Origin of the sequence: Kocuria sp. WN036, from assembly GCF_002287015.1 — a bacterium.
Taxonomy (GTDB): Bacteria; Actinomycetota; Actinomycetes; order Actinomycetales; family Micrococcaceae; genus Kocuria; species Kocuria rosea.
The window spans coordinates 55,035-99,122 of the sequence record NZ_NSKF01000015.1 but is presented as its reverse complement, the minus strand read 5'-3'; the positions used below and the strand labels follow the sequence as shown (position 1 = coordinate 99,122).

At 74.5% G+C, this 44,088-nt stretch carries 40 protein-coding genes (1 of these 40 cut by a window edge); 22 read left to right on the top strand and 18 right to left on the bottom strand.

Annotated features, from left to right (window positions below):
- The first annotated feature begins 208 nt into the window (after window positions 1-208).
- From CK505_RS10925 to CK505_RS10910, 4 genes are all read left to right on the top strand, one after another.
- Window positions 209-736 (top strand): inorganic diphosphatase, encoded by a 528-nt coding sequence (locus tag CK505_RS10925; RefSeq protein WP_017832043.1) that lies wholly within the window; start codon window positions 209-211, stop codon window positions 734-736.
- A 456-nt stretch (window positions 737-1,192) separates the two neighbouring features.
- A complete protein-coding gene (locus CK505_RS10920; RefSeq protein ID WP_095651069.1) occupies window positions 1,193-4,822 on the top strand; it encodes a bifunctional RecB family nuclease/DEAD/DEAH box helicase in 3,630 nt (1,209 codons plus the stop codon).
- On the top strand, window positions 4,819-5,481 hold the full coding sequence (locus CK505_RS10915; RefSeq protein WP_141246809.1) for a hypothetical protein: 663 nt from the start codon (window positions 4,819-4,821) through the stop codon (window positions 5,479-5,481). The genes CK505_RS10920 and CK505_RS10915 overlap by 4 nt, the downstream gene beginning before the upstream one ends.
- 52 nt (window positions 5,482-5,533) lie before the next feature.
- Window positions 5,534-6,196 carry a hypothetical protein gene (locus CK505_RS10910; RefSeq protein WP_035926011.1) on the top strand — a complete coding sequence of 221 codons (663 nt, stop codon included), beginning with the start codon at window positions 5,534-5,536 and terminating at the stop codon, window positions 6,194-6,196.
- On the opposite strand, the gene CK505_RS10905 is transcribed toward CK505_RS10910, so the two are convergent.
- From CK505_RS10905 to CK505_RS10890, 4 genes are read right to left on the bottom strand one after another with little or no spacing between them, the layout of a single operon-like run.
- Window positions 6,154-7,134, bottom strand: coding sequence for a glycine betaine ABC transporter substrate-binding protein (locus CK505_RS10905; RefSeq protein ID WP_035926006.1), 981 nt, complete (start codon window positions 7,132-7,134; stop codon window positions 6,154-6,156). The genes CK505_RS10910 and CK505_RS10905 overlap by 43 nt on opposite strands.
- Window positions 7,131-7,943 carry an ABC transporter permease gene (locus CK505_RS10900; RefSeq protein ID WP_241482850.1) on the bottom strand — a complete coding sequence of 271 codons (813 nt, stop codon included), beginning with the start codon at window positions 7,941-7,943 and terminating at the stop codon, window positions 7,131-7,133. The genes CK505_RS10905 and CK505_RS10900 overlap by 4 nt, the downstream gene beginning before the upstream one ends.
- Window positions 7,940-9,169, bottom strand: a complete 1,230-nt coding sequence (locus CK505_RS10895) for an ABC transporter ATP-binding protein (protein WP_095651067.1) — start codon at window positions 9,167-9,169, stop codon at window positions 7,940-7,942. The genes CK505_RS10900 and CK505_RS10895 overlap by 4 nt, the downstream gene beginning before the upstream one ends.
- A gap of 4 nt (window positions 9,170-9,173) precedes the next feature.
- The gene (locus CK505_RS10890; protein WP_017832050.1) at window positions 9,174-9,815 is read right to left on the bottom strand and encodes an ABC transporter permease; all 642 of its coding nucleotides are present in this window, start codon (window positions 9,813-9,815) and stop codon (window positions 9,174-9,176) included.
- 149 nt (window positions 9,816-9,964) lie between these two features.
- Here CK505_RS10890 and CK505_RS10885 point away from each other — a divergent pair, with 149 nt between their 5' ends.
- On the top strand, window positions 9,965-11,389 hold the full coding sequence (locus CK505_RS10885; protein WP_095651066.1) for an NAD(P)/FAD-dependent oxidoreductase: 1,425 nt from the start codon (window positions 9,965-9,967) through the stop codon (window positions 11,387-11,389).
- Window positions 11,390-11,399: 10 nt separating this feature from the next.
- Here CK505_RS10885 and CK505_RS10880 read toward each other — a convergent pair whose 3' ends face one another.
- Both CK505_RS10880 and serS read right to left on the bottom strand, forming a co-directional pair.
- On the bottom strand, window positions 11,400-12,392 hold the full coding sequence (locus CK505_RS10880; protein WP_109222302.1) for an HAD family hydrolase: 993 nt from the start codon (window positions 12,390-12,392) through the stop codon (window positions 11,400-11,402).
- 83 nt (window positions 12,393-12,475) lie between these two features.
- Entirely contained in the window at window positions 12,476-13,780 is a 1,305-nt protein-coding gene (gene serS, locus CK505_RS10875) for a serine--tRNA ligase (protein WP_017832053.1), read from the bottom strand.
- 160 nt (window positions 13,781-13,940) lie between these two features.
- On the opposite strand from serS, the gene CK505_RS10870 reads away from it, so the two are divergent.
- The gene (locus CK505_RS10870) at window positions 13,941-14,882 is read left to right on the top strand and encodes a diacylglycerol kinase family protein (protein WP_035925994.1); all 942 of its coding nucleotides are present in this window, start codon (window positions 13,941-13,943) and stop codon (window positions 14,880-14,882) included.
- Window positions 14,883-14,909: 27 nt separating this feature from the next.
- Here CK505_RS10870 and CK505_RS10865 read toward each other — a convergent pair whose 3' ends face one another.
- The 4 genes from CK505_RS10865 to CK505_RS10850 all read right to left on the bottom strand — a co-directional run bounded on the left by CK505_RS10865 (window position 14,910) and on the right by CK505_RS10850 (window position 18,079).
- The gene (locus CK505_RS10865) at window positions 14,910-15,236 is read right to left on the bottom strand and encodes a hypothetical protein (protein ID WP_017832055.1); all 327 of its coding nucleotides are present in this window, start codon (window positions 15,234-15,236) and stop codon (window positions 14,910-14,912) included.
- 144 nt (window positions 15,237-15,380) lie between these two features.
- A complete protein-coding gene (gene pheA / locus CK505_RS10860) occupies window positions 15,381-16,382 on the bottom strand; it encodes a prephenate dehydratase (RefSeq protein ID WP_176475323.1) in 1,002 nt (333 codons plus the stop codon).
- A complete protein-coding gene (locus tag CK505_RS10855) occupies window positions 16,379-16,714 on the bottom strand; it encodes a rhodanese-like domain-containing protein (RefSeq protein WP_017832057.1) in 336 nt (111 codons plus the stop codon). Before CK505_RS10855 ends, pheA begins: the two co-directional genes overlap by 4 nt.
- 42 nt (window positions 16,715-16,756) lie before the next feature.
- A complete protein-coding gene (locus tag CK505_RS10850) occupies window positions 16,757-18,079 on the bottom strand; it encodes an NYN domain-containing protein (protein WP_095651064.1) in 1,323 nt (440 codons plus the stop codon).
- Window positions 18,080-18,280: 201 nt separating this feature from the next.
- On the opposite strand from CK505_RS10850, the gene CK505_RS10845 reads away from it, so the two are divergent.
- From CK505_RS10845 to gabT, 4 genes are all read left to right on the top strand, one after another.
- Window positions 18,281-19,750, top strand: a complete 1,470-nt coding sequence (locus tag CK505_RS10845; RefSeq protein WP_017832058.1) for an APC family permease — start codon at window positions 18,281-18,283, stop codon at window positions 19,748-19,750.
- 88 nt (window positions 19,751-19,838) lie between these two features.
- Window positions 19,839-21,380, top strand: coding sequence for a PucR family transcriptional regulator (locus CK505_RS10840; protein WP_095651063.1), 1,542 nt, complete (start codon window positions 19,839-19,841; stop codon window positions 21,378-21,380).
- A 296-nt stretch (window positions 21,381-21,676) separates the two neighbouring features.
- On the top strand, window positions 21,677-23,215 hold the full coding sequence (locus CK505_RS10835) for an NAD-dependent succinate-semialdehyde dehydrogenase (protein WP_255250935.1): 1,539 nt from the start codon (window positions 21,677-21,679) through the stop codon (window positions 23,213-23,215).
- A gap of 162 nt (window positions 23,216-23,377) precedes the next feature.
- Complete coding sequence (gene gabT, locus CK505_RS10830; protein ID WP_095651062.1) at window positions 23,378-24,721, top strand: 4-aminobutyrate--2-oxoglutarate transaminase; 1,344 nt, start codon at window positions 23,378-23,380, stop codon at window positions 24,719-24,721.
- A 150-nt stretch (window positions 24,722-24,871) separates the two neighbouring features.
- On the opposite strand, the gene CK505_RS10825 is transcribed toward gabT, so the two are convergent.
- From CK505_RS10825 to CK505_RS10815, 3 genes are all read right to left on the bottom strand, one after another.
- The gene (locus tag CK505_RS10825; protein ID WP_176475322.1) at window positions 24,872-25,393 is read right to left on the bottom strand and encodes a hypothetical protein; all 522 of its coding nucleotides are present in this window, start codon (window positions 25,391-25,393) and stop codon (window positions 24,872-24,874) included.
- A 6-nt stretch (window positions 25,394-25,399) separates the two neighbouring features.
- Entirely contained in the window at window positions 25,400-25,825 is a 426-nt protein-coding gene (locus CK505_RS10820; protein ID WP_095651060.1) for a hypothetical protein, read from the bottom strand.
- A 268-nt stretch (window positions 25,826-26,093) separates the two neighbouring features.
- Window positions 26,094-26,516, bottom strand: coding sequence for a hypothetical protein (locus CK505_RS10815; RefSeq protein ID WP_095651059.1), 423 nt, complete (start codon window positions 26,514-26,516; stop codon window positions 26,094-26,096).
- Between the two features lie 139 nt (window positions 26,517-26,655).
- Between CK505_RS10815 and CK505_RS10810 the strand changes: the two genes are divergently transcribed.
- Entirely contained in the window at window positions 26,656-28,167 is a 1,512-nt protein-coding gene (locus tag CK505_RS10810; protein WP_095651058.1) for an amidase, read from the top strand.
- Here the strand turns inward: CK505_RS10810 and CK505_RS10805 are convergent.
- Complete coding sequence (locus CK505_RS10805; protein ID WP_017832065.1) at window positions 28,164-28,355, bottom strand: hypothetical protein; 192 nt, start codon at window positions 28,353-28,355, stop codon at window positions 28,164-28,166. The two genes, CK505_RS10810 and CK505_RS10805, sit on opposite strands and share 4 nt — an antisense overlap.
- Before the next feature lie 174 nt (window positions 28,356-28,529).
- Here CK505_RS10805 and pgm point away from each other — a divergent pair, with 174 nt between their 5' ends.
- Window positions 28,530-30,164 (top strand): phosphoglucomutase (alpha-D-glucose-1,6-bisphosphate-dependent), encoded by a 1,635-nt coding sequence (gene pgm / locus CK505_RS10800; RefSeq protein ID WP_095651057.1) that lies wholly within the window; start codon window positions 28,530-28,532, stop codon window positions 30,162-30,164.
- Here the strand turns inward: pgm and CK505_RS10795 are convergent.
- Window positions 30,154-30,852, bottom strand: a complete 699-nt coding sequence (locus CK505_RS10795; protein ID WP_052132863.1) for a metal-dependent transcriptional regulator — start codon at window positions 30,850-30,852, stop codon at window positions 30,154-30,156. The two genes, pgm and CK505_RS10795, sit on opposite strands and share 11 nt — an antisense overlap.
- A gap of 226 nt (window positions 30,853-31,078) precedes the next feature.
- Here CK505_RS10795 and CK505_RS10790 point away from each other — a divergent pair, with 226 nt between their 5' ends.
- The 5 genes from CK505_RS10790 to CK505_RS10770 all read left to right on the top strand — a co-directional run bounded on the left by CK505_RS10790 (window position 31,079) and on the right by CK505_RS10770 (window position 35,616).
- Window positions 31,079-31,612, top strand: coding sequence for a DUF4242 domain-containing protein (locus tag CK505_RS10790; protein WP_095651056.1), 534 nt, complete (start codon window positions 31,079-31,081; stop codon window positions 31,610-31,612).
- 125 nt (window positions 31,613-31,737) lie between these two features.
- Window positions 31,738-32,829 (top strand): acyl-CoA dehydrogenase family protein, encoded by a 1,092-nt coding sequence (locus CK505_RS10785; protein ID WP_095651055.1) that lies wholly within the window; start codon window positions 31,738-31,740, stop codon window positions 32,827-32,829.
- Entirely contained in the window at window positions 32,805-33,557 is a 753-nt protein-coding gene (locus CK505_RS10780; RefSeq protein ID WP_229588180.1) for an ABC transporter ATP-binding protein, read from the top strand. Before CK505_RS10785 ends, CK505_RS10780 begins: the two co-directional genes overlap by 25 nt.
- Window positions 33,554-34,735 (top strand): ABC transporter substrate-binding protein, encoded by a 1,182-nt coding sequence (locus CK505_RS10775; RefSeq protein ID WP_035925956.1) that lies wholly within the window; start codon window positions 33,554-33,556, stop codon window positions 34,733-34,735. Before CK505_RS10780 ends, CK505_RS10775 begins: the two co-directional genes overlap by 4 nt.
- Window positions 34,732-35,616 (top strand): ABC transporter permease, encoded by an 885-nt coding sequence (locus CK505_RS10770; RefSeq protein ID WP_081994338.1) that lies wholly within the window; start codon window positions 34,732-34,734, stop codon window positions 35,614-35,616. Before CK505_RS10775 ends, CK505_RS10770 begins: the two co-directional genes overlap by 4 nt.
- A 3-nt stretch (window positions 35,617-35,619) precedes the next feature.
- On the opposite strand, the gene CK505_RS19065 is transcribed toward CK505_RS10770, so the two are convergent.
- Both CK505_RS19065 and CK505_RS10760 read right to left on the bottom strand, forming a co-directional pair.
- Window positions 35,620-35,931, bottom strand: coding sequence for a CDGSH iron-sulfur domain-containing protein (locus CK505_RS19065; RefSeq protein WP_095651054.1), 312 nt, complete (start codon window positions 35,929-35,931; stop codon window positions 35,620-35,622).
- The gene (locus CK505_RS10760; RefSeq protein WP_176337933.1) at window positions 35,928-36,989 is read right to left on the bottom strand and encodes an iron-containing redox enzyme family protein; all 1,062 of its coding nucleotides are present in this window, start codon (window positions 36,987-36,989) and stop codon (window positions 35,928-35,930) included. Before CK505_RS10760 ends, CK505_RS19065 begins: the two co-directional genes overlap by 4 nt.
- A gap of 182 nt (window positions 36,990-37,171) precedes the next feature.
- Here CK505_RS10760 and CK505_RS10755 point away from each other — a divergent pair, with 182 nt between their 5' ends.
- From CK505_RS10755 to CK505_RS10735, 5 genes are all read left to right on the top strand, one after another.
- Window positions 37,172-38,530, top strand: coding sequence for a uracil-xanthine permease family protein (locus CK505_RS10755; protein WP_095651052.1), 1,359 nt, complete (start codon window positions 37,172-37,174; stop codon window positions 38,528-38,530).
- A 149-nt stretch (window positions 38,531-38,679) separates the two neighbouring features.
- The gene (locus tag CK505_RS10750; protein WP_017832076.1) at window positions 38,680-39,081 is read left to right on the top strand and encodes a hypothetical protein; all 402 of its coding nucleotides are present in this window, start codon (window positions 38,680-38,682) and stop codon (window positions 39,079-39,081) included.
- 37 nt (window positions 39,082-39,118) lie between these two features.
- Window positions 39,119-39,544, top strand: coding sequence for a hypothetical protein (locus CK505_RS10745; protein WP_017832077.1), 426 nt, complete (start codon window positions 39,119-39,121; stop codon window positions 39,542-39,544).
- 1 nt (window position 39,545) lies between these two features.
- Window positions 39,546-41,963 carry a phosphoenolpyruvate synthase gene (gene ppsA / locus CK505_RS10740; protein ID WP_095651051.1) on the top strand — a complete coding sequence of 806 codons (2,418 nt, stop codon included), beginning with the start codon at window positions 39,546-39,548 and terminating at the stop codon, window positions 41,961-41,963.
- A complete protein-coding gene (locus CK505_RS10735) occupies window positions 41,960-43,849 on the top strand; it encodes a heavy metal translocating P-type ATPase (RefSeq protein ID WP_095651050.1) in 1,890 nt (629 codons plus the stop codon). Before ppsA ends, CK505_RS10735 begins: the two co-directional genes overlap by 4 nt.
- Before the next feature lie 9 nt (window positions 43,850-43,858).
- Here CK505_RS10735 and CK505_RS10730 read toward each other — a convergent pair whose 3' ends face one another.
- Window positions 43,859-44,088: the 3' portion of a universal stress protein gene (locus tag CK505_RS10730; RefSeq protein WP_017832080.1), read on the bottom strand. Its footprint extends 199 nt past the window's final position; the window shows 230 of its 429 coding nt (coding positions 200-429); its start codon lies beyond the right edge, outside the window; its stop codon occupies window positions 43,859-43,861.

The window sequence follows — 44,088 nt, the reverse complement described above, 5'->3', positions numbered from 1 at the left end:
CGCGGCGGCTCCGGCGCCGGCCCCGGAGCGGCGCCGCGGCGGGCCGGGCGCGGCCCCGTGGCGGGCCGGACGGTTACCGCCGCCCGCGGGGCCGCCGCTATCGTGGGTCTCGGATCTGCCCCACCCCGCCCAGGGTGGTGCGGCCGCGCTCGGCCGCTGTCAGCCCTTTCCGGCCCTTCCGGGCCCATCCAGCACGAGGAGAAGCACCATGGAGTTGGACGTCACCATCGAGATCCCCCGGGGATCGCGCGTCAAGTACGAGATCGACCACGAGACCGGCCGCCTCCGCCTGGACCGCGTCCTGTTCACGTCGATGCAGTACCCCGCGCACTACGGCTACTTCGAGGACAGCCTGGGCGAGGACGGCGACCCCCTGGACGCCCTCGTGCTCCTGGACTTCGAGATCGTCCCGGGCGTGCTCGTGGAGTCGCGCCCCATCGCCGTGTTCAACATGAACGACGAGGCCGGCGGGGACGCGAAGATCCTGTGCGTGTCCACGGACAAGCGCTACGACCACATCCAGGGTCTCGACGACATCGACGAGTACAAGCTCAAGGAGATCCAGCACTTCTTCGAGCGCTACAAGGACCTCGAGCCCAACAAGTGGGTCAAGGGTGAGGGCTGGGAGGGCCGGGAGACCGCCGAGCGCCTCGTCGAGGAGGCCCGCGAGCGCTTCGAGCAGTCCCACTACGACTCGGCCGCCGAGGCCGAGGAGAAGGCCCCGTCCACCGACTGAGCGGACGGGCACGCGCGGGGGCCGGGGACCGGAGGGTCCCCGGCCCCCGCGCGTCCGGGGCCCCGGGCCCGACCCGGGTCGGCGCGTGACGTGCGCCCTACAGGGATTCCATGAATTTCGTTATATTGGGATCGGCCGGCTCAGCCGGCCCCACGGCCCCAGGATGCATCCCCCCATCGGCATCCGGGCCGCCGACCGGGATCGAGGTCGCCGGAGCGCACCCGCGAGGTGCCCGGTGGCGGCGGGGGTCCCCCCACCCGCGCCGCATCCCATCGATCTCTCCCGGTCCATCCCGGCGGGCCGGTCACCGGCCCCCGGGAGTCGGCCGGCAGGTCCGAGGACCTGCCGGCCGATCCCCGTCCTGCGCTGCCGGTCCCGCCCTCCTTGTGACGTCCGGTCCCTGTGGTTCGATGGACGCGGACCCGGGACGGACCCGGCGCCGTCGGAAGGATGCGCATGTTCCTGCTGGGCCCCGAGGCGGACCTCGTCTTCTCCGCGAGCGACCTGGTGCGCGCGGCCGAGTGCCCCTACGCGAGCCTGTGCGTCCTGGACGAGAAGCTGGGGCGGGCGCCGCGCCGGGCCCCGGAGCGGGACGCGATGCTCGCCCGCACGGCCGAGCTGGGCGACGCCCACGAGCACCGGGTCCTGGCCGCGCACCTGGCGGCGTTCGGCCCGTGGGACGCGGCGACCGGACGGGGGGTGCACGAGGTCGAGCCGGCCCGGCGGATGGACCGGGACGAGCTGACCGCCAAGCACGCCGAGTCCCTGGACGCCCTGCGCGCGGGCGCCGACGTGGTCTTCCAGGCCTCCTTCTTCGACGGTGCCTTCCACGGCCGCGCCGACTTCCTCGTCCGCCGCCCGGACGGCGCGTACGCGGTGCACGACACCAAGCTCGCCCGGCACGCCAAGGTCACCGCCCTGCTCCAGCTCGCCGCCTACGCCGACCAGCTCGAGCGGGCCGGGGTGGACGTGGCCCCCGAGGTCACCCTGGTCCTCGGCGACCAGCGGGAGGCGGTCTTCCCCGTCTCCGAGCACCTGGCGGTCTACCGCGAGCGCCGGGAGCGCTTCGTCGCGGCCGCCGCCGCGCACCGGGCGCGGCCCGGGCCCGTGGACTGGCAGGACGACGACGTCGCCCGCTGCGGCCGGTGCGAGCACTGCGCCCGGGCCGTCGCCGAGCACCGGGACCTGCTGCTGACGGCGGGGCTGTCCGTGCGGGTGCGCCGCACGCTGCGCGACCGGCACGGCGTGCGCACCGTCGACGAGCTCGCGCTGCTGGAGGACCGGCGGCTCCCCGCCGCGCTGCGGCGGCTGCGGGACCAGGCGGCCATGCAGACCGGCCGGGGCGGGGAGGACGGCTCGGTCGAGTACCGGAAGGACGGGGGGACCCGCCGGATCGCCTACCGGGTCACGGCCACGGACCCCGTGCGGCGGCTGCCCGCCCCGGACGCCGGGGACGTGTTCTTCGACTTCGAGGGCGACCCGCTGTGGCAGGACCCGGGGGACCCGACGTCCTGGGGGCTCGAGTACCTGTTCGGCGTCGTGGAGCAGCCCCCGGAGCCCGGCGCCGCCCCCGTCTTCCGGCCGTTCTGGGCGCACTCCCGGGCCCAGGAGCGGGACGCGCTCCGGGCGTTCCTCGACTACGTGGCCGAACGGCGCCGGCGCTTCCCCGGCATGCACGTCTACCACTACGCCAACTACGAGAAGGCGGCCCTGCGCCGGCTCTCGCTCGTGCACGCCGTGGGCGAGGACGCCGTGGACGAGCTGCTGCGCGAGAACGTGCTGGTGGACCTCTACGACACCGTGCGGGCAAGCCTGCGGCTGTCGGAGAGCTCGTACTCCATCAAGAAGCTGGAGCCGCTCTACATGGGCGAGCACCTGCGCACCGGGGACGTCGTGGACGCCGGTGCGTCGGTGGTCGCCTACGCCGACTGGTGCACGGCCCGGGCGGCCGGGCGGGAGGAGGACGCGGCGCGGCTGCTGGCCGGGATCGCCGACTACAACGCCTACGACTGCCTCTCGACCCTGCGGCTGCGGGACTGGCTGCTGGGCCTCGCCGGGATCTCCCCGGACCCGGCGGACCACCCGCCGCGCCCCGCCCAGGAGCGGCTCGAGCTGCCCGAGGAGCTGCCGGACGCCGGGATGACCGGTGCCGAGCAGCGCCTGCACGAGCACCTGGACGACCCGTCCGCGCGGGAGGCCCTGACCGAGGAGCAGCGCACGGCCGTCGCGATGGTCGCCTCCGCCACCGGCTACCACCGGCGCGAGCGCAAGCAGTACTGGTGGTCCCACTTCGACCGCCTCGAGGGCCCCGTGGAGGACTGGGAGGACACCCGCGACGTGTTCGTGGTCCGGCGCGCGGAGGTCCTGGAGGACTGGGCGAAGGACCCGGGCAAGCGCAGCAGCGCCGCACCCACCCGGCTCCTGCGCCTCGCGGGCCGGTTCGGCGAGGGCTCCACGCCCAAACCCGGCACCGCCGGGCTGTTCCTGATGTACGGGGCCCCCGTGCCCGCGCACCTGGCCGAGGACGCCGCCCCGCGCGGCAGCGGCCGCGCCGGGGACTGGACCGCCGCGCTCGAGCACGTCGAGGAGCACGAGGACGGCACGGCGGTGCTCACCGTGCGCGAACGGCTGAAGAAGCCGCGGGACGCCCCGGCTCCCGAGCCCTGGGCGGAGCTGCCGATCGCACTGGGCCCGGCCCAGCCGATCGCCACCCGCTCCCTCGAGGAGTCCCTGCAGACCCTCGCCGCCCGCACGGCCGACGCCCTGCCGGAGCTCCCGCGGCAGCCCGGCCTCGAGCTGCTGCAGCGCCGGGCGCCGCGGCCCGCGGACGGCAGCCCCCTGCCCCGCCCGCACGACGGCCCCGACGGCACGATCGACGCCGTGGTGCGTGCCCTGCGCTCGCTCGACCGCAGCTTCCTCGCCGTCCAGGGGCCCCCGGGCAGCGGCAAGACGTTCCTCGGCTCCCACGTGATCGGCCGGCTCGTGGAGGCCGGCTGGCGGATCGGCGTGGTGGCGCAGTCCCACGCCGTCGTCGAGAACCTCCTCACCGGGGTGCTCGAGAAGGGCGGGGTCGCCCCCGAGCGCGTCGGCAAGAAGCCGCCCTCGGGCCGGCCCGCGGACCGGGAGACGCCGTGGCGCGACGTCCCGGGGAAGGACTTCGCCGCGTTCCTGGCGGACGGCGGCGCCGTGGTGGGCGGCACCGCGTGGGACTTCTCCAACGCCAAGCACCTCGAGGACGAGGCCCTGGACCTGCTCGTGGTCGACGAGGCCGGGCAGTACTCGCTGGCCAACACCCTGGCCGTGTCCCGGGCCGCGCGGCGCCTGCTGCTGCTGGGCGACCCGCAGCAGCTGCCGCAGGTCTCGCAGGGCACCCACCCCCTGCCCGTGGACGAGTCGGCGCTGGGCTGGCTCTCCCACGGCTCGCCCACCCTGCCCGCCGAGCACGGCTACTTCCTGGACCGCACGTGGCGGATGCACCCGGCCCTGTGCGAACCGGTCTCCGAGCTCTCCTACGCCGGGCGGCTCGGGTCCGCCCCGGCCGCGGGCCGCCGAGAGCTCACCGGCGTGGCCCCGGGCCTGCGCACCTGCTACGTCGAGCACACCGGCAACCGCACGGCCTCCCCCGAGGAGGCCCGGCGCGTCGTGGAGCTGGTGCACGAGTTCGCCGGGACGCCGTGGCGCTCCGGTCCGGGGGCACCCCCCGTGCCGCTGGCGCCCGAGGACGTGCTCGTGGTGGCCGCGTACAACGCCCAGGTCGATTTGATCGGCCGGGAGCTCGCCGCCGCGGGCCTGCGGGACGAGGACGGCGGAGGGGTCCGGGTGGGCACCGTCGACCGGTTCCAGGGCCAGGAGGCCCCCGTCGTGATCGTGTCGATGGCCGCCTCCGCGGCCGACGGCCCCCGCGGGATGGAGTTCCTGCTCTCCCCCAACCGGCTCAACGTGGCGGTCTCCCGGGGGCAGTGGTGCGCCGTGGTGGTGCGCTCCCCCGCCCTGACGGACTACCTGCCCGCCACCCCGGAGGCGCTGCAGGTGCTCGGCCGCTTCACGCGGCTGTGCCGCCGCGGACGGCCCGCGGGGCTGCCGTGAGCACCGAGCGCGTGCCCTACGTCCTGCACTTCGAGTCCAGGACGGTGGTGCTCGGCGAGCCGGCCCACCTGGAGGAGCTGGACGCCCTGCTGCGGCGCGCCGACGTCCGGACCCGCCCCACCTACTGGCACGGCATGCACCAGGACGATCCCGGGGCGGCGCTCAACAGCGTGGGCACCGACCTCACCGCGGAGCAGTTCTGGGACCGCGTGGACGCCGGGGCGTTCGCCGCCGCCCGGTGGCCCGTGGACCTCGACGGCCCGCTCTACCTCCCGGCGCCGCCCGCGTGGCTGCAGCGGGCCCGGGCGTGGGAGTACGACCCCCTGGCGCCGGCCCTGGGCGCGGCGGCACCGGGCGGGTGGCTGCGGGTCCCGGGCTGGGCCGGGACCGAGAACAACGACGCCGGGGCGGCCGTGGGACTGCTCCAGCTGACCGACCCGGACTCCTTCTGGGTGCTCGGCTCCGACGCCGACCTGGCGGAGGTCGCCGCCACGGCCAAGGAGCTGGCCTCGTTCCGGCAGGGCTTCGACCGGCTCACCGCCTACTTCGGCCCCGACGACCGCATCGGCTGCCTGCGCCTGCCCGTGGTGTGCCGGGAGCCCCTCGAGGACGAGCTCATCGTGCAGGGGGTCGACATCGAGCCGCGGTTCTGGGAGTGAGTCCCCGCCGCGCCCCCGCTCCCCCGCGGCCCCCGTGCCCGATACTGGGACCGTGTACGTCGTGACCCTGGACCAGCGCCGCCGCGAGGCGGGCGACCTCGTGCCGGGCCTCCTGCGCCGCCTCGCGGACCTCGAGACCGTGGTGCCGTTCCAGCGCGCCCGGGCGCACGCGGTGCAGGGCATCACCGCCGATCCCGGCGCCGCGGTCGCGGCCGCGCTCGCCGGTCTGCGCGGATCGGCCTGGAGCGTGGGGGTCGGGGTGGGGCCGGTCCGGCTGGAGACGGCGACCGACCCGGAGGGCCGGACGGGCCTGCGCGCCGACGGCCCCGGGACGGCGCACGCGCGCGCCGCCGCCGAGGCCGCCGCGGGCCGGGTGCCGGTGCGCGTGGTCGCCGAGGACGCGCCCGCCGCGGCGCAGGCGCAGGCCGTGCTGCGGCTGCTGGGCCGGATCGTGGCGGAGCGCAGCGACGCGGAGTGGCGCGTGGTCGACCTGCTCGTGCCGGGGGCCCGCGGCCAGCAGAAGGCCGTGGCCGCCGAGCTCGGCATCTCCCCGCAGGCGGTCTCCAAGGCGGTGGCCCGCTCCCTGTGGCAGGAGGAGCAGGACGCCCGGCCCGCGGCGGCCCGGCTGCTGGGCCTGTGCGAGCCGGCCCGGGGCGGCCCGGCGGGCGGGGCTCAGGGCTCGACGATGAACCCCTCGGAGATCATCCACTCGTAGGCGACGTCGGCCGGGTCCCGCCCCTCGACGTCCACCTGCCGGTTGAGCTCCTGCATCACGTCGTCGGTGAGCGCCGCGGCGATCGGCTCCAGGACCTGCTCGAGCGCGGGGAACTCGTCCAGCAGCTCCGTGCTGAAGACGGGGGCGGCGTTGTAGGCGGGGAAGAACTGCCGGTCGTCCTCGAGCACGGTCAGGTCCAGGGCCGGGATGCGGCCGTCCGTGGAGAAGACCTCCCCGAAGTTGCACTCCCCGTCGTCGGTCGCCGAGTAGATCGCGCCGGTGTCGTAGATGCCGATGTTGCCCTCGGGCACCTCGCTGCCGCGGTCCAGGCCGTAGTGGGCCAGCAGGGGGGTCATCCCGTCGCTGCGGGAGTTGAACTCCGACTCCACGCAGAACGTCCGCTCGGCCACCGGCAGGTCCGCGATGTCCGAGACGGTCGCCAGGTCGTTGGCCTCGGCGTACTCGGAGCGCACGGCCATGGCGTAGGTGTTGTTGAGGGCCGCCGGGGCGCCCCACGTCAGCCCGTTGCCGAGGTCCTCCTCGTACACGGCCCGCCACTGCTCCTGCTGGTCCGGGATGCCCTCCGCCCGCCCGAGGTAGGTCAGCCAGGCCGTGCCGGTGTACTCGAAGGTGAGATCGGCGTCCCCGGAGAGCATGAGCTCGCGCACCGGCTGGGACCCGGGCACGTTGGTGATGTCCTCGGTCTCGAAGCCGGCGGCCTGCACCGCGAGCACCCCGATCTTGCCGAGGATCAGCTGCTCGGTGAAGTTCTTGGACGTCACCCGCACCTCGGTCCCCTCCGCGCCCTCGACGGGCCGGATGGAGCCGGGCGCGGCGTCGGGCACGTAGGCCGTGGACGGCTCGAGCCCGCAACCGGTCAGCAGCAGGCCGGCGCAGGAGAGCAGCAGGGCGCCGCCGGCGGCGCGGGAGGTTCTCATCGCAGTCCCTTCGGCCGCGCGACGTGCTCCACGACACGGCCGACCCAGTCGATGGCGAGGGCGAGCAGCGCCACGAGGATCGAGCCGGCGATCAGCACCCGCACGAGGTTGAGGTTGACCCCGGTGGTGATCAGCAGCCCGAGCCCGCCGCCGTTGATGAACGTGGCGAGGGTCGCGGTGCCGACCACCAGGATCAGGGCGGTGCGCACGCCGGCCAGCATGACGGGCACGGCCAGGGGCAGCTCGACCCGGAACAGGACCGCGGCGGCGCTCATCCCCATGCCCCGCCCGGCCTCGACGAGGCTGCGGTCCACGCCGTCGAGGCCCACCATGGTGTTCTTCAGGACGGGCAGGATCGCGTAGACGATCAGGGCGACCACGGCCGCCCGGAAGCCGAAGCCGAACCAGAAGGCGAACAGGACGACGAGGCCCACCGCCGGGGCGGCCTGGCCGATGTTCGCCAGCGCGATGACCGGGCCCGTGAGGAAGCGCAGCGGTCTGCGGGTCAGGAGGATGCCGACCGGGATCGCGATGAGCAGGACCACCACCGTGGCCACGACCGTCAGCTGCAGGTGCTCCAGGGTCAGGGCCCACAGCGATGCGGGGCTCAGGGTCACGGCCTCCGTCTCGGTGAGCTCCGCCGTGGTCAGCCAGAGCACGAGCAGGCCCAGCGCCGCGAGGATCGCCACGGGCTGCAGGAGCAGGCCCTTCCAGGTGCGCTGGTCCGGGTCGGCCGCGGCCGGGCGTGACACGGGGTCGTCGGCGGGCTCCGGCTCCGCGGCGGCGGGGCGCTCGGTCTGCGCGCTCATCGGTCCCCGCCTCCCGGGCTCGCGCTGACCGCGGGCATCTCACCCGTGTTGTGGCCGAGGGGCGCGTCCTCCGCGGCCACGGCCCGGCGGGCCTCGGTGATCGCGGCCATGACGGTCTCGACGTAGATGACGCCCTCGAACCGGTCCCGCGGCCCCACCACGAGCGCCGCCCCCGTGCTGGAGACGAGCATGGTGTCCAGCGCGTCGTTGAGCGTGGAACTCGTGCCGACGAGGGGCAGGCGGTCGTTGCGCTCCCCGGGGACGGTCCCGAAGCGCTCGAGCTGACGGCGGGAGGGCCAGGACAGCGGCCGGCCGCGGTCGTCGACCACGACGACGTCCCGGGTGCCCGCCTCGTCGACCCGCCCGAGCACCGCCCGGACGTCCTCGCCGGGGCGGGTGGTCACGGCGGGGACGAGGTCGACCTCCCGGACCCGGGTGAGGGTGAGCTGCTTGAGCCCCGCGCCCGAGCCGATGAAGTCCTCCACGAACTCGTCCGCCGGTTCCGCCAGGACGCGCTCCGGGGCGTCGTACTGGACGATCCGGGCGCCCTCGTCGAAGACCGCGATCCAGTCGCCGAGCTTGACCGCCTCGTCGAAGTCGTGGGTCACGCACACGATGGTCTTCTGCAGCTCGTGCTGGATGTTGATGAGCTCGTCCTGGAGCCGCTGGCGGGTGATGGGGTCCACGGCCCCGAACGGCTCGTCCATGAGCAGCACGGGCGGGTCCGCGGCCAGGGCGCGGGCCACCCCGACGCGCTGCTGCTGGCCCCCGGAGAGCTCTCTCGGGTACCGGTCGCGGTAGACGGCCGGGTCGAGGGAGACGAGCTCGAGCAGCTCGTCCACGCGGGCGGCGATGCGCTGCTTGTCCCAGCCGAGCATCTTCGGGACCATGCCGATGTTGGTGGCCACGCTCATGTGCGGGAACAGCCCGCCGGCCTGGATCACGTAGCCGATGCCGCGGCGCAGCTCGTCGCCGTTCATCGAGGTCACGTCCTGGCCGTCGATGACGATCCGGCCCTCGGTGGGTTCGATGAGCCGGTTGATCATCTTCAGCGTGGTGGTCTTGCCGCAGCCGGAGGGGCCCACGAGCATGACGATGCTGCCCGCGGGGATCTCGAGCGTCAGGCCGTCGACCGCGGCCTTGGCCTGCCCGGGGTAGCGCTTGGAGACGTTCTCCAGCAGGATCCGGGCCCCGGTGACGGAGGAGTCTGTGCGGGGGGTGGTCATGGAGTCAGACACGGATACCTCGCGATGTGGTGAGCCGGCCGAGCAGCACGAGCAGCCCGTCCAGGATGAGTGCGACGACGATGACGGCCACGACGCCGGTGACGACCGACGCGAAGGAGTTGGCGCCCCCGAGCCGCGACAGGCCCGAGAAGATGAAGCCGCCCAGGCCGGGGCCGAGCACGTAGGCGGCGATGGCGGCCACGCCCATCACCATCTGCGCCGAGACCCGCATGCCGGCCTGGATGACCGGCCACGCCATCGGCAGCTCCACGCGCAGGAAGGTCGCCGCCCTGCTCATGCCGAGCCCGCGCGCCGCCTCAACGGTGGCCTGCGGGACCCCGGCGAGCCCCACGAGCGCGTTGCGCAGGACGGGGAGGACGGCGAAGAAGGTGACGACGACGACGGCGGGGGCCACCCCGAACCCCAGCGGGGCGATCAGCAGGCCGATGAGCGCGAAGGACGGGATGGTCAGCCCCACGGCCGAGACGTTGTTGGCCACGGTCGTGAGCCGGGGCGAGCGGTAGCACAGCGCCGCGAGGGCCACCGCCAGGACCGTGGCCAGGACCAGGCACTGGACCACCAGGGAAAAGTGCTGCCAGCTGGCGAAGAGGATCTGTTCCCACCGGTCGGAGACGTACTCGATCACGGCACACCCTTCGGTCGTCGTCGATGACGTGGTCACCCGGCCTGGCAAGAAGGCTAGCACTCCGTTCTCATGGAGATGGCCCGGATCACACCTGCCCGAGCCCCGCCGGGGCTGTTGTCGGGCGGCGCGCCCGTTGGCAGACTCGGGGCATGACAGAGCCCCGGGACAGGTACGACGTGGTGGTGATCGGCGGTGGTCCGGTCGGCGAGAACGCGGCCGACCGCGTGGTGCGGGGCGGGCTGAGCGCCGCGCTCGTCGAGGCGGAGCTCGTGGGCGGGGAGTGCTCCTACTGGGCGTGCACGCCCTCGAAGGCGCTGCTGCGCCCGGGCGCGGCCCTCGAGGCCGCCCGCGGAGTGGCCGGGGCGGCCGAGGCCGTCACCGGCCCGCCGGACGCGGCGGCGGTGCTGCGCCGCCGGGACGGGTTCGCGGCGCACTGGGACGACACCGGCCAGGCGGAGTGGCTGGCCGGGGCCGGCGTGGACCTGGTCCGGGGCCGGGGCGCGCTGGCCGGGCCCCGGCGGGTCCGGGTCACCGCCGAGGACGGCGGCGTCCGGGTGCTCGAGGCCCGGCACGCCGTGGTGCTGGCCACGGGCTCGCGGCCGGTCGTGCCCCCGGTCCCGGGTCTCGGGGACGTGCCGTTCTGGGGCACGCGCGACGCCACCGCCGCCCAGGAGGTCCCCGGGTCCCTGGCGGTGCTCGGCGGGGGCGTGGCCGGCACGGAGCTCGCGCAGGCCTTCGCCCGCCTGGGCTCCCGGGTCACGGTGGTCGCCCGCAGCCAGCTGCTGAGCGCCTTCCCGTCCACCGCCGCGCGGCTGGTCGCCGAGGCCCTCGACGCCGAGGGCGTCACGGTCGTCGAGGGGCGGGCCACGGAGCGGGTCCGGTCCGCCGGCGGCGGTGTCGAGCTCGACCTCGAGGGCGGCGGGACCGTGTCCGCGGAGCAGCTGCTGGTGAGCACGGGGCGGCGGCCCGCGCTCGCGGACCTGGGCCTCGAGGAGCTCGGCCTGGACCCCTCCGCGCTGCGGGTCGACGGCTCGGGCCTCGTGGCGGGTGCGGAGGGCGGCTGGCTCTACGCCGCCGGGGACGCGGCGGGCGGGCCCCTGCTGACCCACCAGGGGAAGTACCAGGCGCGCGCCGTCGCGGACGCGGTCGTGGCGCGCGCGGCCGGCCGGCTGGGGGCGTCCGCGCCCCCGTGGTCCCCGTACGCGTCCACGGCCGACGGGTGCGCCGTCCCGCAGGTGGTCTTCACCGACCCCGCGGTGGCCTCCGTGGGCCGCTCCGCCGAGCAGGCCCGCACGGACGGCCTCGAGGTGGACGTCGTGGAGCACGCCATCGACGTGGCCGGGGCGCTCCTGCACCGCGACGACTACCGGGGCTGGGCCCAGCTCGTGGTCGACCGCCGGCGCCGGACCCTCGTGGGCGCGACCTTCGCCGGCCCGGACGTGACGGAGCTGCTGCACGCGGCGACCGTCGCCGTGGTCGGCGAGGTGCCGCTGGAGCGGCTCTGGCACGCGGTGCCCGTCTTCCCCACCATCAGCGAGGTCTGGCTGCGGCTGCTCGAGGAGTACGGGCTCTGAGCCGCCGGGCTCAGAGCAGGGAGCGCAGGATCCGGGCGACGCCGTCCTCGTAGACCGTGTGCGTCACCTCGTGGCACGCGGCCGCGACCTCGTCCGGGGACTGGCCCATGGCCACGCCGCGGGCGGCCCAGTCGAGCATCTCGATGTCGTTGCGGCCGTCGCCGACGGCGACCGTGTGGGACGGGTCCACGCCGAGCCGGCGGCGGATCTGCTCCAGGGCGCTGGCCTTGGAGACGCCGTTGGCGGCGATGTCGAGCCAGGCGCTCCAGCCCACGGAGTACGTGACGCCGTGCAGCCCGGCCTCGTCGATCGCCCGGGCGAACTCCTCCGGGGTGTGCTCCGTGCTGTACACCACCATGCGCACGGCCTTCATCCGCGCCAGCTGGTGCAGGTCCACGCCGATCGCCTCGATGCCGAAGGACGCGTCCTGGAAGCGCTCCGTGGAGTAGAAGGACCCGTCCTCGGTCTCGAGGGCGAACTTCGCGGTGGGCAGGCGCTGCTCGAGGGCCTCGAGGGCCTGGCCGGGGTCGAAGGAGACGCACTCGAGCACCCGGTGGTACGCCGGCAGCTCCGGGTCCAGCTCGAGCGTCATGCCGCCGTTGGAGCACACGGCGTAGCCGCGCTCCTGGCCGATGAGCTCCACCACGGGCAGGGTCGCCCCCTTGGAGCGGCCGGTGGAGATCACCACGTGGTGGCCGGCCGCGAGCACGGCCTGGGCCGCTTCGCGCACCGGGCGGGACATGTGGCCGTCGTGGTCGACGAGCGTGCCGTCGACGTCGAGGGCCACCAGGTACTGGACGCCCGCCTCCTTCTTCCACCCGTTCGAGCGGGGAGGCTGGACCTTGAGGGGGATCCGGACGTCGGCGGCGGAGCGCGCGGGCGCGGTGGTGCCGCCGGCCGTGTCGCTGAGGTCCTCCGAGTGCTCGACCTTCAGCGGGACGGTGGAGTTGATGCCGACGAGTTCGTGCTGGTCCTCGGTGCCAGCGGTCTTTTCTTTTGTCATGCGGGACATGGTGCCACATCACACCGACAGGATGGCCGAGATGTCGATGTGAGATGAACGGGAGCCGAACGCCTCCCGGCGGCTCAGCGCCGGACGGGGATGGTCTCCTGGCCGCGCAGGTAGGGCCGCAGCGCCTCGGGGACGCGCACCGACCCGTCGGCCTGCTGGTGGGTCTCGAGGATGGCGGCCAGCCAGCGGGTGGTCGCCAGCGTCCCGTTGAGGGTGGCCACCGTGCGGGTGCCGCCCTTGCGGACCTTGCCGGCGGCGTCCGTGGTCTCGGGCAGCCGCTCCCGGATGTTGAGCCGCCGCGCCTGGTAGGTGGTGCAGTTCGACGTGGAGGTCAGTTCCCGGTACTTGCCCTGGGTGGGGACCCAGGCCTCGCAGTCGAACTTGCGGGCCGCGGAGGTGCCGAGGTCCCCGGCGGCGGTGTCGATCACCCGGTAGGCGAGCTCGCACTTGGCGAGCATCTCCTCCTCCCACGCGAGCAGCCGCGCGTGCTCCGCCTCCGCGTCCTCCGGGGAGCAGTAGACGAACATCTCGAGCTTGTTGAACTGGTGCACGCGGATGATGCCCCGGGTGTCCCTGCCCCCGGAGCCGGCCTCGCGGCGGTAGCAGGAGGACCAGCCGGCGTAGCGCAGCGGGCCGTCGGAGAGGTCGAGGATCTCGTCGGCGTGGTAGCCCGCCAGGGGGACCTCGGAGGTGCCCACGAGGTACAGCTCGTCCTTGCCCACGTGGTAGATCTCGTCGGAGTGGGCGACGTCGAAGCCCGTGCCGCTCATGATCTCGGGGCGCACGAGGTTCGGGGTGGTCATGGGGACGAAGCCGTTGTCCAGCGCCTGGTCCTGGCCCATGAGCAGCAGGGCGGTCTCGAGCCGGGCGACGTCGCGCTTGAGGAAGTAGAACCGGGCGCCGGAGACCTTGGACCCCCGCTCCATGTCGATGCCGTCCACGAGCTCGCCGATCTCCAGGTGGTCCCTGGGCTCGACGCCCTCCGCGGCGAAGTCGCGGGGCTCCCCGACGGTCCGGAGCAGGACGAAGTCGTCCTCCCCGCCCGTGGGGACGCCGTCGAGGACGAGGTTGTCGACGACCGCGACGAGCTCGTCCTGACCGGCACGGGCGGCCTCCGCGGCCGCCTGCGCCTCCTTGACCCGGGCGGCCAGCTCCTTGACCTCGGCGAGCAGCGCCTGCTTCTGCTCGCCCTGGGCCCGGGCCACCTGCTTGCCGAAGGCGTTCTGCTCGGCCCGCAGGGACTCGTACTCGGTGATCAGCCGGCGGCGCTCGACGTCCGCCTCCAGGATCCGGTCGATCAGGGTGTCGTCCGCCCCGCGGGCACGCTGCGAGGCGCGGAAGACGTCGGGGTTCTCACGGAGCTGGTTGATGTCGATCACCCTGACAGGGTACCCAAGTCCTCCGGACGCGACGGGGGTTAGGGTGGAGGCCCGTCGCGATCCGCCCGGCGCCGCGGGCCCGCGGCCCCGTGCCGCGGCGCCACCGCCCCACCGCACGGCGCCACCGGTCCCCGGCGCCGCAGAACCGAGGAGTCCTTCCGTGACCGCCACTCCCGTGGCCCCCAAACGGGTCGCCGTCGTCATCAACCCCATCAAGGCCGACGCGGACGTCGCCCGCGACGCCGTGATCATCGGGTGCCGCAAGGGCGGGTTCCCCGACCCCGTGTTCTACGAGACCGCGGAGGACGACCCGGGCTCCTCGATGACCCGCGAGGCGCTCGAGCAGGGCGCCGACCTCGTCATCGCCGCCGGCGGCGACGGCACCGTCCGGGCCGTGGCGGAGGCGCTGGTCGGCCACGACACCCCGCTGGGCCTCATCCCGCTGGGCACCGGCAACCTCCTGGCCCGCAACCTGGGCGCCGACCTGGGCGATCCCCACCGCAACGTGGACATCGCGCTCTTCGGCGCGGAGCGGGCCATCGACATGGCCACGTTCCGCGTGGAGCTCGAGGACGGGACCGTGGGGGACCACGCGTTCTGCGTCATGGGCGGGGCGGGCTTCGACGCCCAGATCATGACGGACACCCGGGACGAGCTGAAGAAGCTGGTCGGCTGGGCGGCCTACGGGGAGGCCGGGGTCCGGCACCTGATCGCGCCCCCGCGGTGGGCCCGCTTCCGGATCGACGACGGCGAGTGGCAGAGCCGCCGCGTCCGCTCCGTGATGGCCGCCAACTGCGGGATCCTCACCGCGGGCCTGATCCTGGTGCCGCAGGCCAAGATCAACGACGGCCTGCTGGACCTCGTGGTGATGTCCCCGCGCAGCACGCTGGAGTGGGCGCTGATGGCCGCCAAGGTCGTGTTCCGGCAGCGGCGCGACCTGCCCGTGATCGAGTTCTTCGCCGCGAAGAAGGTGCGCGTGGAGTTCCACGAGCCCATCGAGTCCCAGATGGACGGGGACGGCACCGGGCTGATCAACGGGTTCGAGTCCGAGATCCTCCCGGGCGCGCTCTCCGTGCGGGTTCCGCCCTCCCAGGGCGACTGACCCGCACGGGCGCCCGGGCCCCGCGGGTCAGTCGGCGGGATCGGGCCGGCGGCTCAGGCCCGCCACGAACGCGGCCACGAGGGCGAGCACGGCCAGTCCCACGGCCACGAGCGGGCCCTGCCCGCGGTCCGTGACCGAGGCGACCGGCTCCGGGACGACCCGGGAGGCCGGCACGAGGTCGAGGGCGTCGGCGGTCCGGGGGTCCCCGACGACGGGGCTCGGGCCGATCTCGACGCGGACCACCTGACTCGGCTCGGGCGGCGCGGCCGCCGCGGCCGGCGGAGCGGCGAGCGCGCAGGCCAGGAGGGCCGGGGCGGCGGCGAGGGCGAGGCGGCGGACGGCGGGAGCAGGCATGGTGGCACCTCCGGTCGGGCTCGGTCCCGACCCGGGGGGTCGATCGACACCGGCTGAAGATCGCGGGCACGGACGCGCCCGCACTCCCCATGGTGCATGTATTCGCAATTGCTAACAAGCGGGGGTGCGGTGCGCGTCCTCGCGTTACGCGCCGCCCGGTGCGCCCTGCACGGGCGGGTTCTCCGGGGTCCGGCGGTCGCGGTCCTGGAGGGCGGCGACCCAGGCGGCCGCCTCGCGGAAGGCGTCGTCGGAGTGGTGCGGGGCCACGGTCGCCACCTTGTGGTCGGCCCGCGGATAGGAGCCGAGGAAGCGCGTGCTGGGACAGACGCGGCGCAAACCCTCGACGGCGTCCGCCACCCGGGCGTCGAGGATGTGACCGTCGACGTCCACGCTGAAGAAGTACTCCCCGAGGAAGTTGCCCGTGGGCCGCGACTCGATCCGCGAGAGGTTGACCCCCCGGGTCGCGAACTGCTCGAGGATCTCCATGAGGGCCCCGGCGCGGTCCTCCCACAGGGGAATGACGAGCGTGGTGCGGTCCGCGCCCGTGCGCGGCGGCAGGGGCACCCCGGGCCGGGCCACGAGCACGAACCGGGTGACGGCGGCCCTGTTGTCCCCGATGTCCTCCGCCAGCACCTCGAGCTCGGGGTGCTGCTCGACGACCACGGGCGAGCAGACCGCGGCGTCGAAGCCCGCCCGGGACGCCGGCCCCTCGCGCCCCGCCCCGCCGGGGAGCAGCGCGAGCGCCGCGGCGGCCGTGGAGGACGCCGGGACGTAGTCCACGCCCGGCAGCCGCTCGTCCATCCAGCCCCGCACCTGGGCCCAGGCGTGGGAGTGCGTGGAGACCGAGCGGACGTCGGCGAGCGCCGTGCCCGGCGGGGCCACGAGGACGAAGCTGATGGGCACCAGCGCCTCACGGACGATGCGCAGCTCGCTGCCGGTGGCCACCGCGTCGAGGGTCGCGGTCACGCCGCCCTCCACGGAGTTCTCGATGGGCACCATGGCGGCGTCGACCTCGCCGGAGCGGACGGCCGCGAGCGCCACGGGCACGGAGGACACGGGGAGGCGCTCCGCCTCACGGGCGCCCGCCACGCTCAGCAGCGCGGCCTCGGTGAAGGTGCCGGCGGGGCCCAGGTAGGCGTACCTCAACGGACGTTCGGGGTCTCGCCCGTCTCGGACACCATGGGCTTCTCGGCGTCCATCCACGCCCCCATGCCGCCCAGGACGTTGATGGGGTCGAAGCCGTACTGCTGGAGGTACGCCGTGGCCTTGAGGGACCGGCCGCCGGAGCGGCAGATCACGTACACGTCCTCGTCCACCGGCACCTCGCCGTAGCGCTCCGGGAGCTGCCGGAGCGGGATGTGCTGGGCACCGGCGATGTGCCCGGCCTCCCACTCCTCGTCCTCGCGCACGTCCAGGACGCGTGCGCCCTCGGGGATCTCCTCCACCGAGGCGCTCGGCAGGCTGTCCAGGTTGTCCATCGTCCGGGTCCTCTCGTCGGGAACGGGCTGTCCCGGACCAGCCTAGTCCGCGGGCACGGGTGCCGGTGCGCCCGCCCCGAGCCAGGCGGCCAGCTCCTGCCGCTCCGCCGCGGAGGGATGGAAGCCCGCCAGCACCGCCTGCTCCAGCACGCTGGCGAGCACCGCCCGGCCGACGGCGGACGCGTCGGGCGGCGGCGCGGCGCACAGATCGGCCCCGCCGTTGCGGGCCCCCCGGATGGCGTAGAGCATTGCCTGGCGGGACACCTGGACACCCAGTTCGCCGGCCCGGTCCCGGGTCCACCGGGAGGCCTCGGACAGGGTGAACTCACCGCGCCGCGCATACTCGGCGAGCACCCGGAACACGATCGTCCACTGGGCCCGGCAGAGCCGCGGCATCTTCGCGACGTCGCAGAAGCGGGTGACGGCCGCCGGCAGCGGCGGCCGAACAGGAGCCGGCGGCGCCGCGGGTGCCGGCCCCGGCGCCCGGTGCCTCGTGCGGTGCCAGAAGTGCAGGTTCGAGAACTCGACCTCCGGCAGGTCGACCAGCTCCACGGCCCGGCGGAAGGAGCCGCTGCCGAACCACCGGGTGCGGGTGACGACCTCTCCCATGTCCGCGTGGATCCGACCTGCCAGGCGGGAGAGGCTGACGGGCCCCTCGGAGGACTCGTAGTCACTGCGCACGACCGCGCAGAACTCGTGCCACGCCCCCGGGTCCTCCGAGGGGCCCGCGATCGGCGCGGCGCCCGGGGAGAAGCACCCTCCGGGGGCCGGCACCCGGTCCCCGGAGCCGGGCACGGGCTCCTCCGCCGGCGCAGGCGCCATGAGGTCGAAGAGGTCCTGCTCGTCGAGGTACTGGTCCGCGAGCGCCTCGTAGGCCACCGCCGTGGCCCCGGTTGCAATGATGCAGGTCCTGCGGTCCTGGGCCCTGAGGACCTGGAGCAGCGGCGTGAAATCGGCGTCGCTCGAGGCCAGGACGAACTCGTCGTAGTGGGCGTGGTGCTGCAATGCGGTCATCACGTCGATCACGATCCGGATGTCCGCCCCGTTCTTCGCGCCCCGGGTGAGACTGGGGCAGTCGACGACCTCGACGCCGGCCTGCGTGAAGAAGGGGCGGAACGTCGAGAAGTACAGCCTCTGCCCCGGGTTCAGCGGATGCGCGACGCTCCCGGACGGGTTCATGTAGCACCGCAGCACCAGCCAGCGCCGGGAACTGTCGGCGCCCTCCCCGCCGCTCGCCGCGGCCAGCCGGTGGATCCACACGGACGGCCGCTCGGCCAGCGCCATGGCCGCCGTCGGATCACTGCCGAGCAGACCGCCGAAGAAGTTGTCGAAATCGATGAACAGGGCGGCCCGGCGCTGGGTCATGGCATCCTCAGGGAAGCGGCGAACAGATTCTCTTTCGCAAAGATACGGTGCCGAGCGAGCTGCGGGCGGCCGGGGGCTTCCAGGCGGCACACAGGGACGAAACAATCCCTGTATAAATTGTGCCCTCGCCGCCGGGAGTGCCGTGCGGCGGGTCCGACCAGGCACCTCGTCCGGGTGTCCTCGACAGAAGGAAGAACTCCCATGAGCACCAGCGAACCCCGCAGCGCGGGGCCCGATGCCCCGGACCGCGAGGACCACGGCTTCAAGAAGGTCCTCGGCCGCCTCGACGCGATCGCCCTCGGCTTCGGCGCGATGATCGGCTTCGGCTGGGTCATCCTCACCGGCGACTGGCTGGCCGAAGCCGGGACCATGGGCACCGTGCTGGCCCTCGTCACCGGCGGGCTCATCATGGCCGTCGTCGGACTCGTCTACGGCGAGCTCGTCGCCGCCATGCCGTACGCGGGCGGGGAGCACAACTACCTCCTGCGCGGCATGGGCGCCCGGTGGGCCTTCGTCGGGTCCTGGGCCATCACCGGCGGCTACATCACCATCGTGGCCTTCGAGGCCGTGGCGGTCCCCCGCACCCTGCAGTACATCTTCCCGGGCCTGAGCCAGATCCCGCTGTGGACCGTGGCAGGCTTCGAGGTGAACCTGACCTGGGCGCTGGTGGGGTCGCTGACCGCCGTCATCATCACCGCGATCAACATCCGCGGCGTGAAGCACGCCTCCATGGTGCAGATCTTCGTGATCCTCTTCCTGCTGATCGTGGGACTCATGATGATCTTCGGGGCGTTCACCCGCGGCTCGGTCGACACCATGGAGCCGTTCTTCACGAGCGGCACGGCCGGCTTCTTCCTCGTGCTCGTCACCGTCCCGTTCCTGTTCGTCGGCTTCGACGTCATCCCCCAGGTCTCCGAGGAGATGCACCTGCCGGCCAAGCAGCTGGGCGGGACCATCATCGTCTCCGTCCTGCTCGCCGCGGCCTGGTACGTCATGGTCGTGCTCACCACGTCCTCGGCGATGTCCGGCGCGGACATCGCCGGCGCGGACATCGCGGTCGCGGACGCCATGGGAGCCATGTTCTCCAGCACGGCCGTGGCCAACCTGCTCATCGCCGGCGGCCTCGCCGGCATCTTGACGTCCTGGAACTCGCTCCTCATGGGGGCGTCCCGCCTGCTCTGGGCGCTCGGCAACTCCCGGATGGTGCCGCAGTGGTTCGGCCGCCTCCACCCGAAGTACGGCACCCCGGCCAACGCCCTGCTCTTCGTGGGCGCCCTCTCCTTCGTGGCCCCGTTCTTCGGCGCCGAGATGCTGGGCTGGCTCGTGGACTCCGGCTCCCCGTCCATCGTGATCGCCTACGCCCTGGTCTCCGTGGTCTTCGTGATCCTGCGCCGGAGCGAGCCCGGCATGGAACGCCCCTTCCGGATCGGCGGCCACGGCCACGGCGGAACGGCGATCGGCGTGCTCTCGGTCGTGCTGTGCCTCGCCCTGATCAGCCTGTACCTGCCCGGGATGCCCGCCTTCCTCAGCGCGCCCGCCTGGACCATCTTCGGGCTGTGGTGGCTGCTCGGGCTCGTGTTCCTGCTGCGCATCCCCACCGGGATCCGGCCGGGCGCCGACGCCGAGCACCGGCTCGTCGCCGAGGTCGAGCGCCGCAGGCAGCGGAGCTGAGACGGCCGGCGCGCCGGGACCCGGCGCGCCGGGCGGTCCCCGGCGCGCCTAGAAGGACAGCGAGGACTGCGGAAGAGGAGGACTGCCCATGGTTACGGTCGCCCAGGTGCTCGGCCTGCCCGGGCTCGGGCTGGAGCCCGTCGTCGAGGCGGCCACCGACCTGCCGGTGAGCTGGGTGGTGACCAGCGAGCTCGCCGACCCCACCCCGTACCTCGAGGGCGGGGAGGTCCTCCTCCTGACGGGCCTCCACACCTCCGCCCGGGCACACTCCTGGACGGAGTACGTCCGCCGGCTCACGGACCGGGGCGTGGTGGCGCTGGGCCTGGGCGTGGGCGGACAGCTGTCCTACCTCCGCGTGCCCGACGCACTCGCCGCGGCGTGCCGGGACGCCGGGCTGACCCTGTTCCGGGTCCCCGAGCGCACGCCCTTCCTGGGCATCATCCGCGCCGCGGCCGAGATGCGCGCGGCGGAGGCGCGCACCGCCCTCGAGGCGATGCTCTCCGAGCAGCGGCGCCTGACCCGGGCCGCGGTGGGGCGGAACGGCCCGGCCCGGGTGGTGCGCACGCTGGTGTCGGTGCTCGGCGGCGGGTGGGCCGGCGTCTGCGCGGCGGACGCCCGGATCGTGGAGCGCTCCGGCCCCGGGCTGCCCGAGCTGCCCGCGGGCCGGACGCTCCCCGAGCTCCTCGACCGGCTGCGCCCGGCCGGGCTGCGTGGGTCCCTGAGCGAGTCCGGCCCGGCCGGCGCGGTGGTCGTCCACCCCCTCGGGGTGGACGGCGCCCCCCAGAGCTACCTCGTGGTGGTCCTGCCCGGCCCGGCCGACCCCGTCCGGACCGGCGTGATCGCCACCGCCGTGGCCCTGCTCTCGCTGCACGCGGAGCGCGCGGCGGAGCAGGCGCTGTTCCGCCGCCGGGTCCGCGCGGGGGCCCTCGCCCTCCTGCTCAACGGCGAGGTGCGCTCGGCGGACGCCCTGCTGGGGGTGGCGGACGACACGACGTGGTCGACGGCGCCCCGGGTGCGGGTGGCCCGCCTGCGCGGCGGCGCCGAGGAGCTGCGGGACGGCGTGCGGCGCCTCGAGGCGCAAGCCGCCCACGGCGCGAGACCGGTGCTCGTCGGGGCGCCGGCCACGGAGCCCGGCGGCGAGCAGACCGTCGCGGTGCTGCTGGAGGACCTCCCGGAGCGGCTCGCCGAGGTGCGTGCCGCCGCCGAGGCCTCCGGGCTGCGGGCCGGCATCGGCGGCCCGGCGGCCGTGCACGAGACGGACGCGAGCGACCGGGAGGCCCGCGAGGCGCTGGAGCGCACCACGGACCGCCAGCGCGTCGGCACGTGGGACGACCTCGTGGCGGGCGGCGTCGCCGGGCTCCTCCCGCCCGAGACCGCCCGGGCCTGGGCGCGGCAGCTGCTGGGCCCCCTCGACGGGGCCGGGCGGCTGTCCCTGCTGCGCACGTTCCTCGCCCACAACGGCAACCGGAGCGGGACGGCCGAGGCCCTGGGGATCCACCGCAACACCCTGCAGCAGCGGCTGCAGGAAATCGAGGAGGCGCTCGGCCGGTCCGTGGACGACCCGCAGCTGCGCGCGGAGCTGTGGATCGCCCTGCGGCTGTCCGACCGGCCCGACCGGTCGACGCCGTAGCCCGCCGTCGTGCCTCTGTGCACTGTGCACGACGACGTCACGAAGATTCAGCATCCTGCTGGGTCGCCCCGGCGCTAGCCTGGAGCAGTCGGGGGACCGTGGCGGCCCCTCGGCGCCGGCTCCGCCCCGGCTCGGCGTCACCCGGTGACGACGTCCCCGCGGGGGAGCCCGTCCGGAGTCCTACGATGGACGGGCGGGCCCAGTGCTGTCGCCCGCCCGTCCGACGAACCCCCTGACGCAGCGCAGCGCCACCGGTGCCCGGTGGCCCGGCGCGCGTCGAGAAGAGAGGCTGATACATGAGCACCACGGACAAGGCCCCCGCGGCCACCGGCATGAAGGACCGCATCGAGGCGGTCCTCGCCAAGACCCCCACGGGACTGCTGATCAACGGTCGGTGGCGCGACGCCTCGGACGGGGGGACCTTCGAGGTGGAGAACCCGGCCACCGGCGAGGTCATCGCGACCATGGCCTCGGCCACCCGCGAGGACTCCCAGGCCGCGATGGACGCCGCCGCCGACGCCCAGGAGTCCTGGGCCCGCACCCCCGCCCGGGAGCGCTCGGAGATCCTGCGGCGCGCGTTCGACCTCGTGCAGGAGCGCGCCGAGGACCTCGCGCTGCTGATGACCCTGGAGATGGGCAAGCCGCTGGCCGAGGCCGCCGGGGAGGTCAAGTACGGCGGGGAGTTCCTGCGCTGGTTCGCCGAGGAGGCCGTGCGCGACTACGGCCGCTACCTCGACACCCCCGAGGGCAACCTGCGCATGCTGGTCACGCACAAGCCCGTGGGCCCGTGCCTGCTGATCACCCCGTGGAACTTCCCGCTGGCGATGGCCACCCGCAAGGTCGCCCCGGCCGTGGCCGCCGGCTGCACCATGGTGCTCAAGCCCGCTCGGCTGACCCCGCTCACCTCCCAGTACTTCGCCCAGCTCATGCTGGACGCGGGCCTGCCGGCCGGGGTGCTCAACGTCGTCTCCTCCAAGTCCGCCGCGGCGGTCTCCGAGCCGATCATGGCCGACCCGCGCCTGCGCAAGGTCTCCTTCACCGGCTCCACCCCGGTGGGCAAGCAGCTGATGAAGCTGGCCACGGACAACGTGCTGCGCACCTCCATGGAGCTCGGCGGCAACGGGCCGCTGATCGTCTTCGAGGACGCCGACATCGACAAGGCCGTGGCCGGCGCCATGGCCGCGAAGATGCGCAACATGGGCGAGGCCTGCACGGCCGCCAACCGGCTGCTGGTGCACGAGTCGGTCGTGGACGAGTTCGTCGAGAAGATGGCCGCGAAGATGGCCGCGCTCACCGTGGGCAACGGCGTGGACGACGGCGTGAGCGTGGGCCCGATGGTCGAGGCCAAAGCCCGGGACTCCGTCGAGGAGTTCGTGACCGACGCCGTGGAGCGCGGGGCGAAGGTCGTCGTCGGCGGGGCGCGCGTGGACGGGCCCGGCTACTTCTTCCAGCCCACCCTGCTGCGCGACGTCCCCGTCGACGCCCGCGCGGTGACCGAGGAGATCTTCGGCCCCGTGGCCCCGGTCGTCACCTTCAAGGACGAGGACGAGGCCGTGGCCCTGGCCAACTCCACCGAGTACGGCCTGGCCTCCTACGTGTTCACCGAGAACATCTCCCGCGGCCTGCGCATCGGCGACCGCATCGAGTTCGGCCTCATGGGCCTCAACGTCGGGGTGATCTCCAACGCGGCCGCCCCGTTCGGCGGCGTCAAGCAGTCCGGCCTGGGCCGCGAGGGCGGGGCCGAGGGCCTCCACGAGTACACCACCACCCAGTACATCGGTGTGGAGAACCCCTGGGCCAACGTCCCGAACCCCGGCACCGGCACCCCCGCCTGAGGTCCTGACCCGCGTTCCCGCACCGGGACGGCGGTCGTCGCAGGCAGCTGCGGCGGCCGCCGTCCCGTGCCGGGGCACTCCCGCCCGGCGCCCCCGACCGTTCCGTCCCGTCCCCACCGTCCCGTCCCCACCGTCCCGTCCCCACCGAAAGGAGATCTCGTCGTGACCGAGATCCAGTACCGGCTCGAGCAGGTCCGTCGCCTCGACGGCGCCCTCCCTGGCCCCAAGTCCCGCGAGCTGTCCGAGCGGCGCGCCGCGGCCGTCGCCTCCGGAGTCGCCTCCTCCGTGCCCGCCTACGCCGCGGACGTGGACGGCGGGATCGTGCTCGACGTCGACGGCAACCAGCTCGTCGACCTCGGGTCCGGCATCGCCGTGACCAGCGTGGGCGCCTCCGCCCCCGCCGTGGTCGCCAAGGTGCAGGAGGCCGTGGCGCACTTCACGCACACCTGCTTCATGGTCACCCCGTACGAGGGCTACGTGGCCGTCGCGGAGAAGCTCGCCGAGCTCTCCCCCGGCGACCACCCGAAGAAGGCGGCGCTGTTCAACTCGGGCTCCGAGGCCGTTGAGAACGCCGTGAAGATCTCCCGCGTGCACACCGGTCGCCAGGCCGTGGTCGTGTTCGACCACGCCTACCACGGGCGCACGAACATGACCCTCGCGATGACCGCCAAGGTGATGCCCTACAAGCAGGGCTTCGGCCCGTTCGCCGGCGAGGTCTACCGCGTGCCCGTGTCCTACCCGTTCCGGGACCCGGAGGGCATGACCGGCGCCGAGGCCGCCCGCCGCGCGCTGCTCCAGGTGGAGAAGCAGGTCGGCGCCGAGAACGTGGCCGCCGTCGTGATCGAGCCCATCCAGGGCGAGGGCGGGTTCATCGTGCCGGCCGACGGCTTCCTGCCCGCGCTGTCCGAGTGGTGCACCGACAACGGCGCCGTGTTCGTCGTCGACGAGGTGCAGTCCGGCATCGCGCGCACCGGCGAGTGGTTCGCCGTGGACCACGAGGGCGTCGTCCCGGACCTGATCACCGTGGCCAAGGGCGTGGCCGGCGGCATGCCGCTGTCCGGCGTGGTCGGCCGCGCCGAGATCATGGACTCCGTCCACGCGGGCGGCCTCGGCGGCACCTACGGCGGCAACCCCGTGGCCTGCGCCGCCGCCCTCGGCGCGCTGCAGACCATCGAGGAGTGGGACCTCGTGGCCCGCGCCCGCCGGATCGAGGAGATCATCCGGGAGGTGCTGGCCCCGGTGGCCGAGGAGACCGGCACCGTGGGCGAGATCCGCGGCCGCGGGGCGATGATGGCCCTGGAGTTCGTCCGGCCCGGCGGCACGGAGCCCGACGCCGACGCCGCCAAGGCGATCGCCGCGGAGTGCCTCGCGCAGGGCGTCATCATCCTGACCTGCGGGACCTTCGGCAACATCGTGCGCCTGCTGCCCCCGCTCGTCATCGGCGAGGAGCTGCTGCGCGACGGCCTGCAGGTGCTCGCCCAGGCCGTCCGCAACGCGGCGGCCTAGGCCAGCTCGAGGAGTCTCGTTCAGCATCCCCCTCACGCCGAGGGGTCTCGTTCGCACGGTCAGTCAGTCACATTCCGTCCGGACGAGCCCCCTCGGCGCGGCGGGCGGCCGGTCGCGACCCCTCGCCCCGCGCACCCCGGCTCGGCCCCGTCACCGGCGGTGCGCGACCCCCATGGCCTCCCACACCAGGGCGACCGCCACCGGCACCCGGCCCCGCGTCGTCGTCGTGTGCCGGTGCAGGTCGTGAGCGCAGATCCGGAGCTCCCGCCACCCCGCCGACTCCGTGGCCCGCAACCGCCTGATGTCCAGCACTCGCTGCTCCGCCCGGTCGTGGTGGCCGCCCTCGTACTGCAGGCTGAGCCGGTGGCTCTCCAGGGCGAGGTCGGGCTGCGCCAGCAGCGTCCCGTCGGGCCCCAGCAGGGGATGGTCGAGCACCAGGCCCCGGATCCCGTGGTCCTCGAGCAGCAGCCGCAGCCGTGTCTCGCCGGGCGAGTCCGACCCCACCCGCATCCGCTCGACCGCGGCGCGGGCCGTGCGGATGCCACGCCGCCCGGCGTGCGCCCGCACCCCGGTCTCGAGCTCGTCCGGCCGGCACACCGCGGCCACGGCCCGGCGGATCCCGTGGCGGTGGGCGTCGACCAGTCCGTCGGCGAGCACCACTGCCTCCGTCACCGTGAGCTAGGCGCAGACGTCAAGGAACGTGCGCACCGGTGACGTGACGGCCACCCCGTGGACGCGGACCACCTCGTGCGGACCGAGGCGTCCCCTCCGGCAGACGACGCCGGGCCGCCTCAGGGCCCTCGAGTCGTCGGCGCGCGTGAGCCACAGCTCCGAGGACCGCTGCCAGGGGTCAGGAACCCGCATCCGGTGGAGCAGCGCCGCGGAGCGGTGGCTGATCACCGTCCCCGGATACCGGCGGGTCAGTGCCCGTGCCGCTTCCAGCAGCGGAGCGGGACAGCCGGCGGGGACCCGCACTCCCCTGCCGACGGGACTGGTGAGGTCGGCGTCCCGGAGCCGGTGCTCCGCGACGCCCAGGGCGAGGGCCTCCCGACGTGAGAAGCCGATGCCACGGAGCTCGGGCGGCAGGGGTGCGGGGTGTCTCATGCCGGGAGCATGACCGCCGGGGACGGGCGGAGGAGGGCGCGAGCACACGGAGTGGCGCAGTCCTGCTCTCCCGGACCGTCATCGTGCCCCGGTGGAGTGCGATTGCGCCGCCCGGCATTCTGCGGCCCCTCCAGGGCGAGGGGGCGGGTTCTGCACGTCGCCATCACCGACGGGTCGCTGCCGGACCCTCCGCGGCGCTGTTTCCCACCGAACGCGACCCCTCGCGCCCCCGGGGTGCCGAACGCGACCCCTCGCGCACGGCGGGAGGTCAGCCGGAGCAGCGCTCCTGCAGGCCTCTGACCTCCTGGACCACGCTGATGAAGGAGCGCTCGCCCTGCCGGAAGCCGGCGACGGCCTCACGGACCGAGGTGAGCTGCCCGGACAGCTCGTCCGGGGCGGTGGCCGCGAGCTCGTCGACGTCGGAGAACAGCCCGGCGGGATCGTCCCGCAGCTGCTGCGGCGCGGTGCGCACGGTCTCGAGCACGCGGGCGCACGTCTCCTGGACGGTGGCCGGCGAGGCTCCGCCGGAGGCCGTGGGGGCGCTCGCGGCGGCGGACGCCGTCGAGTCCGGACCGCTGCCGGCCGCGCCGTCCCCCTCGGCGGAGGACGAGCAGCCGGCGAGGGCCAGGAGCAGGACGGACGCCGTCGCCGCGCGGATCGCCGCGGGACGGGGCGCACAGGCGGTGGGCACGGGGGACTCCTGCGGGTCGGGGAAGATCGAAAACCGGGGCGCGCGGGCACGTCCGGACAGCCGCCAGCCTACTAGCCTGGGCTCAGCGCCCTGCGGAGCCCCGGACGGGGACCGCGCGACCGTCGGACAGGAGCCTGCCGTGACCTCGATCGGAGACCTCAGCGCCGTGCAGCTGCGGGACGCGCTCGCGCGCGGCGAGCTGGGCGCGGTGGAGACCGCCGAGCACTTCCTGGCCAGGATCGAGGCGCGCAATCCGGCGCTGGGGGCGTTCGTCCACGTCGCTGCGCACCTCGCCCTCGACCGGGCGCGCGCGCTCGACGCCCTGCCCGCCGGGGCCGCCCGCAGAGCGCTGCACGGCGTGCCGCTCGCGGTGAAGGACCTGCACGACGTCGCCGGGATGCCCACCACCTACGGTTCCGCCGCCGTGACCGGACGGCGCGGCGGCGCGCCCGTGGCGGAGGACGACGACGACCTCGCGGCCCTGCTCGGCGCGTCCGGGGCGGTGTGCCTGGGCAAGACCCAGGTGCCCGAGTTCGGCCTCAACTGCTACTCCGAGAACCTCGTGGCCCCGCCCGCCCGGAACCCGCACGACCCGTCCACGGGGGCCGGCGGCTCCTCGGGCGGCCAGGCGGTGGCCGTGGCGGCGGGTCTGCTCCCGGTGGCGCCGGGCTCCGACGGCGGCGGGTCGGTGCGCATCCCGGCGGCGGTGTGCGGGCTGGTCGGGCTCAAGCCCAACCGCGGCCGGGTGCCCACCGCGGACGCGCAGTCGGACGCCGCCCAGCTCGTGGTGAACGGGCCTCTCGCCCGCACGGCCGAGGACGCGGCGCTGCTGCTCGACGTCCTGTGCGCCCCCGCGCCCGGCCCGGCGCACGGCAACGTGGTGCGGCGGGCGGTCCGTGCCGCCCCGCAGGGGTCCTTCCTGGACGGTGTGCGCGCGGCTCGGCGGGGCGACCTCCCGTGGGGAAACCGGCCGCTGCGGATCGGGGTGAGCACCGCCTCCCCGTTCGACGCCGTCCAGGACATCGAGGTCTCCCCGGAGGCCCGCGCCGCCCTCGATGCGGGCGTCGCCCTGCTGCGGGCCGCCGGGCACGAGGTCGAGGAGGCCGAGCTGTCCTACGACCCCGAGTACCCGGGGGCCTTCTTCGACGTGTGGACCACCTCGATGGGCACGGCCCCGCTGGACGACGAGCAGGCGGGGAGGCTCACCGGCCTCGCGGGGGCCTTCCGCGCCCGCGCCCTGCGCCGGTCAGCGGTTGAGCTGGCGCAGGCCGTGGGCGTCCTGCGCCGGATCGAGCAGGACGTGGTCCGGGCCTACGGCGCCTGGGACGTGGTCCTGACGCCCGCGCTCGCCATGACACCGAGGCCGCTGGGCTGGTACTGGGAGGGCTACGACCTCGCGGACCCCGCGGGCGCGGACCAGGACTACCGGCGCCAGTGCGCGTACACGCCGTGGACCTCGGTCGTGAACGTCGTGGGCCTGCCCGCGGTGACCGTCCCGACGCTGTGGACCCGCGCGGCGGGCGACGACGACGGGCCGGTCGTGCCCATGGGCGTCCAGCTCATCGGCCGCCCGAGCGCGGAGGCGCAGCTGCTCGCCGTCGTCGCCCAGCTCGAGGACCAGGGCCGCCCCGGCCCCCGCGCCACCGCCTAGGAGTGGCCCAGGGCCTCCTCCTCCGAGTCGGGGTCGTCCGGATCGGTGGCCGCCTGGGGGTCCTCCTCCGGCTCGAAGCCGGTCGCGTTCTCGTCGGTGGTCAGCCCGACGCCCTGCTCGTTGTCCGGAACGGTGCCCTCCGGGCCCTTGCCCGAGCCCTCGGTCGTCCCGCCGGGTGCGTCGCTCATGGTGTCCCTGCCTCCTCGTTCGGTCCTGCCCTGTCTGGTGCCCTCATCCTGTCCCACCGGCCGCGATTCCTCCACCCCCGCGCGGACCTCCCGCGCGGCACGGAGCACGAAACCTGGCGACCCGATCGCGTGCCAGCCTCCGCGGGCCCGCCGCCCGGCGGTAGGTTGGGCGCCATGACCAATCGTGCGGGCACCGTCGCCCAACCCAGTGACCTCGTCGACCTCGGCAAGCTCCTCGACGCCTACACCGACGTCGTGCCCGACCCCTCGGACCCGGACCAGCGCGTGGCGTTCGGCACGTCAGGGCACCGCGGCTCGTCCCTCAAGGCCTCGTTCAACGAGCAGCACATCGCGGCGATCACGCAGGCCATCGTGGAGTACCGCGCCGGCCAGCGGATCACCGGCCCGCTGTTCATGGGCAAGGACACCCACGCCCTGTCCGGGCCCGCGCAGGACACCGCGCTCGAGGTGCTGGCCGCCAACGAGGTCACCGTCCTGCTGGACTCCCGGGACGGCTACGTGCCCACCCCGGCGCTGTCCCACGCGATCCTGACCCACAACGCGGGCCGGGCGGAGGCGGTGGCCGACGGCATCGTCATCACCCCCTCACACAACCCGCCCGGTGACGGCGGCTTCAAGTACAACCCGCCCAACGGCGGCCCCGCGGACTCCGACGCCACCGAGTGGATCGCCCAGCGGGCCAACCAGTTCCTCGAGAACGGCATGTCCGGAGTCCGCCGGGTCTCCCTGGAGCGGGCGCGGGCGGCGGAGACCACGGGCGCCTACGACTTCCTCGAGGAGTACGTGCGGACGCTGCCGGAGGTCGTCGACCTCGACGTGGTCCGGGACTCCGGCCTGCACATCGGCGCGGACCCCATGGGCTCGGCCTCCGTGGCCTACTGGGGCGAGATCGCCCAGCGCTTCGGGCTGAACATGACCGTGGTGAACCCGCAGGTGGACCCGCAGTGGGCGTTCATGACCCTCGACTGGGACGAGAAGATCCGGATGGACTGCTCCTCCCCGAACGCCATGGCCTCCCTCATCGGCAACCGGGACAAGTACGACATCGCCACCGGCAACGACGCCGACACCGACCGCCACGGCATCGTGACCCCGGACGCGGGGCTGATGAACCCGAACCACTACCTGGCGGTGGCGATCGACTACCTCTTCCGCGAGCGCACCGGCTGGTCCCCGGACGCCGGGGTCGGCAAGACCCTGGTGTCCTCCTCGATCATCGACCGGGTGGCGGCCTCGCTGGGCCGCGAGCTCGTGGAGGTGCCGGTGGGCTTCAAGTGGTTCGTGCCCGGCCTGATGGACGGCTCGATCGGCTTCGGCGGCGAGGAGTCCGCGGGCGCGTCCTTCCTGCGCCGGGACGGCTCCGTGTGGTCCACCGACAAGGACGGGATCATCCTGGCCCTGCTGGCCTCGGAGATCACGGCCCGCACCGGCAAGACCCCGTCCCAGCGCTACACGGAGCTCACCGAGGAGTTCGGCGCCCCGGTCTACCAGCGCATCGACGCCCCGGCGAGCCGGGAGCAGAAGGCCGCCCTGAAGAAGCTCTCCCCGGCCCAGGTTGAGGCGGACACCCTGGCCGGCGAGCAGATCACGGCGAAGCTCACGAACGCCCCCGGCAACGGCGCGGCGATCGGCGGGCTGAAGGTCACCACGAAGAACGCGTGGTTCGCGGCCCGGCCGTCCGGCACGGAGGACGTCTACAAGATCTACGCGGAGTCGTTCCTCGGCGAGGAGCACCTGCAGCAGGTCCAGCGGGAGGCCAAGGCGCTGGTGGACGGCGTCATCTCCTGACGGGCCCCGGAGGCGGTCCGGGCCGGTCCCGGGGCCGGACCCAGACCGCCTCCGCGGCGAGGACGTCCACCTCGACGACGTCCCCGTCCAGCACCACGGGCACCGCGCGAAACCGGTGCTCGCCGAGCACGAGCTCGGTGCCCGGCCGGATGCCGGCGGTTCCGAGCCGGCGCAGCACGGCCGGATCCGCGTCCGAGACCCGGGCCACCACCACGGGACTGCCCGGGGCGACGTCGGCGAGGAGCACGGCCGGGGCGGACGGCACGGTGCCGTCCCGCCGCGGGATCGGGTCGCCGTGCGGGTCCCGCTCCGGATGGCCCAGGAGGGCGTCCAGCCGGGCGACGAACTTCTCGCTCACCGCGTGCTCGAGGACCTCGGCCTCCTCGTGCACCTCGTCCCAGGAGTAGCCCAGGTGGCCGGTGAGGAACGCCTCGAGGATCCGGTGGCGCCGCACCATCTGGACGGCGACGTCCCGACCGCGGTCGGTGAGGACGATCCCGCCGTGGGCGGGCCGGCTCAGCAGCCCCTGCGCGGTGAGCTTCTTGACGGCCTCCGACACGGTGGACGGGGACAGGCCCAGCCGCTGGGCCAGCCCGGTGGTGGTCACGGCGTCCGAGGACCACTCCTGGGCCAGCCAGACCGTCTTCAGGCAGTCCTGGACGGACCGGTTCACTTCTTCCGCGCGCACTCCCCCAGGCTAGCGACCCGCAGACGGCGCCGCCCGGCGCCGACCCCGGGCGGGCGGACCGGGGCGCATTGTGCACCCTGCGAGCCCCCGGCACGAGGAGAACCCGCCCGGACGCCCCGTGTTGCGAAGTGTGACGGATCCCGGGACCTTCCGGGGGCAGGAGCCTAGCCTGGCAGGAGTGCCCGAGCGGCGACGACGCCGCCCCGACCCGACGGAAGGAACCCCCATGTCGCTCCACCTGCTCGAGATCGTTCCCGCCTCCGCGTCCAAGGACGCCGTGACCCAGCTCATCGCCACGGTCTCCGAGGCCGTCTCCGCGGCGGGCGCCGAGTTCATCGAGTCCCAGGTCACGGCAGACCACGGACGGGTGTTCGTGATCGTGGAGGCCGACAGCGCCGAGGGCCTCGCCCAGATCGTGCGCACCGCCGCCGGGGACGCCGCCGCGGAGGTCACCGGCCCCGACGCCGTCCGCCTCGTGGGCGCCGAGCTCGACGACATCAAGAAGCTCAAGGGCGACGCGCAGTACCTGGTGGAGTGGGACATCCCCGCCGAGATCACCATGGAGCAGTACCTGGCGCGCAAGAAGGCCAACTCCCCGAAGTACGCCGAGGTCCCCGAGGTCTCCTTCCTGCGCACCTACGTGCGCGAGGACACCGCCAAGTGCCTGTGCTTCTACAACGCCCCCGACGAGGCGGCCGTGGAGCGGGCCCGCCAGGCCGTGGGCACCCCGTTCGACCGGCTGTTCAAGCTCAACGTTTGACGGGCCGCAGCACACGACGACACGGCGGTCCCCGCGAGCCGGGGGCCGCCGTCGTGCTTCGACGCCCGGGCCCGCCCGCCGAGCGGACGAGCCCCGCCCCGCACTCCCCGGCAGAACGGAAGACCATGACCCAGTCCACGCGCTCCCCGTCCACGGCCGGCGGGCCGGACCCCGAGAGCCGGCCCCTGCTCGCGCCGCTCGTCGACTACCCCGAGCACGAGTTCGTCCGCCGCACCGCCGCGGCGCGGGCCCGCGACGTCGACACGGCCGCCGCCTCCCCGCTGGGGACCCTGCGCGAGCTGGGCGCCCGGGGGCTCCTGGACCTCGGCCTGACCGGGTCGCTGGCCCCGCAGGCGGCCGTCGTGTTCGACCTCGCCACCGAGTGCACCGCCACGGCGTTCTCCCTGTGGGCCCACCGGGCGACCGTCGAGTACCTCGCCGCCACCGGGACGGAGATCCCCGCGGACGTGCGCTCCGGGGCCGCGCCCGGCTGCTCGGCGATGGCGCCGGCCTTCAAGGACGCCGCCGGCATCGGCGAGATCCCCGTGACGCTGACCGCCGGCGCGGCGGGACCGGTCCTCGACGGCACCGTGCCGTGGGCCTCCAACCTGTACCCCGAGGGCGTCGTGGTCCTGCCCGCCGTCCGGGAGGACGGCACCCGCGTGGTGGTCCGGACCCGGGTCTTGGCACCGGGGGTGACGGTGCGCCTGCTCGAGAACCTGATGGCGCTCAACGCGACGGCCTCGGGCGTTCTCGTCCTCGAGGGCGTGGCCGTCGACCCCGCCGAGGACCTGCTGAGCGAGGACGTCCCGTCCTTCCTCGCCGCCGTCCGCGGCCCGTTCCTGCTGTTGCAGACCGCCTTCTGCCTCGGCCTCTCGGCCGCCGCGCTGACCGCCGCGCACGAGGCCCTGCAGGGCGTCGCCGAGGTGTTCCGGGAGGAGCTCGAGGAGGCGACCGCCGAGTACCGCCGCCTGCGCGCCGACCTCCTGCGCCTGGCGGAGGCGCCCCGGGAGACCGCCCCCCGGGAGCTGTTCTCCCTCAGGCTGGACGCCGCGCTGCTCACGGGCCGGGCGACCCGGATCGAGGGGAAGGTCGTGGGCGGGCGCGGCTACGCCATGTCCTCCCCCACCGCCCGCCGGGCCCGCGAGGCCGCGTTCCTGCCCGTGCAGTCCCCCACGGAAGGTCACCTGCGGTGGGTGCTGCAGAACCTGGCCTGAGCCGGGCCGCGCCGGCGCTCACCGTCCGCGGGCTGCGCAAGAGCTACCCGGGGGCCTCCGCGCCCGCCCTCGACGGGGTGGACCTGACCCTGCGCAGCGGCGAGACGTTCGCGGTGCTGGGCCCCAGCGGGTCCGGGAAGTCCACGCTGCTGCGGGCGATCGCGGGGCTCGAGCCCCTGGACGGGGGCAGCATCGAGTTCGGCTGCGCCGATGAGCGCTTCGCCGTCGTCTTCCAGGACCCCGGGCTGTTCCCCTGGCTGTCGGTGCGCCAGAACATCGCCCTCGGCGGGCGGTACCGGCGCAACCGGGACCGCTTCGAGGACGCCCGCGTGGACGACCTGCTCGAGATCCTCGGCCTGGTCCCGCTCGCGCACACCCCCGTCCAGGAGCTCTCCGGCGGGCAGGCCCAGCGGGTGTCGGTGGGCCGCGCGCTCGCGGTGCGCCCCGACGTGCTGCTGCTCGACGAGCCGTTCAGCGCCCTGGACCCGGCGACCCGCAAGGACCTCCAGCTGTGGCTGCGCGGGCTCGCGACCGAGCTGGACCTGACGGTCTTCCTCGTGACCCACGACGTCGACGAGGCCATCACCCTCGGCGACCGGATCGGCTTCTTCGCCGGTCCGCGCGGCTTCCGCCGGCAGTGGGTCCCGGCGCAGGACGGCACGACGGCCGAGCAGATCCTCGCCCACTACCGCGGGGCCGACGACGGCTCCGGGAACTGGGTCATATGAGCGCCGGCGGGCCGAGCCGGCGGGTCCTGCTGCGGGCCGGGGCGGGGGCCGCGGCCCTCACCGGGCTCGGCTGGGGCGCGGGCTCCCTCTACGCGGACAGCCAGCAGGAGGCGCGCGGCGCGGCCGACCCGGAGCGCCCGGTGCGGATCGGGTACCTCCCGATCACGGACGCCTCCCCCCTGCTGGTCGCCCACGCCAACGGGTACTACGAGGACGCCGCCGTCCCCGTGGCCGACCCCGTGCTCTTCCGCAGCTGGTCCTCGCTGTCCGAGGCGTTCGTGGCGGGCAAGGTGGACGCGATCCACCTGCTGATGCCCATGGCCCTGTACATGCGCTACGGGCTGCGGGCCGACGTGCGGATCACCGCGTGGAACCACACCAACGGCTCCGCCCTCACGGTCCGCCCGGACGTGGCGGAGATCGCCGACCTGGCCGGGGAGTCCGTGGCGATCCCGGCGTGGTGGTCCGTGCACAACGTGGTGGTCCAGAAGCTGCTGCGGTCCGCGGGCCTGACCCCGGTGATGCGCGAGAACCCGTCCCGGGCGCGGCGCACGGTGGCCCTGCTGCCCATGGCGCCCTCGGACATGCTCCCCGCGCTGAACAACGGCGTGATCGGCGGATACGTGGTGGCCGACCCGTTCAACGCCGCCGCGGAGGCGCGGCAGGTGGGGCACATCCACCGCTTCCTCGGCGACGTGTGGCGCGACCACGCGTGCTGCGTGACCATGATGCGCGGCGAGCTCCTGCGCAACCGCCCCGCGCACGCCGCCGGGTTCATGGACGCCCTCGTCCGGGCCCAGGCCTGGGCCCGGCAGAACCGCCCCGAGACCGCGGCGCTGCTGGCCGCCGGCTACCTCCCCCAGCCCCGGCCCGTGATCGAGCAGGCCCTGACCTACTCCGCCGCCGCGCACGGGGACGCCCTGCACCACCCGGACTGGCACGGCGAGCGCCTGGACTTCCGGCCATACCCGTACGCGAGCTTCACCGAGGAGCTGGTCCGCGCCATGCAGGACACCGTCGTCGACGCCCCGGCGGGGTTCCTCGACGGACTGGACCCGGCGCTCGTGCACCGCGAGCTCGTCGACGACACGCTCGTGACCCGCAGCATCGAGAAGGCAGGCGGACTCGCCGCCTTCGGCATGACCGGCACCACCCGGACCGAGGAGATCAGCGCATGAGCGCGCCGCACCCCGCCCCGCACGACACCCCGGCGTCCCCCACCGACCTCGACGACGCCGCCCGCGGCGCTCCGGCCGGGACCGGTCCGGCGGGCCCCGCCCCGGCGCGGACGCCCCGGCGCACCGGGTCCCGCTGGACCGGCCCGGCCTGGGGGGCCTTCGGGGTGCTGGTCACGATCGCCGTGTGGTGGGCGTTCACGCACGCCGCGGCCGGGGCGAACACCATGATCGCCTCCTTCCAGCCCGAGCGCATGCCCGGTGCGGTGGCCTCGCTGGCCGAGCGGGGGGTGGTGGTCCAGGACGGCCTGACCAGCCTGTGGCGCCTGCTGTGCGGGCTGGCCGTGGCCACGGGCCTGGGCGTGCCGCTGGGCCTGCTCATCGGCTCCTACCGCCGCTTCCGGTGGACCAGCGCCCCGGTGGTGCAGTTCCTGCGCATGGTCTCCCCGCTGTCCTGGGCGCCGGTGGCCGTGGCGCTGCTGGGGGTGGGCAACGCCCCCGTCGTCTTCCTCGTGGCTGCCGCCGCGGTCTGGCCGATCACCATGAACACGGCCGCCGGCGTCAAGGCCCTGGACCCGCTGCACCTGCGGGTCGCCGAGACGCTCGGGGCCACCCCGGTCGAGCGGCTGCGCACCGTGGTGCTGCCCAGCATCCGGCCGTTCGTCATGACCGGGGTGCGGCTGGCCCTGGGGATCTCGTGGGTGGTCATCGTGCCGGCCGAGATGCTCGGGGTCAGCAGCGGCCTGGGCTACGAGATCCTCAACGCCCGGGACCGGCTGGCCTACGACGAGATGCTCGTGGTGATCCTCGTCATCGGCCTGCTGGGCATGGCGCTGGACCAGCTCGCCCAGTGGCTGCTGCGCGAGCCGGGACCGCGCCGCTGAGCCTCAGCGGGCCCGGAACCGGGCCCGCTTGTGCGAGCCGTCGCAGAACGGCTTGATGGACGACGCCCCGCAGCGGCACAGCGCCACGGTGGCGCGCCCGGGGTCGATGGGCCGGTCGTCGCCGTCCAGCAGCTCGTAGCCCCCGCGCACCAGCAGCGGGCCGTCGGGGCACACGGTGATCGTCGCCGCCGCGCCGGACCCGGCAGCAGCGGCCGGTCCGGGGTCGGGCACCGGCGCAGACTCGGGCACGGGCTCGGCGGCCGGGGCGGGGCCCAGGACCGCCCGGACGTCCTCGGGGCGGTGCGCCGCGCTCACCGGACGAGCTCCGCGGCGCCGCGCCGGGACGGCTCCGCCGCGGCCGGGCGCAGCGCGGACTCCCCCGCCTCCCACCGCGCGAGCGCGTGGCGGGCGGCGAGCGCGTCCAGGTGCAGGACGCAGCGCGCGCCGAAGAAGACGTCCGCCGCGACGGCGGGCTCGTCGACCACGAGGCCGCCGGCCATGTCCCGGGCCGCGATCTGCTCGTGGGCGGCGTCGGCCTCGACGTGCTCGTCGTAGAACGCCGCCGCGGCGGGCAGTCCCAGGCGGTGGAAGCCGCGCGCCAGGAACTTGGAGGGCACCGACGACGTCATCTCGTACATCGCCAGGTGCCCCACCACCGCGCCGCGCAGCCGGCGGTGCAGACCGAACATCGTGACGGTGTTGACCCCGGCGAGCCACTCGGCGGGCACCCGGTCCACGGCGCTGCCGTAGGAGTCGTCGAGGCCGGCCTCGCGCATCCCGGCCGCGAACAGGGCCGAGTGCATGCGCGCGGCGTCGCCGCCGCCGTACTCGTCGACCTGGATCTCGATCAGGCCGGCCTTCGCCCGGCCGCTCAGCCGGGGGATGCCCCAGGTGTGCGGGTCGCCCTCCATGAGCTGGTAGACGGACTTCAGCTGCAGGAACTCCCGGGCCTGCTCGGCGTCCGCCCGGCCGGAGAGGTGGCGCGCGAGGCTCGGCCCGTCGTCGTCGGCGGCGATGGCGAACAGGGCGTCGGCGACCGCCTGCGGCGTGCCGGGCACGGTGTCGGCGGGCAGCTCCGCGCGCAGCTCGGCCTCGAGCGCGCCGGAGAGGACCTCCCGCGCGCGCAGCAGCTCGGGGTCGCTCTCCCAGCGGTCGTCGACCCCGTCGACGCCCTGGTAGTGCAGGGCGTGCAGGACGAACAGGCTGAGCTGGACGTCGTCGTCGGCGAGCACGCCGTCCGCGCGGGACACGGCGGCGCGGGCGGTCGCCGGCAGCGCCCCGGCCCGGGCCTCGGCCCCGGGGGTGCCGGGCTCCTCCCGGAGCACCGCGAGGAGGTCCTCGCCGAGCGGCCCTCGTGGCTGTGGCTGACGCATGTGTCGACTCCTGTCCGGGTGCGGGGGGTGATCGCCCACCATCATAGTTTCCATCACCGTGCTGATCATATGGACGGCCTCCGACAGCGCCGGGTCCGGCCCCCCGCTCCGCCCGGCGGGGCACCGAGTACAGTGGTGGAGGCCCGGATCCGGGCTCCCACCCCGCCGTCGAGGAGACCCGCATGAGTTCCCCCGTGCCCGGACGCACCATCGCCACCCGCCTCGGCCTGGGCTGGCGCCTCCACGGCGACGGCCGCACCGTCACTGCCGGGGAGGTCGTCAGGCCGCGCGAGCGGCTCACCTGGCCCCGGACGGTCACCATCGGCGCGCAGCACGTGGTCGCCATGTTCGGCGCCACGTTCCTGGTGCCGCTGATCACGGGCTTCCCGCCGTCCACCACGCTGTTCTTCTCCGGCGTGGGCACGATCCTGTTCCTGGTGGTCACCGCCGGCCGGGTCCCCTCCTACCTCGGCTCGTCCTTCGCCTTCATCGCCCCCATCACCGCCTCGATGAACCAGTACGGTCCCGGCGGCGCGCTGGGCGGGGTCCTCATGGCCGGCGCGGCGCTGTTCCTCATCGGCCTGGTGGTGCAGTTCGCGGGCACCGCCTGGCTCCAGAAGCTCATGCCGCCGCTGGTCACGGGCACCATCGTGGCGCTCATCGGGTTCAACCTGGCGCCGTCCGCGAAGGACAACTTCATGGAGGCCCCCGTCACCGCGCTGGTGACGCTGTCCTCCATCATCCTCGTCTCGGTGCTCTTCCGCGGCATGCCCGGGCGCCTGTCGATCCTGCTGGGCGTGGCCATCGGGTACGTCACCGCGGTGCTGCGCGACGAGGTGGACTTCAGCCGGATCGACACCGCCTGGCAGCAGCAGGGCCTCTTCGGGCTGCCCCCGTTCCAGACCCCCGAGTTCCACCTGCCCCTGATGGGCCTGTTCGTCCCCGTCATCCTCGTGCTGGTCGCCGAGAACATCGGGCACGTGAAGTCCGTGGCGCTCATGACCGGCGACGACCTCGACCCGTACATGGGGCGGGCGATCATGTCCGACGGGCTCGCCACCATGATCGCCGGCTCGGGCGGCGGCTCGGGCACCACGACCTACGCCGAGAACATCGGCGTCATGGCGGCCACGCGCGTCTACTCGACGGCGGCCTACTGGGTCGCCGCCGTGGTGGCGATCCTGCTGAGCGTCTTCCCGGTCTTCGGCGCCGCCGTGGCCACGGTCCCCGCAGGGGTCCTGGGCGGGGCCGCCACGGTGCTGTACGGGATGATCGGCATGCTCGGCGTGCGGATCTGGGTGCAGAACCGCGTGGACTTCTCGAACCCGGTCAACCTCACCACCGCCGCGGTGGCCATGATCATCGGGATCGCCGACTACACGTGGGAGGCCTCCGGGCTGCAGTTCGCGGGCATCGCCCTCGGCACGGCAGCCACGCTCGTGGTCTACCACCTCATGTCGTTCCTGGCCCGCGTGCGGGGGACGGTGGGCAGCGACCCGCTCGCCCCCGACACCACGCGGCTGCCCTCCCCCCTGGGCTGAGCTGCGCCGGACACCCCTCTACTCGTCGGTAGACGAAATGTGCCGGTGAGGGGCCGCCTTTCTTGGTGACCCAGGTCTCCTTTCCCCTAGCGTGGAGTGCGGGAGGGCCGAGCAGCCGGCCGCGCACCACGAGCTGCAGGGGAGAGACCATGCACCACAAACCGTCCGTTCTCGTCCAGGTCGACCTCGACGGCCGGCACATCCGGCTCGTCGTCAGCGGGTGCGTCACCGAGCTCAACCACCGGGCCCTGTGCCCCCTCGTCCGCCGTGCCCGCACCCTCGCCCCGGACATCGCCGTGGTCGTGGACCTCACCACCGCCCACCACGTCGAACCGGTCGCCGTGGACCTGCTGCGCTGGGCCGCGGAGCACGAGGACGCGGTGCGCGGCACGCCCGCCGTCGACTTCGTCCTCCCCGCCGAGCTCCCCGGCCACGGCACCGTGACCCGGCTCGCCGGGTGGGCGAACGCCCGCCGCCGCCCCGGGGCCCCGGAGCCCGCGCGCCGGGGGGCACGGAGCGGAGCCGCCCCGCGGTCCCGCCTCGCGGGCTGAACCGGCCCGTACCGTCCCACCAGAGGGAGGACACCCCGTGAGCACGATCAGCCGCGCCCTGATGGCGCACCCCGCCGCCCCCGAGCTCGCGCGCGAGGAGCGGGCGGCGGAGGTCCGGTGCATCGAGGCGTGCCTCGAGGCCGCCCAGATCTGCCGGATCGGCGCCGACGCCTGCGTGGAGGAGGACGCCGTCGCGGACCTCCGCGACTGCCTGCGCGCCGAGCAGGACTGCGCGGTGATCGGCTCGGCCACCGCCCAGGTGCTGGCCCGCCTCGGCTTCCCGGAGCCCGGGGACGGCCGGGCCGTGCTGGTGCCGCTGCTCGAGGCGTGCGGGGCCGCGGCCCGGGCGTGCCGGGACGCGTGCCGGCGGCACGCCGAGGTCTACGAGCACTGCGCCCTCGTGGCCGAGGCGTGCGAGCGGTGCGACGAGGCCTGCGCGGACCTGCTGAGCCGGAGGAGCTGACGTGGCCGCCCCCGAGGTCCACTGGTTCGAGGAGCTCGGGATCGCGGACGTCCCCCGGGTGGGCGGCAAGAACGCCTCCCTCGGGGAGATGGTCCGGGAGCTGGCCTCGCGGGGGGTGCGCGTGCCGGGGGGCTTCGCGACCACCGCGGACGCGTACCGGTCCTACGTGGAGGCCAACGGGATCGGGCCCGCCCTCCGGGACCGGCTCGAGGACCACCGCGCGGGCCGTGCCACGCTGCGGGAGACCGGCGCCGCCGTGCGCGAGCTGTTCCTGCGCGGCGAGTTCCCCGCGGGGACGGCACGGCAGATCCGGCAGTTCTACCGGGAGCTCTCCGCGCGCACGGGCCGCGCCGGGCTGTCCGTGGCCGTGCGCAGCAGCGCGACCGCCGAGGACCTCCCGGACGCGAGCTTCGCCGGCCAGCAGGAGACGTTCCTCAACGTGGTCGGCGAGGACGAGCTGCTGGAGGCGTGCCGGCGGTGCTACGCGTCCCTGTTCACGGACCGGGCCATCACCTACCGGGAGCTCAAGGGGTTCGACCACCTCGCCGTCGCCCTGTCCGTCGGCGTGCAGGAGATGGTCCGGGCGGACCTCGGCTGCTCCGGGGTGATGTTCTCGATCGACACCGAGAGCGGCTTCCCGCGCGTGGCCGTGATCAGCGCGACGTGGGGCCTGGGCGAGACGGTCGTGCAGGGCACCGCGGACCCGGACAAGTACCTCGTGTTCAAGCCCCTCCTCGACGTGGCGGAGGCCCCGATCGTGGAGCGGACCCGGGGGGCCAAGCTGCACAAGCTCGTCCACGACGACGACGCCCCTGCCGGGGCCGCCGCCACCCGGCTCGTGCAGACCTCCCCCGCGGAGCGGCAGGCGTGGGTGCTCGGCGACGACGACGTCCTGCGGCTCGGCCGCTGGGCCGTGCTCGTCGAGGACCACTACGGCCGCCCCATGGACCTGGAGTGGGCGAAGGACGGGCTGACGGGAGAGCTGTTCCTCCTGCAGGCCAGGCCGGAGACCGTCCAGGCCGGTCGCAGCGGGACCCGCTTCACGATCCACCACCTCCGGGGCGAGGGGCGCGTGCTCGCGGTGGGCGCCGCGGTCGGGGACGCCGTGGCCACCGGCCCGGCCTGCGTGGTCCGCACCGCGGCGGACATCGAGTCCTTCCGGGACGGGTCGGTGCTCGTCACCGAGATGACGGACCCGGACTGGGTCCCGGTGATGAAGCGCGCCGCCGCGATCGTCACCGACCACGGCGGGACCACCAGTCACGCGGCGATCGTCAGCCGGGAGCTGGGCCTGCCCGCCGTCGTCGGCACCGGGGACGCCTCGCGGACCATCCCGGAGGGCCAGGAGCTGACGGTCTCCTGCGCGGCGGGCGACCGGGGCACGGTCTACGAGGGCACCCTCCCGTTCGACGTCGAGGAGGTCGACCTCGGGGAGCTGCCGGAGTCGCGCACCGCGATCATGGTCAACGTGGCGAGCCCCGCCGCGGCCTTCCGCTGGTGGCGGCTGCCGGCCGACGGGGTGGGTCTGGCCCGGATGGAGTTCGTCGTCAACAACATCGTCGAGGTCCATCCCATGGCCCTCGTTCACCCGGAGCGGGTCCGGGACGAGGCGGACCGCCGGCGGATCGCGGAGCTGACGGCGGGCTTCCCGGACGGCCAGGAGTACTTCGTGCAGACGCTGGCGCTGGGCCTCGCCAAGCTCGCCGCCCCGTACCACCCCCGGCCGGTGATCGTGCGGCTCAGCGACTTCAAGTCCAACGAGTACGCCCACCTCGTGGGCGGGGCGGCCTTCGAGGAGCCCGAGGAGAACCCGATGCTCGGCTTCCGGGGGGCCTCCCGCTACTACGACCCCCGGTACCGGGAGGGCTTCGCCCTCGAGTGCCGGGCGCTGCGGCGGGTGCGCGAGCGCATCGGCTTCGACAACGTGGTGGTCATGGTTCCCTTCTGCCGCACCGTGGGCGAGGCGGACCGGGTCCTGGCCACGATGGCCGAGCACGGCCTCGAGCGCGGGCGGCACGGCCTGAAGGTGTACATGATGTGCGAGATCCCCTCCAACGTGGTCCTGGCAGAGCAGTTCGCCACGCGGTTCGACGGCTTCTCCATCGGCTCCAACGACCTCACGCAGCTCGTCCTGGGGGTGGACCGGGACGCGGAGGCCCTGCGGGCGCTGTTCGACGAGCGGGACGAGGCCGTGACCCGGATGATCAGCGAGGCGATCCGCAAGGCCCACGCCGCGGGCATCCCCATCGGCATCTGCGGCCAGGGGCCCAGCAACCACCCCGACTTCGCCGAGTTCCTGGTGCGGGAGGGGATCGACTCGATCTCCCTGAACCCGGACAGCTTCCTGCGCACCGCGCGGCGGATCGCCGAGACCGAGCGGCGCCTCGCGGCCGGGCCCGGGGGCACAATGGACGCATGAGCCTCTCGGTGGGCGCACGCCCCGACCTGGACGTCGAGCCCGGCCGCGCGGGACGGCTGCTCGAGTTCCCGCGGCGCTATCCGCTCGTGGCCGTGACCCTGGCCGTGGGCGCCGTGGTCGTGGGACTGCTGGTCGCCGGGCAGCCGGGGCCGGCGCAGTGGCTGGGCTCCGGGTGGGCCCTGGTCGTGGCCGCCCGGGTGGCGTGGGGCATGGTCGCGGACGTCGTCGCCGGGCACTGGGGCGTGGACCTGCTGGCCGTCACGGCGATCAGCTCGACCGTGGCGGTCGGCGAGTACCTGGCGTCCCTCGTGGTGGTCCTCATGCTCACCGGTGGCCAGGCCCTCGAGGACTACGCGGCGAACCGGGCCCGCAAGGAGCTCAACGCGCTGCTCGAGCGGGCTCCGGTGCTGGCCCACCGGCGGCACCCGGACGGGTCCGTCGAGGACGTCCCGGTCGAGGAGGTCCGCCCCGGGGACGAGCTGCTGGTCCGCCCCGCCGAGGTCGTCCCCGTGGACGGGTGCCTGGTCGGCGCGGAGGCCGACTTCGACGAGTCCTCCATCACCGGGGAGAGCCTGCCCGTGACCCGCCGCGCCGGGGAGCCGGTGCTCTCGGGCGTCCTCAACGAGCAGCAGGCCGTGGTGCTGCGGGCCACCGCCACCGCGGCGGACAGCCAGTACTCCCAGATCGTGGCGATGGTGCGGGAGGCCGCGGAGTCCCGAGCGCCGGTGGTGCGCCTGGCCGACCGCTACGCCGTGCCCTTCACCGCGTTCGCCCTCCTCGTGGCCGGGCTGGCGTGGTGGTACCACGGGGACCCGGTGGTCTTCGCGGAGGTGCTCGTGGTGGCCACCCCCTGCCCGCTGCTGATCGCCGCCCCCGTGGCGTTCCTGGGCGGGATGAGCCGGGCGGCGCGCAACGGCGTCATCATCAAGAACGCCGGGACCCTCGAGCGGCTCGCCGCGGTGCGCACCGTGGCCTTCGACAAGACCGGGACGATCACCTACGGCCGCCCCGAGCTGCTGGCCGTCCACGCCCGCCCCCCGTTCCCGGAGGAGGAGCTGCTGCGCCTGACGGCGTCCGCCGAGCAGTACTCCTCCCACGTGCTCTCCGCCTCGGTGCGGGACGCCGCGCTCACCCGGGGGCTCGCGCCGGCCCCGGCCGAGGAGGCCCACGAGGAGGCGACCCACGGGGTCACCGCCACCGTGGAGGGACGCCGGGTGGTGGTCGGCAAGCGCGCCCACGTGGCCCGCTCCGCCCCGGACGTGGTCGAGCAGGCGCTCGGGCCGGGCGAGCTGGCCGTCTACGTGGCCGTGGACGGCCGCTTCGCCGGCACCCTGGTGATGAGCGACCAGGTGCGCGAGGACGCGGCGGCCACGATGGCCGAGCTGACCGCGCTCGGGGTCCGGGAGATCCTCGTGCTCAGCGGTGACGCCCGCGCCACCGTGGAGCACGTCGCCGCGGCGCTGGGCATCACCCGGGTGCTGCCCGAGTGCCTGCCCGAGGACAAGGTCCGCACCGTCCGCAGCGCCCCGCACCGTCCGGTGCTCATGGTCGGCGACGGCGTCAACGACGCCCCCGTGCTCGCCGCCGCCGACGTCGGCGTCGCGATGGGCGCCCGGGGCGCGACCGCCGCCAGTGAGTCCGCCGACGTCGTGATCCTCACCGAGGACCTCGCCAGGACCGCGACGGCGGTGCGGATCGGCCGGCGCACCATGCAGGTGGCACTGCAGAGCATCTGGCTGGGCATCGCCCTGTCCGTGGTGCTCATGCTCGTGGCCGCCACCGGGGCGATCCCCGCGATCTTCGGCGCCCTCAGCCAGGAGGTCGTGGACCTCCTGGCCATCCTCAACGCCCTGCGCGCCCTCCGCGGGCCCCGCGGCGAACGGTGACCGGCCGGCTCAGTGCCGGACGACGAGCACCGGGCAGTGGGCGTAGGAGACGCACGCGTGGGAGACCGAGCCCAGGGAGGAGCCGAGCAGCCCGCCGCGGCCGCGCCGGCCGAGCACGAGCAGCTGCGCGGTCTCGCTCTCCGTGATGAGCCGGCCTGCCGGGCGGCCGTGCGTCACCGTGGTGGTCAGGCGGCCGGGGACGTCCTCCCCGAAGACGGCCGCGACCGTGCGCGCAAGGA

What these genes read in the sequence shown, in the direction of transcription:
- CK505_RS10925 (WP_017832043.1), top strand. Translation starts at nt 209, where the DNA reads ATGGAGTTGGACGTCACCATCGAGATCCCCCGGGGATCGCGCGTCAAG.
- CK505_RS10920 (WP_095651069.1), top strand. Translation starts at nt 1,193, where the DNA reads ATGTTCCTGCTGGGCCCCGAGGCGGACCTCGTCTTCTCCGCGAGCGAC.
- CK505_RS10905 (WP_035926006.1), bottom strand. Translation starts at nt 7,134, where the DNA reads ATGAGAACCTCCCGCGCCGCCGGCGGCGCCCTGCTGCTCTCCTGCGCC.
- CK505_RS10900 (WP_241482850.1), bottom strand. Translation starts at nt 7,943, where the DNA reads ATGAGCGCGCAGACCGAGCGCCCCGCCGCCGCGGAGCCGGAGCCCGCC.
- CK505_RS10895 (WP_095651067.1), bottom strand. Translation starts at nt 9,169, where the DNA reads ATGACCACCCCCCGCACAGACTCCTCCGTCACCGGGGCCCGGATCCTG.
- CK505_RS10885 (WP_095651066.1), top strand. Translation starts at nt 9,965, where the DNA reads ATGACAGAGCCCCGGGACAGGTACGACGTGGTGGTGATCGGCGGTGGT.
- CK505_RS10880 (WP_109222302.1), bottom strand. Translation starts at nt 12,392, where the DNA reads ATGACAAAAGAAAAGACCGCTGGCACCGAGGACCAGCACGAACTCGTC.
- CK505_RS10865 (WP_017832055.1), bottom strand. Translation starts at nt 15,236, where the DNA reads ATGCCTGCTCCCGCCGTCCGCCGCCTCGCCCTCGCCGCCGCCCCGGCC.
- CK505_RS10855 (WP_017832057.1), bottom strand. Translation starts at nt 16,714, where the DNA reads ATGGACAACCTGGACAGCCTGCCGAGCGCCTCGGTGGAGGAGATCCCC.
- CK505_RS10850 (WP_095651064.1), bottom strand. Translation starts at nt 18,079, where the DNA reads ATGACCCAGCGCCGGGCCGCCCTGTTCATCGATTTCGACAACTTCTTC.
- CK505_RS10845 (WP_017832058.1), top strand. Translation starts at nt 18,281, where the DNA reads ATGAGCACCAGCGAACCCCGCAGCGCGGGGCCCGATGCCCCGGACCGC.
- CK505_RS10840 (WP_095651063.1), top strand. Translation starts at nt 19,839, where the DNA reads ATGGTTACGGTCGCCCAGGTGCTCGGCCTGCCCGGGCTCGGGCTGGAG.
- CK505_RS10835 (WP_255250935.1), top strand. Translation starts at nt 21,677, where the DNA reads ATGAGCACCACGGACAAGGCCCCCGCGGCCACCGGCATGAAGGACCGC.
- CK505_RS10820 (WP_095651060.1), bottom strand. Translation starts at nt 25,825, where the DNA reads ATGAGACACCCCGCACCCCTGCCGCCCGAGCTCCGTGGCATCGGCTTC.
- CK505_RS10805 (WP_017832065.1), bottom strand. Translation starts at nt 28,355, where the DNA reads ATGAGCGACGCACCCGGCGGGACGACCGAGGGCTCGGGCAAGGGCCCG.
- pgm (WP_095651057.1), top strand. Translation starts at nt 28,530, where the DNA reads ATGACCAATCGTGCGGGCACCGTCGCCCAACCCAGTGACCTCGTCGAC.
- CK505_RS10790 (WP_095651056.1), top strand. Translation starts at nt 31,079, where the DNA reads ATGTCGCTCCACCTGCTCGAGATCGTTCCCGCCTCCGCGTCCAAGGAC.
- CK505_RS10785 (WP_095651055.1), top strand. Translation starts at nt 31,738, where the DNA reads ATGACCCAGTCCACGCGCTCCCCGTCCACGGCCGGCGGGCCGGACCCC.
- CK505_RS10775 (WP_035925956.1), top strand. Translation starts at nt 33,554, where the DNA reads ATGAGCGCCGGCGGGCCGAGCCGGCGGGTCCTGCTGCGGGCCGGGGCG.
- CK505_RS10770 (WP_081994338.1), top strand. Translation starts at nt 34,732, where the DNA reads ATGAGCGCGCCGCACCCCGCCCCGCACGACACCCCGGCGTCCCCCACC.
- CK505_RS10760 (WP_176337933.1), bottom strand. Translation starts at nt 36,989, where the DNA reads ATGCGTCAGCCACAGCCACGAGGGCCGCTCGGCGAGGACCTCCTCGCG.
- CK505_RS10755 (WP_095651052.1), top strand. Translation starts at nt 37,172, where the DNA reads ATGAGTTCCCCCGTGCCCGGACGCACCATCGCCACCCGCCTCGGCCTG.
- CK505_RS10750 (WP_017832076.1), top strand. Translation starts at nt 38,680, where the DNA reads ATGCACCACAAACCGTCCGTTCTCGTCCAGGTCGACCTCGACGGCCGG.
- CK505_RS10735 (WP_095651050.1), top strand. Translation starts at nt 41,960, where the DNA reads ATGAGCCTCTCGGTGGGCGCACGCCCCGACCTGGACGTCGAGCCCGGC.